This is a genomic window from Ulvibacterium sp., assembly GCF_028285715.1.
In the GTDB taxonomy this organism is placed as follows: Bacteria; Bacteroidota; Bacteroidia; order Flavobacteriales; family Flavobacteriaceae; genus Ulvibacterium.
The window spans coordinates 1-57,671 of the sequence record NZ_JANQOO010000017.1 but is presented as its reverse complement, the minus strand read 5'-3'; the positions used below and the strand labels follow the sequence as shown (position 1 = coordinate 57,671).

57 protein-coding genes (1 of these 57 running past the window's edge) are annotated in these 57,671 nt (G+C 43.1%); 14 read left to right on the top strand and 43 right to left on the bottom strand.

All coding sequences use genetic code 11. From position 1 onward, the window contains the following. Together Q0993_RS07210 and Q0993_RS07205 are read right to left on the bottom strand one after the other, a co-directional pair. Nucleotides 1-159, bottom strand: partial view of a family 20 glycosylhydrolase gene (locus Q0993_RS07210; RefSeq protein WP_299531261.1) — the beginning only. Its footprint begins 1,458 nt before the window's first position; only the first 159 of its 1,617 coding nucleotides appear in the window; it begins with the start codon at nt 157-159; the stop codon falls past the left edge of the window. A gap of 66 nt (nt 160-225) precedes the next feature. Continuing rightward, nucleotides 226-873, bottom strand: a complete 648-nt coding sequence (locus Q0993_RS07205) for a GDSL-type esterase/lipase family protein (RefSeq protein ID WP_299531260.1) — start codon at nt 871-873, stop codon at nt 226-228. Between the two features lie 194 nt (nt 874-1,067). Here Q0993_RS07205 and Q0993_RS07200 point away from each other — a divergent pair, with 194 nt between their 5' ends. Both Q0993_RS07200 and Q0993_RS07195 read left to right on the top strand, forming a co-directional pair. Next, entirely contained in the window at nt 1,068-2,027 is a 960-nt protein-coding gene (locus Q0993_RS07200) for an RraA family protein (RefSeq protein WP_299531259.1), read from the top strand. 47 nt (nt 2,028-2,074) lie between these two features. Continuing rightward, nucleotides 2,075-3,352, top strand: a complete 1,278-nt coding sequence (locus Q0993_RS07195) for a mandelate racemase/muconate lactonizing enzyme family protein (RefSeq protein WP_299531258.1) — start codon at nt 2,075-2,077, stop codon at nt 3,350-3,352. Between the two features lie 85 nt (nt 3,353-3,437). Here Q0993_RS07195 and Q0993_RS07190 read toward each other — a convergent pair whose 3' ends face one another. From Q0993_RS07190 to Q0993_RS07180, 3 genes are all read right to left on the bottom strand, one after another. After that, nucleotides 3,438-4,304: an alpha/beta hydrolase gene (locus tag Q0993_RS07190; protein WP_299531257.1), complete on the bottom strand. Its 867-nt coding sequence runs from the start codon at nt 4,302-4,304 to the stop codon at nt 3,438-3,440. Nucleotides 4,305-4,359: 55 nt separating this feature from the next. Next, nucleotides 4,360-5,085, bottom strand: a complete 726-nt coding sequence (locus Q0993_RS07185; protein ID WP_299531256.1) for an MIP/aquaporin family protein — start codon at nt 5,083-5,085, stop codon at nt 4,360-4,362. 74 nt (nt 5,086-5,159) lie between these two features. Beyond that, a complete protein-coding gene (locus Q0993_RS07180; RefSeq protein ID WP_299531255.1) occupies nt 5,160-6,398 on the bottom strand; it encodes a serine hydrolase in 1,239 nt (412 codons plus the stop codon). A 223-nt stretch (nt 6,399-6,621) separates the two neighbouring features. Here Q0993_RS07180 and Q0993_RS07175 point away from each other — a divergent pair, with 223 nt between their 5' ends. Continuing rightward, nucleotides 6,622-6,954: a DUF2853 family protein gene (locus tag Q0993_RS07175; RefSeq protein ID WP_299531254.1), complete on the top strand. Its 333-nt coding sequence runs from the start codon at nt 6,622-6,624 to the stop codon at nt 6,952-6,954. A 155-nt stretch (nt 6,955-7,109) separates the two neighbouring features. On the opposite strand, the gene Q0993_RS07170 is transcribed toward Q0993_RS07175, so the two are convergent. From Q0993_RS07170 to Q0993_RS07130, 9 genes are all read right to left on the bottom strand, one after another. Continuing rightward, complete coding sequence (locus Q0993_RS07170; RefSeq protein WP_299531252.1) at nt 7,110-7,562, bottom strand: DUF1569 domain-containing protein; 453 nt, start codon at nt 7,560-7,562, stop codon at nt 7,110-7,112. Between the two features lie 128 nt (nt 7,563-7,690). After that, nucleotides 7,691-8,302, bottom strand: a complete 612-nt coding sequence (locus tag Q0993_RS07165) for a GyrI-like domain-containing protein (protein ID WP_299531250.1) — start codon at nt 8,300-8,302, stop codon at nt 7,691-7,693. A gap of 242 nt (nt 8,303-8,544) precedes the next feature. Beyond that, complete coding sequence (locus Q0993_RS07160; protein ID WP_299531249.1) at nt 8,545-9,714, bottom strand: serine hydrolase; 1,170 nt, start codon at nt 9,712-9,714, stop codon at nt 8,545-8,547. 131 nt (nt 9,715-9,845) lie between these two features. After that, nucleotides 9,846-10,826, bottom strand: coding sequence for a sugar phosphate isomerase/epimerase (locus tag Q0993_RS07155; RefSeq protein WP_299531247.1), 981 nt, complete (start codon nt 10,824-10,826; stop codon nt 9,846-9,848). Nucleotides 10,827-10,956: 130 nt separating this feature from the next. Further along, complete coding sequence (locus tag Q0993_RS07150; protein WP_299531246.1) at nt 10,957-12,252, bottom strand: agmatine/peptidylarginine deiminase; 1,296 nt, start codon at nt 12,250-12,252, stop codon at nt 10,957-10,959. A gap of 172 nt (nt 12,253-12,424) precedes the next feature. Further along, nucleotides 12,425-12,964: a DinB family protein gene (locus Q0993_RS07145; RefSeq protein WP_299531244.1), complete on the bottom strand. Its 540-nt coding sequence runs from the start codon at nt 12,962-12,964 to the stop codon at nt 12,425-12,427. Nucleotides 12,965-13,192: 228 nt separating this feature from the next. Further along, the gene (locus Q0993_RS07140) at nt 13,193-13,708 is read right to left on the bottom strand and encodes a cupin domain-containing protein (protein WP_299531242.1); all 516 of its coding nucleotides are present in this window, start codon (nt 13,706-13,708) and stop codon (nt 13,193-13,195) included. Further along, nucleotides 13,695-14,324, bottom strand: coding sequence for an NAD(P)H-dependent oxidoreductase (locus tag Q0993_RS07135; protein WP_299531240.1), 630 nt, complete (start codon nt 14,322-14,324; stop codon nt 13,695-13,697). Before Q0993_RS07135 ends, Q0993_RS07140 begins: the two co-directional genes overlap by 14 nt. Before the next feature lie 85 nt (nt 14,325-14,409). Then, nucleotides 14,410-15,243, bottom strand: a complete 834-nt coding sequence (locus Q0993_RS07130; protein WP_299531238.1) for a sigma-70 family RNA polymerase sigma factor — start codon at nt 15,241-15,243, stop codon at nt 14,410-14,412. 224 nt (nt 15,244-15,467) lie between these two features. On the opposite strand from Q0993_RS07130, the gene Q0993_RS07125 reads away from it, so the two are divergent. Beyond that, on the top strand, nt 15,468-16,871 hold the full coding sequence (locus Q0993_RS07125; protein ID WP_299531237.1) for a serine hydrolase: 1,404 nt from the start codon (nt 15,468-15,470) through the stop codon (nt 16,869-16,871). An 84-nt stretch (nt 16,872-16,955) separates the two neighbouring features. Here the strand turns inward: Q0993_RS07125 and Q0993_RS07120 are convergent, their stop codons facing one another. The 18 genes from Q0993_RS07120 to Q0993_RS07035 form a co-directional block, all read right to left on the bottom strand. Continuing rightward, entirely contained in the window at nt 16,956-17,582 is a 627-nt protein-coding gene (locus Q0993_RS07120) for a LysE family translocator (protein ID WP_299531234.1), read from the bottom strand. A 14-nt stretch (nt 17,583-17,596) separates the two neighbouring features. Next, the gene (locus Q0993_RS07115) at nt 17,597-18,343 is read right to left on the bottom strand and encodes a hypothetical protein (protein WP_299531231.1); all 747 of its coding nucleotides are present in this window, start codon (nt 18,341-18,343) and stop codon (nt 17,597-17,599) included. Nucleotides 18,344-18,439: 96 nt separating this feature from the next. Further along, nucleotides 18,440-18,811, bottom strand: coding sequence for a hypothetical protein (locus Q0993_RS07110; RefSeq protein ID WP_299531229.1), 372 nt, complete (start codon nt 18,809-18,811; stop codon nt 18,440-18,442). Between the two features lie 162 nt (nt 18,812-18,973). Continuing rightward, nucleotides 18,974-20,494 carry a sulfatase gene (locus tag Q0993_RS07105; protein ID WP_299531227.1) on the bottom strand — a complete coding sequence of 507 codons (1,521 nt, stop codon included), beginning with the start codon at nt 20,492-20,494 and terminating at the stop codon, nt 18,974-18,976. Between the two features lie 266 nt (nt 20,495-20,760). After that, complete coding sequence (locus Q0993_RS07100; protein WP_299531225.1) at nt 20,761-21,177, bottom strand: hypothetical protein; 417 nt, start codon at nt 21,175-21,177, stop codon at nt 20,761-20,763. A 274-nt stretch (nt 21,178-21,451) separates the two neighbouring features. Then, nucleotides 21,452-22,561, bottom strand: coding sequence for an alpha/beta hydrolase (locus Q0993_RS07095; RefSeq protein WP_299531222.1), 1,110 nt, complete (start codon nt 22,559-22,561; stop codon nt 21,452-21,454). Nucleotides 22,562-22,970: 409 nt separating this feature from the next. Beyond that, on the bottom strand, nt 22,971-23,783 hold the full coding sequence (locus tag Q0993_RS07090; protein ID WP_299531220.1) for a PhzF family phenazine biosynthesis protein: 813 nt from the start codon (nt 23,781-23,783) through the stop codon (nt 22,971-22,973). Between the two features lie 103 nt (nt 23,784-23,886). Then, a complete protein-coding gene (locus Q0993_RS07085; protein WP_299531218.1) occupies nt 23,887-24,972 on the bottom strand; it encodes a hypothetical protein in 1,086 nt (361 codons plus the stop codon). A 49-nt stretch (nt 24,973-25,021) separates the two neighbouring features. Beyond that, the gene (locus tag Q0993_RS07080) at nt 25,022-25,606 is read right to left on the bottom strand and encodes a hypothetical protein (protein WP_299531216.1); all 585 of its coding nucleotides are present in this window, start codon (nt 25,604-25,606) and stop codon (nt 25,022-25,024) included. Nucleotides 25,607-25,855: 249 nt separating this feature from the next. Then, on the bottom strand, nt 25,856-26,302 hold the full coding sequence (locus Q0993_RS07075; protein ID WP_299531213.1) for a GNAT family N-acetyltransferase: 447 nt from the start codon (nt 26,300-26,302) through the stop codon (nt 25,856-25,858). A gap of 91 nt (nt 26,303-26,393) precedes the next feature. Beyond that, nucleotides 26,394-28,601, bottom strand: coding sequence for a S41 family peptidase (locus tag Q0993_RS07070; protein WP_299531210.1), 2,208 nt, complete (start codon nt 28,599-28,601; stop codon nt 26,394-26,396). Nucleotides 28,602-28,792: 191 nt separating this feature from the next. Continuing rightward, nucleotides 28,793-29,395, bottom strand: coding sequence for a hypothetical protein (locus tag Q0993_RS07065; RefSeq protein WP_299531208.1), 603 nt, complete (start codon nt 29,393-29,395; stop codon nt 28,793-28,795). A 165-nt stretch (nt 29,396-29,560) separates the two neighbouring features. Further along, complete coding sequence (locus tag Q0993_RS07060; protein ID WP_299531205.1) at nt 29,561-30,454, bottom strand: SMP-30/gluconolactonase/LRE family protein; 894 nt, start codon at nt 30,452-30,454, stop codon at nt 29,561-29,563. 115 nt (nt 30,455-30,569) lie between these two features. Further along, nucleotides 30,570-32,219, bottom strand: coding sequence for an amidohydrolase family protein (locus Q0993_RS07055; RefSeq protein ID WP_299531203.1), 1,650 nt, complete (start codon nt 32,217-32,219; stop codon nt 30,570-30,572). A 50-nt stretch (nt 32,220-32,269) separates the two neighbouring features. Then, the gene (locus tag Q0993_RS07050) at nt 32,270-33,103 is read right to left on the bottom strand and encodes a sugar phosphate isomerase/epimerase (protein ID WP_299531200.1); all 834 of its coding nucleotides are present in this window, start codon (nt 33,101-33,103) and stop codon (nt 32,270-32,272) included. A 135-nt stretch (nt 33,104-33,238) separates the two neighbouring features. Further along, on the bottom strand, nt 33,239-34,513 hold the full coding sequence (locus Q0993_RS07045; protein ID WP_299531197.1) for a TRAP transporter large permease: 1,275 nt from the start codon (nt 34,511-34,513) through the stop codon (nt 33,239-33,241). Nucleotide 34,514: 1 nt separating this feature from the next. Beyond that, on the bottom strand, nt 34,515-34,985 hold the full coding sequence (locus tag Q0993_RS07040; protein WP_299531195.1) for a TRAP transporter small permease: 471 nt from the start codon (nt 34,983-34,985) through the stop codon (nt 34,515-34,517). Continuing rightward, a complete protein-coding gene (locus tag Q0993_RS07035; protein WP_299531194.1) occupies nt 34,982-35,971 on the bottom strand; it encodes a TRAP transporter substrate-binding protein in 990 nt (329 codons plus the stop codon). The genes Q0993_RS07040 and Q0993_RS07035 overlap by 4 nt, the downstream gene beginning before the upstream one ends. A 119-nt stretch (nt 35,972-36,090) precedes the next feature. On the opposite strand from Q0993_RS07035, the gene mazG reads away from it, so the two are divergent. The 6 genes from mazG to Q0993_RS07005 all read left to right on the top strand — a co-directional run bounded on the left by mazG (nt 36,091) and on the right by Q0993_RS07005 (nt 42,481). Then, on the top strand, nt 36,091-36,864 hold the full coding sequence (gene mazG, locus Q0993_RS07030; RefSeq protein WP_299531192.1) for a nucleoside triphosphate pyrophosphohydrolase: 774 nt from the start codon (nt 36,091-36,093) through the stop codon (nt 36,862-36,864). A gap of 55 nt (nt 36,865-36,919) precedes the next feature. Further along, entirely contained in the window at nt 36,920-38,491 is a 1,572-nt protein-coding gene (locus tag Q0993_RS07025; protein WP_299531190.1) for a sulfatase, read from the top strand. A 103-nt stretch (nt 38,492-38,594) separates the two neighbouring features. After that, nucleotides 38,595-39,959: an MATE family efflux transporter gene (locus Q0993_RS07020; protein ID WP_299531187.1), complete on the top strand. Its 1,365-nt coding sequence runs from the start codon at nt 38,595-38,597 to the stop codon at nt 39,957-39,959. Between the two features lie 64 nt (nt 39,960-40,023). Further along, complete coding sequence (locus Q0993_RS07015; protein ID WP_299531185.1) at nt 40,024-40,251, top strand: hypothetical protein; 228 nt, start codon at nt 40,024-40,026, stop codon at nt 40,249-40,251. A gap of 5 nt (nt 40,252-40,256) precedes the next feature. Then, on the top strand, nt 40,257-40,826 hold the full coding sequence (locus Q0993_RS07010) for a phosphatase PAP2 family protein (protein WP_299531183.1): 570 nt from the start codon (nt 40,257-40,259) through the stop codon (nt 40,824-40,826). Then, a complete protein-coding gene (locus Q0993_RS07005; RefSeq protein WP_299531181.1) occupies nt 40,823-42,481 on the top strand; it encodes a glycosyltransferase family 39 protein in 1,659 nt (552 codons plus the stop codon). The genes Q0993_RS07010 and Q0993_RS07005 overlap by 4 nt, the downstream gene beginning before the upstream one ends. 43 nt (nt 42,482-42,524) lie before the next feature. Here the strand turns inward: Q0993_RS07005 and Q0993_RS07000 are convergent, their stop codons facing one another. The 5 genes from Q0993_RS07000 to Q0993_RS06980 form a co-directional block, all read right to left on the bottom strand. Beyond that, nucleotides 42,525-43,367 carry a lysylphosphatidylglycerol synthase transmembrane domain-containing protein gene (locus tag Q0993_RS07000; protein ID WP_299531179.1) on the bottom strand — a complete coding sequence of 281 codons (843 nt, stop codon included), beginning with the start codon at nt 43,365-43,367 and terminating at the stop codon, nt 42,525-42,527. A gap of 13 nt (nt 43,368-43,380) precedes the next feature. After that, nucleotides 43,381-44,340, bottom strand: a complete 960-nt coding sequence (locus Q0993_RS06995; RefSeq protein WP_299531177.1) for a glycosyltransferase family 2 protein — start codon at nt 44,338-44,340, stop codon at nt 43,381-43,383. Nucleotides 44,341-44,431: 91 nt separating this feature from the next. Beyond that, a complete protein-coding gene (meaB, locus tag Q0993_RS06990) occupies nt 44,432-45,478 on the bottom strand; it encodes a methylmalonyl Co-A mutase-associated GTPase MeaB (RefSeq protein ID WP_299531175.1) in 1,047 nt (348 codons plus the stop codon). A 2-nt stretch (nt 45,479-45,480) separates the two neighbouring features. Further along, nucleotides 45,481-46,041 (bottom strand): DUF2911 domain-containing protein, encoded by a 561-nt coding sequence (locus Q0993_RS06985; RefSeq protein WP_299531173.1) that lies wholly within the window; start codon nt 46,039-46,041, stop codon nt 45,481-45,483. Between the two features lie 26 nt (nt 46,042-46,067). Further along, on the bottom strand, nt 46,068-46,976 hold the full coding sequence (locus tag Q0993_RS06980) for an aldose epimerase family protein (protein WP_299531170.1): 909 nt from the start codon (nt 46,974-46,976) through the stop codon (nt 46,068-46,070). A 108-nt stretch (nt 46,977-47,084) separates the two neighbouring features. On the opposite strand from Q0993_RS06980, the gene Q0993_RS06975 reads away from it, so the two are divergent. The 3 genes from Q0993_RS06975 to Q0993_RS06965 are packed head-to-tail and all read left to right on the top strand — an operon-like array spanning nt 47,085 to nt 49,630. Continuing rightward, nucleotides 47,085-47,627, top strand: a complete 543-nt coding sequence (locus tag Q0993_RS06975) for an RNA polymerase sigma factor (RefSeq protein ID WP_299531168.1) — start codon at nt 47,085-47,087, stop codon at nt 47,625-47,627. Then, the gene (locus Q0993_RS06970; protein ID WP_299531165.1) at nt 47,611-48,198 is read left to right on the top strand and encodes a hypothetical protein; all 588 of its coding nucleotides are present in this window, start codon (nt 47,611-47,613) and stop codon (nt 48,196-48,198) included. The genes Q0993_RS06975 and Q0993_RS06970 overlap by 17 nt, the downstream gene beginning before the upstream one ends. Then, nucleotides 48,170-49,630, top strand: coding sequence for a hypothetical protein (locus Q0993_RS06965; RefSeq protein WP_299531161.1), 1,461 nt, complete (start codon nt 48,170-48,172; stop codon nt 49,628-49,630). Before Q0993_RS06970 ends, Q0993_RS06965 begins: the two co-directional genes overlap by 29 nt. Here the strand turns inward: Q0993_RS06965 and Q0993_RS06960 are convergent, their stop codons facing one another. From Q0993_RS06960 to Q0993_RS06935, 6 genes are all read right to left on the bottom strand, one after another. After that, nucleotides 49,631-50,365: a sugar-binding protein gene (locus Q0993_RS06960; protein WP_299531158.1), complete on the bottom strand. Its 735-nt coding sequence runs from the start codon at nt 50,363-50,365 to the stop codon at nt 49,631-49,633. Nucleotides 50,366-50,457: 92 nt separating this feature from the next. Further along, nucleotides 50,458-51,648 (bottom strand): Gfo/Idh/MocA family oxidoreductase, encoded by a 1,191-nt coding sequence (locus Q0993_RS06955; RefSeq protein ID WP_299531156.1) that lies wholly within the window; start codon nt 51,646-51,648, stop codon nt 50,458-50,460. A gap of 44 nt (nt 51,649-51,692) precedes the next feature. After that, complete coding sequence (locus tag Q0993_RS06950; RefSeq protein WP_299531153.1) at nt 51,693-53,024, bottom strand: Gfo/Idh/MocA family oxidoreductase; 1,332 nt, start codon at nt 53,022-53,024, stop codon at nt 51,693-51,695. An 11-nt stretch (nt 53,025-53,035) separates the two neighbouring features. Then, nucleotides 53,036-53,884 carry a sugar phosphate isomerase/epimerase gene (locus Q0993_RS06945; protein WP_299531150.1) on the bottom strand — a complete coding sequence of 283 codons (849 nt, stop codon included), beginning with the start codon at nt 53,882-53,884 and terminating at the stop codon, nt 53,036-53,038. Between the two features lie 219 nt (nt 53,885-54,103). Beyond that, on the bottom strand, nt 54,104-54,802 hold the full coding sequence (msrA, locus tag Q0993_RS06940) for a peptide-methionine (S)-S-oxide reductase MsrA (protein ID WP_299531148.1): 699 nt from the start codon (nt 54,800-54,802) through the stop codon (nt 54,104-54,106). A gap of 171 nt (nt 54,803-54,973) precedes the next feature. Further along, complete coding sequence (locus Q0993_RS06935; RefSeq protein ID WP_299531146.1) at nt 54,974-56,269, bottom strand: mandelate racemase/muconate lactonizing enzyme family protein; 1,296 nt, start codon at nt 56,267-56,269, stop codon at nt 54,974-54,976. A 382-nt stretch (nt 56,270-56,651) separates the two neighbouring features. Here Q0993_RS06935 and Q0993_RS06930 point away from each other — a divergent pair, with 382 nt between their 5' ends. Further along, nucleotides 56,652-57,332, top strand: a complete 681-nt coding sequence (locus Q0993_RS06930) for a peptidoglycan DD-metalloendopeptidase family protein (RefSeq protein WP_299531145.1) — start codon at nt 56,652-56,654, stop codon at nt 57,330-57,332. Nucleotides 57,333-57,671: the final 339 nt, after the last annotated feature.

Sequence of the window (57,671 nt, the reverse complement as noted above, 5' to 3'; positions counted from 1 at the left end):
ATGGGTCGGAACCGTTTTCAACGGTTTTGGCATAAAACTTTCTTGGGCCAAATCGGTAGGAGGAAAATTAATGGGTTTCCGCTTTTCTTCCTGGCAGGCCAAAATATGGAGAAGGATGCATAAAAGTGAAAGAAATTTAATCGAGTTCGATGTAAACATTTTTAAGAATTTAAGTGTTGCTAGGTTGATCGATGAATATCACGGAACGTTATTGCAATTTCAAATTTAGTCCATATAGGTTTTTAATACATTATGCCATAACTCATACCCCATGGCGTTCATATGAAGCCCGTCCTCGATGAAAATATCGGTCTTTACTTTTCTACCGTTTAACATTGGTGTCCAAACATCCGCAAATTCCAAAGAGTCGTCCTTTTTGCTCAATTTAATGAACTTGCGATTCAATCTTTTGTATTTCCGCCTTAGGCCCCATCGGGCAGTACTTGGTTTTGCCGAGATAAGTACAATATGTGTAGTGCTATCCTTCTCTTTGATTTTATCAATGATTTCCAGGGAAGTTTCTATTATGGTATTAGGCTTTTTATGGGCCGCAATATCATTGTCTCCCTCGTAAATAAAGACCTTGGACGGATTATACTTCAATACAAGTTCATCTAGGTGGATCAATAGGTCCGAGGCCTGCGAACCACCGAACCCGGAGTTGACGATTTGATGTTGTGGAAAATGCTGTTCGAGGTCCTTCCAAATCCGTATACTGGAACTCCCCGTAAAAACGACGGTTGGTTTGGAGGGATCCCAAAGGGAATCGTATTTTTTGGTAATGGCCTCTACTTCGTCCTTGAAACGGGAAGAATCCTGGGAATAGCCTATGGAGTAAGTAATTAAAAAGAATAGGACAATGTGAAATTTCACTATGCAAAGATTAAGGGTGTAAGTTAGTTTTTATTTGGGATTGTCCAAAAGTTTTAGGGTATCATCATTTTAAAACGTACTGAAAGTACACGAAAGACCAGGAATATTCTGACCATAGATAATCTGTCATTGGATTTTAAACAGAATTAAAGTGGTTTTCTTAACTTGTTTAAGAACCTGATAAATCGACCGAAATGACCACCGAACTTCTTACTTTTCGCAATTATCTTCCGTTTTTGTTCCTATTGATTTCGCTAATGGCCGCTGCCCAGCAGATCTCAAAAGAGGAGCTTATTTTTTTAACACCGGAATGGAATGGTGAGCGTTTGGCGGATGGACGACCTTATGTTTCCGATGCAATTTTGGAACGCATGAAAAAGGTGACCTTGGAAGAGGCCTGGGCTGTCCTGAAAGGTCAAAATTTTAAATACCAGTACGAGGAAAACTGGCAGACCATAAATCCCGATAGTGTTTTGGTAGGAAGGGCCGTCACGGCGGTATTCGTACCAGGTAGACCGGATATTCATCGCGTAATCGATGAAAAGGGGCATAGCAAGGATGGCCGTATAAAATCACAAAATGCTTGGACCATTGATTTGTTGATTAAGGGCGATGTCTACGTGGTAGATCAATTTGGAGCACATTTGGACGGTCCTACCATCGGTGATAATTTGGGCAACTCCATCTATGCCAAAACAGGAAACGGAATTGTTTATAACGGAGCGATACGGGACATAGACGGTTTAAAGGAACTGGAATCCTTCACCTCGTTTTTTCGCAGTTATCATCCATCCCATCACTTGAACAACCCTGATGGGGAACTCAATACCACTTTGATCGGGATCAATACGCCCACGCGCATCGGAATGGCGACCGTAATGCCCGGGGATGTGGTATTGGGACGTGATGGTGGGGTTATGTTCATTCCTCCGCAGTTGGCAGAAAAAGTAGTAAAGACTTCCGAAGTGGTGCGACTTCGCGATATGTTCGGACACCAAAGGTTACGGGAACAAAAATATACCCCTGGGCAAATCGATTCCCGTTGGTCCGATGAAATAGAGCGGGATTTTTCGCAATGGCTCAATGCCCATATCGATGAATTGCCGGTACCCAAGGCACAGATACAGGAATTGTTAAAGACCCGAACGTGGTAGGTGATTAGGCACTACTACCTTTCCAAAATAATCCAAAAAACAAAAAAATGAAAAACTCAAGGAGAGACTTTTTGACCAAGACCATGGCTGCCGGTGCATTGTCCGCTATACCTTTGGCCAGTTATGGAAAAGAATTTGAAACCGCGGTTGATCGGACATCGAAACTATCGGCACCCTCTGATCTTAAGATTACGGATATCAAATGCGGATATATTCGCGGCGGTCACAGTCTTTTCGTAAAAATATACACCAACCAGGATGTCATAGGGCACGGAGAAGGTGTTGATGCCACCCCGGGAACCTACCATTTGGTAAAAATATTCGGGGAGCGATTAAAAGGAAAAAGTCCCCTAAATGTACATCGATTGTTCGAGGATTTACGAAGAAGGGGTTTTTTTGAGGGGGCGCAGGCCGGGATGTACGTTTCGGTCCTTACGGCGGTGGAATCCGCCTTATGGGATTTGGCCGGTAAGGCTCTAGGGCTGCCCGTGTACCAATTGTTGGGAGGAAAGTTCAGGGACAAGATCAGGGTGTATATGGATACCGCACTCTATCAGAACAAACTCCCCAAACCCGAGGATTTTGCGGCCAGTGCCAAAGAGGCCGTAGATATGGGATTCACCGCCGTGAAATTTGATTTGGATCAGGCAAACGACCCCAATAAATACGATACCTATAATTGGACGGCAAGTCCGGCGGAGATTCAACGGATGTACGATCAGATGGCAGCGGCACGGCAGGCGGTGGGACCTAATATTGACATCTGTGCGGATATGCATGGACGGTATGATACCACTTCGGGGGAACGAGTGGCCAAAGTTCTGGAACCCTTAAATATGATGTGGCTAGAGGAACCTATCCCTGCCGAAAATGTAGAGGCCTATAAAAAGATTACGGAATCTACCAGTACCCCTATCTGCGCCGGGGAAAACCATTATTTGGCCTATGGCTTTAGACCCCTATTGGAAGCCGGGGCCGTGGATATCATTATGCCAGACCTACAGAAGGCTGGTGGTTTGGGCGAGGCCCAGCGGATTGCCAATTTGGCCAACTTGTATTACGTGCCTTTTTCACCCCATATGGTGGCCTCATATCTTGGAGCCATGGCGTCTTGTCATGTTTGTGCTTCCGTACCTAATTTCATGATTTTGGAATGGCAGATTTATTTCCATAAAAATCCGATGTTCAAGGAAATTGTAACCTTTGACGGTCCTATGGTGGTAGATGGTTTCATTCCACTTTCAGACAAACCTGGAATCGGTGTGGAAATCAACGAAGAGGGCATGCGAAAATATGCGGTAAAGGACGTTCCCTTTTTTGAATAGCAAAAAAGCCCTGTCAATGCAAATGCTAGAGATCTTTTATGGATTAAAATCGAAAGACTCTAGGATTCTCAAATTAGGATTAAGCTTAGGGTGCGGTAATACCTTCGGCGATTGACCAGTCATAAAAACGTTGTATCCAACTGTCGGATGGTAACCCTTGTTCCTTCATGCCAAAACCATGACCTCCTTTAGCATACATGTGGAGTCCCACCGGTTTTTTGGCCGAGAACCATTTTGAGTACAGCTCAATACTTCCTGACGCCAATCCCAAGGGATCGTCCGTGGCACAAACAATCAACATTGGTGGGGCATCGGTTGGCGCATCATTTGGAGGGAGTACGGTGGTCCATGGATAAACGGGGACCAGGAAATCTGGGCGATTTCCCTCAGTATAGTTATAACCTACGCCCATGGTAACGGCTCCGCCCGCCGAAAAACCCATAAATCCGATTTTATTGGCATCAATCTTATATTTTGTGGCATTTTCGCGTACATGGGTAATGGCAGCCAAACCATCCGCTATTGATAAGGGTAGGACAGGTTGTACCCGTCTACCGATTTCCATGGGATTGGTGTTACCCAAATCCGTAATTTCCTTTACACCGTCTTCTCCAGTGGGAACTAATCTGTATTTCAGTACAAAGGCGGTAATCCCTTTTTTATTCAGCCATTCCGCTACATGATTCCCCTCGCTTAGGATGCTCAAAGCGTAGAGTCCACCTCCAGGCGCCACAATAACAGAGGTACCATTGGGGTTTTCGGGACGGAAGACCCGCATGGTCGGGGTGGATACGTTGGTTACCACTTCATTGTCCCAAATTTTTGAATGATACTGCTTCTCCGGCCCTTCCCACGAAATATCCTTTGGGGTTTCGTGCGGTAGCTCAACAATTTCCTGTGCCATTAGCTGTATAGAGATGAAACAGCTCACTAAAAGTGTAATTTTTTTCATTTTCATTGGTATTGATTTCAAATATTTTAATGTTGAACATCGTCTAACCCCACCTTTAAGCCCCTATCCAAAGAAAGGCCAAAGCGGCCAAAAAGCCACCGGCCAAGGGACCTAGTACAGGAACCCATGCGTAGCCCCAATCACTACCACCTTTTCCTTTTAGGGGCAAAAGCGCATGCATGATACGCGGCCCAAGATCACGTGCCGGATTAATGGCATAACCGGTCGGTCCTCCTAGACCAAAACCGATTCCCATGACCAAAAGGGCCACAGGTAGGGCGTCCAAAGAACCTAGTGATATCGGTTCATCGGAAAAGGTGCCACCAGCAATATAGAATACACCAAAGACAAGGGCAAAAGTCCCAATGGCCTCGGTAACAAAGTTCCAAAATGGACTGCGAATAGCAGGTGAGGTACAAAAGGTGGCACGAAGTGCTTCTTGATCCTGGGTAGCATCATAGTGCTTTTTATAGGTCAACCATACTAAAGTATTGCCTGTCATAGCACCCAATACTTGGGCCAGCATATAGCCCGGTACCAGGGACCACCCGAACTTCCCTGCGCTGGCCAACCCTAGGGTCACCGCCGGGTTCAAGTGTGCTCCACTGACGTCCGCACTGATAAAGACACCTACAAAAACGGCTATACCCCAGGCCAGGGAGATGCCGACCCAACCTGAATCCGATCCCTTGGTTCCTTTTAGGACTACATTGGCCACGATACCGTTTCCCAAAAGTAAAAGCATACAAGTTCCGACGAATTCAAAAATATATGCGGTCATCAAGTTGATTTTTTAGTTGCTGTAAGATAAAAAAAATATGCTAGGTCTTGGTTTGGGATTGGAGTACCTCATTGCTATTCGGTAAAGGCCTGATAGATAAATTGACGCATTATGTTCCCATAATAATTGTTATAGGGTTGGACCTGTGTCATTAAAATAGCGATAAGTTCTTCTTTGGGATCTACAAAAAAGTAAGTGCGATAGGCACCGCTCCAAAAGTATTGCCCCACGGAACCCAAACTTTTGCTGTCTGCCAGATCGGTAGTGACCGCAAAACCGAATCCGAATCCCTGCCCTGGACCCGGAAACAAATCCCCGACCTGATTCATGGTCATGATTTCCAAGGTCTTGGGACTCAGGTATTGTTTCCCCTTCCATTTGCCCTGGTTCAACAGCATTTGGCAAAATGTCATATAATCGGAAGCCGTTGAAAAAAGCCCATGTGTTCCTCCAAAAACGGTATTTCCCTGGGTAGGCAATTGCTGATCGGAATTGACCAGTTTCCCTTCTTCATTGAGGTTATGGACCGGTACCCATCTATTCTGATTTTCGTCGGAGATATTGTACCCCGTATCGTTCATTTCAAGGGGATCAAACAATCGTTGCCTTAAAAAATCTATGACCGTCATCCCGGAAAAGTGCTCGATCAATAGGGCCAAAACATCCGGGGAGGCGCTATAATTCCATTGTTCCCCAGGATGCGCTATGAGCGGTAGACTTACTAAAGTGTTGACACGGCTCTCAATACTTTCCTGAGGTTCAAAGTATAGCGCTTCCCGCACTTCCTTATCCAGTGTAGATCCTCCAAGACCATGTAAGAAACCGGCGGTATGGGAAAGAATCTGTGCAATGGTAATTTCGGTATTGGCCGGTTCGGTGGGTCCTGCCTTTCCGAGGTCCGGATCCTTGGTAACTTTTACGTCCTTGAACTGGGGAAGGTACTTGGAAACGGGGTCGTTCAGGAAAAAATGTCCCTCTTCGTAGAGCATCATAAAGGCAACGGTAATTATCGGCTTGGTCATGGACATAATATGAAAAATCCCATCTTTCTGCATAGGGCTCTTATCCTCCAAACTGCTATATCCGTAGGTATTGTCATGTACTATTTGTCCTTTTCTCAGAACCAAGGAAATCGCTCCGGGAATTTTGCCTTCATTTACTTCCCGCTCCAAAAAAGCATCATACCTTTGCAGACGTTCCGCAGATATTCCGGCTAATTCCTTCTTTTCCAGTAGTGCCTGTTGTCCCTGAGCAGATAGGACGAAAAGACAAATAAGACTCAAAAAAATGGAAAAATGGCGGCTGTTTTTCATGGTTGGAAGTTTTGTTCCTATATAAGATTTGGCAATTTTTGCCAAAACCCTTTCCGTTTTTGAATTATCAAGATACTCTTTTTTCCCTTTCCAAAACATCTCTCAAGAAATTCCCTTTTAATCCCCTATTTTATTGGGGAAATTTTTAACTTGTTGACCTATTGAAAAATTCAAATTTTTTCAAAACAGTATAATCTGATAATCTATTTAAATCAAAACTACTATGAGCGATTTAGCAGATAAATTGGCTGCATTAAAATCTACAGCGGTCGCACAATTGAACGAATGTGGAGTGTCCGATATTGATCATGATCAATTGGATGGCTACGTCAACAGTTTAAAGACGATGGTGAACAATCAGGACGCTCTTCTGGTATCTGGAACGGATGAGTCCGAATTGGAGACCGTAAGACGTAATTTCGTTGAGAAAAAATTGGGGGTGACCGATAAGGACAAGGCTATGGCCGCTATCCATTCCGTGGCCGATAAAATGTCCGGAATCCGTATGAAAAGCAGACCGGCATTTTATTATTTGGTAGCTCATGAGTTGAGCTAGTTTTTTCGTAAGACCTTACAAAAAGCGCCCCAATAGGGCGTTTTTTTGTATGTGGTATTTACCCGAGGTCTTTGATCAACGCCATATGACGGGCGGCGTACGTGGAACTACAGCTTTATGCTCTACCCGGATGTTCGCTTTTAGTATAACGGAATCTAGACCCCGAACTGTTGTAAATGGTGGTCCAAATGTTTGGAAAACAAAGTGTTCCACTCCTTTTCGGTCAAAGGTCCAAAAGCATGGGATTCCTTATTATGAAAATGTGAGGCCCCCAATTGCAGGGTCTTGTCCAAATGGTCGAGCAGCCGTTTCTTTTCTTTTTCAAAATCCCTTTCCCCTTCGATGAGAAAAGCAGGCGCTGTACGGATATTTTTTTTATACGGTTTGGGACCAACGACCACATTTTTAGCGAATAATTTGATCATAAATTTCTGAAACCCTTTAGGCTTGGGATGCTTATCCGTATAAACCAATTCATAGGCCACATTTACATGGGCCAACATTTGGGCAACACTCATTTTTCCCCAAAGGCTTTGGGTTTCCGGACTTAGGGCGTTGATGCGTGTCTTGATTTCCTTTACATCATTTTCATCAAAGATATTTTTCATGGACATCCTTTTTTTGATTGAAGTTTCTAAAGTACTAAAAAAGAGGATTGAACGAGGAAAGATTAATTTCCCGTTGGTCTCTTATGGTGTTATTCTAATTAAATAGCGGTCCATACACATCTTTGGATTTATTTGGGTTCCACTCTAAATCGCAAAACGGTCTTCAATTTTTCCGGTGCTACCTTTCTAAAATCGCTTAGATAGATTTCCCTATGCTCCTTGGATATTCTTGAGAGATTTTCTTTCTCGGCAAAATCTTCCATGGTCTTAAAACTCCGAGGTTCGTCATCATAACTTCCTATATGCATCATTTGAATACATTTTCCATCCGTTATCGGCTCAAATTTAAGTTGCTCCAAAAAAGGGTGTGGTTTTCTTTTTTGGGTCTGTTCCAACATTTCCTTAAAATAGGCATCGCTTACAAAGTCCGGTTGCCGGATCATTAATTTAAAGACCAGGTCGTTTTTGTCAATTTTTCCTGTAAATGTTGTTTTCGCCTCAGCCGTAATATCCCAAATACCCTCCAGCGGATAGACTGTATAATCGAAATACCTACTAGGTGGCTTACTTTCCTTTTTCAGGTTCATTTTTATGGCGTAGGAAACGGAATAGAGTACGGTAATATATTCAGCAAAGACTTTATTTTGTGGGCTGCCCTCACCCTCGATGGTTAGGAACCTGAATTCCGGAATTTCCACTATTTCCGGATTCTCCTTGGGCACATAAGTCTTCTTTTCCATTTTTCTCCATTCATGCTTCATAAGGTAACATCCTTTAGTGCTGCATAAATGTATTTAAAAAGTAGAAGTCCAGGAAAGCTGAATCCCACTACTTTTTGTCCTTTCTTGCGGAATTAACGATTTGGCATTGCTCTTCGGTAATACCTTCAGCGTATTTGCTGAACATCCCTGGATGTCGTTTTCTCTCCCTTTCTATGCCCTCAGTAGTAATCCCAAGCGGTGTTCCGTATTACTTTTCCTTTTTAGTCACTATCACCAGAAAAATGCTGGGCTATAGCCCGGTAAGGGTAACCTCCATATCCCCGTTTGGCAAATTGAACGATTATGATATTTTCCTTAGGATTTATATAAAGACGTTGACCCCTAAGACCTTCGGCCGAATAATCCCCTTCATAATTTTCCTGGGGCAGCCACCAATAGTATTGATGTGTTGCTTTTTGCCAACCTTTTTCGGTGTTCCCCCTATTTTCCATAGTAATGTGGGTACTTTTCTCAATCCAATCCAAAGATAAAACTTGAACCGTATCCCGAACCCCCTTGTTGAGGTATAACCTTCCTATCTTGGCCAGATCTATGGCCGTACATTGAAAACTGCTCGGGGAGTTTTCGAGACCGTCTTTTTGGTCCACACCCCAACTTCCTCCATATTCGGCCCCGATGGGCTTCCAGATTTCACGCTCAAACAATTGGGAAACCTTGGTTTTCGCGGCTCTTTCCAAGACCCACGTTAAAAACAAAGGGTCTAGATTGCTATATTTCCACCTTGTCCCCGGTAGGGTATCGGCCTTAACCTTTACCAAATCATTTTTTAGGTCGTTGGTATAGTAGAACCGCGCTTCATCACAAAAAAGATCGGAAATAATACCTTTTCCGGCCCGTTTGAATTGTAAACCGGATTTCATATTCAAGAGATCTAGAATCGTAATCTCGTCAAAGTTTGGAACGTCCTTAAGTTCGGGCAGGTAGTTAATGACCCTTTGTTCGGTATCCTTGATATATCCCAGGTCAATGGCCTTTCCTGTTAAAATTGAAATCATGGTCTTTCCAATGGAGAAGGTATTGGATACCGTCTCTCTATTGTAGTTTTCCCCGTATTTTTCATAAACCAGGGTATCGTTTTTGATAACCAAAAAAGCGAGTAAATCACCTTTTTCAAAATATTCCGAAAATGGAACATATTGGTTTTCCCAATTTTTGACCATCACCGAATCCAATTTGTTTCCTTTTGAAGTGTCCACGGTAAAACGTAAAGGGCTTGGGCTTGGGCTCATTGCTCTAGTAGGAAAGCTTTTGTAGGTGTCTACCTCCGGTTTTTGATACCATACTATCTTAAATAATTGCGGATTTATGGCCCACGCTACCATTACCAACATGGTAAGACAAAGCAGTACAATACCGACAACTTTTTTCATTTTCCTTACTGATTATGGGTGGAGTGTTTACCTACCTGAATACCTTGGCGATTTGCTGTGATTCACATTCTTAGCAGGATTCCTTCTTTAGGGATGACCAGGGCAGTTCCCAAACCGGAAATCTCGTAGGGTCAGATGAGGTCCCCAAGTGCTTTTTCCACCACATAGTAGGTTTTTTCATAGCTCTGTTGCAATAGTGTCTTCGCATCCATGGTTTCCCAATAGCCTTGGTTGAACAGTTCTACTGAAAATCCGCCCCTAAAACCCGCATCGTACAGTTTAGGAATCACCGAATCAAAAGGGCAGATACCTTCTCCTGGCAATACCCGATCTGAATCCTTAAGTTGATCATAGGCGGGTGTAGCGGGATAATCGTTCATGTGTATTACAGGTAATTTCTTCCCATTGAGAATATCAACGGTGTCCCAGTCGTTCCCACCCCGATATACATGATAAAAATCCAGCAATATGGTGGCTTTAGGGTGTCCCGAGGCGATAGCGATTTGGGCACAGTCCGCTACCTTGTGTAAGGCCCCCATACCCCAGAGTTCCATAATGGGGGTTACCCCCGTTTCATCGCCCAGTTGTAGAATAGCGGCATAGCGTTCAGCATAGGCATCGTATTTTGTACTATCCAGGGAGGTTATCCCTTGTACCGGAGCGGCAATATAAGCCCCGCCCAGGCCTGCCGTAATATGCATTTCTTCGCGCAGTTGATCTAGTGCTTTTTTTCGTTCCTCGGCATCGTCGCTGCACCATTTTGAAAATCCGATAATATTCTCCAGAACCAGTCCTCGATCCTGCAATTTATGCTTTAGGTCGGCCGTGTTTCCCCCGTTTTTCAAATAGGTCTTTATATTTCGCATCCATAGTTCTATACCATCAAAACCGGCATCGGCCACGAGATCTATTTGCATGGCTACATCCAGCTCGTAATGCAATAGGGTAGAGGTGTTTAAACTGATTCGAAAGGGTAACTTTTTCTTTGCCTTTGGCGCAAAAGTGAATGGTGTAGCCTTGGAATTGGCCGCAAAGGCATAGCCCCCTATTGCCGCCAAGGAACCTGTAAGGCCAGTGGCAATGGCCTTTCTTCTCGATATTTTGTGTTTCATTAAGTATGGTTTTATCGGATGTCTTAAAAATGTGGATTGGGATGTCAATCACTCATAAGCTTCGTGCCCGAAAAGATACAAAAAAGTCAGTGCACGCCATTCTTTTTGTAGAACACGATCTGGGTATTTGCTAGGGATTGACACGTAATTTGGGTTGATGCATGCTTATACAATGCAATCCACCTCCTCCCAAATTTACGGCCAGTGCATCCAGCATCACGACTTTTTTTTCGGGAAATACGGTTTGCAGTATTCTTTTGGCCTCGGCATCCTGCCGCTTTAATTTTTCGGACATACCCTCTCGCCAATATTTCTGACCAAGGACTACGGAATTGGTAATGATAAAATTGAGATAACTTGCTGGAGCCACAACGGTAATGGTATCTCCATCAGGAAATTGGCTTCCATCCTGATAGTCCAAGGTTTTAATATAGTCATAGACATAATCTCCGGGATCTAAAGTGGTCAAAATGGTTTGCGGCAGGGGTAATCGTACTATTTTTAGTGGATTCCCGTCTTGATCGGAACTGTTCGAAAGAATTTCAAAGTTCTCTTCCAAACGCCTGTGGTTTTCCCGGGCCATAGGATCTTCTAATTCAGTACTGTCAATTTGGGCCAAAAGAAGGGTGGAATGGTTTACAAAGCGTGCAAATTCATCCACATGGCCATTGGTGGTAACCACGGTATAGGCCTTCTTCCCATCTGAGATGGATAAGGGCCCTAAAAAAGTGTGGCTATCCTCCAAGAGTCCCTTTTTGAGCCAAATGGTTTTGGTAACACCCAGCAATCTTTGATACTCGGCTTCCATGGCTGTTTTGGACATCCCTGGATTACGTCCCTGCTCCACGGTTTCCGTCACCACCAACGTCCCTTTTCCATTGAGCTCACGGTTCCCGCCTTCACTGATCATGGTACTCGAGATGATGGGAAGATCCAATAGTTCCGCTGCCTTTTCATCATATTGCTCCTCAATTTGGGAACTTTGATCTAGGGTGTCCGAATAGCCCCAAGAGTTGAAATTAAAGTCGGCTATAGCATGTTTTCCATTTTCCATTTCCACAAAAACGGGTCCCATGTCCCTTGCCCATAACTCCACCGAGGGAATTACATGAAAAATCAAATTCTTCAGATTCGGATATTTTTGGCCCAAGGTGGATTTTGCCTTTTCAAGAATTTGATCATCGGAACAACTTATGACAAGGTTTAGGTCGCTGATCAGGGCATCGATAATGGCCAAGGTTACCTTTTCCACGGATTCCCCCTCCTTATGGTCCGTGGTCGGCCAAATAAGCCAAAGCGCATCTATGGTTTCAAATTCGCCCATTTGCCGGGTTACCTTCAACGGCTCCGGTTTTTTGTCCAAGGATGCATTACACCCCCAAAACAGTAGGGTCGGGATGAGTATGGATACTATCGGAATCTTCACTTTTCGGACTTTATGATACCTTGTGAATTCATAGCTATAACGCCGCGAACAAAATGACCGGGAAAAATCTCTGTCGATTACGGTTCCAAGATAACTTTTTGCGCTGAATTCACCAATGATACCTAAAGTACGGATAGAAAAGATAAGGTTCTCACGGCTTTCTGGGCCTGCTTTACAAATACCGCTCTTTGATGATGTTCAGATGCCTTAATTCGTGACCTGCAATATGGTAGGCAAATGCCCTTACCGTCCGTTCGTTGACAATACTGCCGTCGGTATCGATTCCCGAACCTTTTCGCATAAGACTATCCTCGGGGAGGTATTTAAAAAGTAGTATCGTACTTTTCCGTACGGCTTCGTATTCCTCAAAAATACTATCCAGACTTCTTTCATTGGCCTTGGAATATTTCGCATAGTCATCCTGTTCAAACCCTGGTAGGGGGGTAGAATCATTTCGTGCAAAGCGCATGGCCCTGCAGGAAAAGATGCGCTCATCATCAATATTATGAACCAGGATCTCTTTAATGGTCCATTTGCCCGGGGCATAGCGATACGTCAATTTTTCATTGGGAAGACCATACATAAATTGTTTTACATCCAAAAAGTTGTCCCATAGTTGGTCTAAAATGTTTTTTTCGTCATTCAACAGGTCCATATAAATGGAAGAGTACGAGGGATATTCGGAGGGTTTTGGTTTTTGTAATGTTTCCATACGGAGTGATTTGGAAGTACTTTTAGTTTTAGCCGGATCTCCTACACGTCCACCGGGGAATGTGGGAATCGTTTTTAGTTTTGATACAAATTAAGTAGCAATACTACAAAAAATGTAGCATACAATCAAAATATTTTCAACACTACCCTTCCAAAATCAACTTGGGCTATATAAGGTACCGGAGACTTAAACCCAACTGAAATCCCCGGTACCATTCACTTTCCATTCTTATTCCCGTATCGGAATCATATTGGAGGTGTCGACTGGAAAGCTATCGTATTTGTTATAGAGTTGTAGGTATTTTTCGGGATCTATGGGGACTTCGTTCAATGTTTCATAAAGACCCCTAAAAAAGCCTTCCCGTTTTTGCGATGGGTTGAAAATCAAGGTCAATTTTACTATTTCATCGGTGTCGTTCCTAAATCCATGGGGTGTAAATCGCGGTACATAGACCACACTTCCCGGTTCGGCCTCATGCACCTTATCGGCTACCTCTAAGGTTAGTATACCCTGGTTTACGATAAAGGTCTCGTCCATAAACCGGTGATAGTGCAATTTTGCACCGATACACATCGGGGGAAGTGTAATCTCGTAAACCCCCAATTGATCGCCGGACATTTCACTGGTGACCTTAAAGGTTATTGCAATGGTATTTAATTCTAGGGTTTCCCCTCCGTTGGGCTCAATTATGGAGGCATTGTCCTCCAATTGATCTACAAAGTAATTTGCTTTAATTGCTTTCATTGTTTTGTTTTTTGAATAATTCATCGATATTGGATTGTACGTCACGTTTATTTTGTTCCAATGTGTTAGCTTCACTTGTACCTTCAAGGGAAAATAGTCCTCGGACCTTAATGCCCATATGTTCTAAAATGGCTCTGAGATAAGGCTCCTGAAAATCGTACTCCTCCATGAAGGTCCCTTTGTACTGGCCGCCTTTGGCGGTTGCCAAATAGGCCGATTTATCCTCCAACAAGCCATAATACCCCTTCTCATTGATGTTGAAGGTATGTCCAACCCGTACTACTTGATCTAGATAGGCCTTAAGATTCGAGGGAATATTTAAATTGTACAAAGGACTACTGATCAAGATATCATCTGCGGATTTCAGCTCCTTGATCAATTCGTCCGACAAGGCCGTAGCCTTTTTGCTTTCCGGAGTCATATACTCCAAGGGGGTGTAAAAGCCCTCTATGGTGTTGTTTTGGATGTGGGGCAGTTGCTGTTTTGCCAAATCCCGATATATAAGTGTTCCATTAGGATTTCTGAGCTTCCATTCTTTCTCAAAATAATCGGCCAAGGTTCTGGAGTGCGACCCTGTGATCCGTGAACTACAATCGATTCGCAATAATCGTTTCATACGTTTAAATTTTTAGTGCCTGTTTCACCTATCGGTATTTTATAGGCAATAGTATGACCAGGAAGTGGGAAGAAACGTGACGGATTTACCGAAAAAACCTTTTCAATTTATTAGGGTCGATGACCGCGTAGATATTGCGTATTTTGTTGTTCTCAAACTCGAAGACTTGACAATTGATCAAGGAGTCACCCTCGTAAAATAACAAAGCAGGTTGGTGGTTTACTTCGGATATTTCAATGGACAGGGATTTTTGATAGGTTTGGAATACATAGAACAACAGGTTGGAAGTAGCCATTTTTCCCGTGGTCACTTCCCGTATCACTTTGATGTCCGCTCCACCATCCGCACTTAAGGCCACATCTTCGGAGAGCATTTCGCCCAAGTGTTTTACATCCCCGGTTTTTATGGCATGGATATAATTTTCCATATCAGCCGCGGGAATGACGGAATAATTTCTAGGACCGGTTGTTTTATGTATGGCTAATTTTAGCTTTCCCCTGCTCAACAGCTTTCTGGAGTTTTCAATGGAAATGCCGATAGTTTCCGCAATTTCCCTATGGGAATAATCAAAGGCCTCCTTGAGGATAAAGACCGCCCGTTCTTGGGTCGTCAGTTTTTCGAATAGCACCAATAGGGAATAGGATAATATTTCTTCCCCGATAAGATTGTCATCGGCTTTTTCTGTGGATATGGGTTCCGGAAGCCAAACCTTGTCGGCCGTAATCTTGGCTTTCCTTTTTTTGATGTTTATGGACCGGTTTATGACGGACTTGGTCAAATAACCCATTTCATTTTCGATATGTGCTGTATTCATAGATTGGTACTTGGTCAGTACGTCCTGAATGGCATCCTTGGCGTCCTCTACGGTACCCAAAATGTTGTAGGCATATGGAAATAAGGTGTTTTGATGATTTTTCACGTCTATATTTTTAACGTTCCAAGGGTATGACAAGGTAGGCAATGAAAACGTGACATTTGGAATGAAAAAATTGCGATTTGCCTTTTTGAGTCTCCCATAACATGGTCTATCCTCAGCTTATTTGGTTCCTGTAACGGATTTTCGGATTCTATGGGACTCGGGGCGTTTTTGCCACAAATGTAAAGTTTACCCGTCCCTAATAGTACACCACCAAAGCACTAATTATGAAAAAACGCATACTATGCCTATTTTCAATTCTCGGTCTATTAGCCTGTGGTCAGGATTCCCGTTTCGCTGCAAACAACCCTAGTAAGGACCTGGCCCATAAAATTGACGCATTGATCCGTCCCCTTGCCGAATCCAATAATTTCAGTGGCACCGTTCTCGTTAAAAAAAATGGGGACATCATCTTATCCCAATCGTATGGGTATGCGGATAGGGAAAATCAAATCAAAAACACCAAAGCCTCCCAATTTTTTATAGGATCGGTTTCCGCCATGTTTACTGCTACCGCCATACTACAACTTGTGGAATCAGGAAAAGTATCGTTGGAGGATACGCTCACCAAGTTCATGCCGGGATTTCCCAATGGGGATAGGATAACAATCCATCATTTACTTACGGAAAGATCGGGTCTACCCCGGTTTGTGTCCCAAGCGGATGGCACCTATGATCAATTGATCGAATCGCCGCATACCCTGGATGTATTGGTAGAGTATATAAAAGAATTGAAACCTATAGCGGAGCCCGGAGAAAAATATAGGCATTCAGGCTCTTCCTTTATACTCTTGGCCAAAGTCATTGAAATGGTATCCGGGGAATCCTTTGGAACGTATCTAAATGACCACGTTTTTAAGCCCCTGGGCATGTCGCATACGGGACACTATGCCTATGCTATGAGCTATACGGACGTTCCTGATTTGACTCTCGGTTATAAACAACAAGGGGTCACGGAATTGGAACGGGCCAGAGTGATACATTGGTCCACAAAAATCGGCCATGCGTCCATTTACTCCAATGCCGAGGACCTGGAAAAGTTTGCCCGGGCTATGATGCACAATAGGGTATTGTCTGCCGATTCCTGGAAAAAAATGACGAGCTCCTATTATGGAACAAGTTTGGGTTATGGCCTATCCAATGCACCTCAAGGAGATCATGTCCGTTATTCCCGGAGTGGGGGATCCCCGGGATTTTCCAGTTATTTTGCCGTGTATCCCGAAGAGGGTTTAACGGTAATCATGCTATCCAATATTCATATCCATGTACCTTATTTTAATGTGCCGAAGATTGCCTCTATCGTTTTTGGGGAACCCTATGAGCCCTTAAACTTGGTGAGCCCCACCTATGTAAAACATGACCTTGCCCAAAAATTGTTGGGGACCTTCCAGTTTGATGAAAATTTTTATAACCCCAATGGAACGGTAACCATTAGTTTTGAAGACGGGATGTTACTTTCCGATGGTGCCCCCATGATACCCGTGTTGGGGGAAGACGGTAAAATTGTTAAGTTTATCAATCGGCAATTTTGGTCACGGTTGGAATTTGTACCGGATAGTACGGGACAATTTTCGAACTTGAAATTTGACGACTTTATGGGGACAAAAAAGATTACCCTTAATAACAACTAGGTCGGACAGTATGCTAATCCCTGCTGAACAAAGTCCAATATGTTAAACAGCGGCGTGAATCGTAGTCTCTTAGTTTACGGTTTACTAATTCGCCCTGCGTACCATGGACAATAGCACTCCACTTACAATCAATAATCCACCCACGATTTTATTTTGCAAGTGGACTTTTTCCTGATTTTCAAGATATGATTTTAGCTTTTCGGCAAAGGTCGCATAGGCAAATAATGAGAGGCCATCGATAAGTAAAAAAGTAATGGCAAGAATTACCATTTGTGGAACCAACGGATTTGCTTCATTTAGGAATAACGGGAAAAGTGCGGCAAAAAAGACAATCGCCTTTGGGTTTGCGGCCGACATTAAAAACCCTTCGATGAACAATTTCGAAAAACTACTTTCTTTGCTTTTGTTCGTGGATAAATCTATTTGGGGCTTGGATATGATTTTGGTTATTCCCATATATATCAGATAGGCCACGCCACACCATTTGATCCATTGAAACAATGCCCCGGAGGAAATCACGATAGTGGCCAATCCTATTGCCGCCAAAATGATCTGGCAGAGATTAGCGGTCAGATCGCCGGCAATGGTCCCAACGGTTTTTCCTTTGCCATATTTCATGCTATTTGCGGTTGCCAATAGAACACTGGGTCCCGGTGTTATGGCCAAAATTAGTACCGTTCCTACAAAGGATAACCATAGTGTTACTTCCATGATCATTCGATTAGTTATACGCCATGTTGCCTGCTGTTTTTCCTTTTAAGTTTTTTCAAGGCCCTTTCCTTCGCCTTGAATTCGTATTTGCCTTTTTCAACCTTAATTTTTTCAATTATATCGATCGCTGCGGTATTTCCCAGTTTTCCAAGTCCATCCAGCGCATGTCCTCTAACACTCTTGTCCATCAGCCCTTCCAAAAGAACTTCGTAGGCTTCTACGGTTTTAATTTTAGGAAGAGTTTTTAGAAAAAGCATTTGTCTTGAAATTCCAAGTGAAGGGTTATTGCAAATTTTAATGATTTCAGGGTACGATTCTTTATCATCAATTTCACAGAGGGCATTTCCCACTGACCAAAGGAATGATTCAGAATAATTATCCGATTCCCGAAACATTTGGGTTAGATACGGAGCTGCTCTTTTTATTCCTTTTTCAGAGAGTGCCCTTACAATCATGTCCTTTTCCCTGTACTCAACTTTTGGCAAGTATTTCAAAAGAACATCAACGTAAGGTTTTGAGGAAATCTTACTGTTAACCAGAGAATCAATTGGAACTCCAGTGAAACTACCAAACTCGTGATTTGGTATCCCTAACTCTCCTAATTCCTCATTTAATTTTTGGTATTCTGGTGACATGTTAAAATTACTGACAACCATCTCGGCTATGATTTGTCTTGCCTCCGACAACTCCTCCCGATAACTATCAAGAGTGGGGAGAGGAAGGCAGCCTGAGGAAATTGTTGGATTTCCAACCTTTGCCATCCAGCCATTACCGGTTTATGGGCTTTAAGTTAACGAATTAAGGCTACTTGCCCGCTTATTGATCCGGTAAATTAAGGCCATGTTGGCTACGAGTCTTTATCTTAGGTGTTTAATTGCGCCCAGTACAAAAAGAAGGGAAGCGATGATCAATAAGATTCCAGGTATAATGGCACCTAAAGAGAAAGCCAACAGGGAATCGACACATACCATAATGGCAATAAAGCATAGTATTTTCCCAATTTCTTGCTTCATGAAAAGCGTTACTATTCCTAAGCCTGCAAGTCCAAAAAGTTGAAGGGAGGGGTGTGCAAATAAAACGGGAAAAATTTCCTTTAGAAATGGTTCAGCGTCGGATTGTTGCATTAGGTCGCTTATATAGTTGATTCCACTTCCGTGAAAAAGGGCCATGATTACTAAAAGTGCGCAACCGAGGATAGTTGATATTCGGGTGATTTTCAATGTAGCCATTTGACTGATTTAGTATCTATTGGGATAGACGTGAAATCTGTCAAAATAGTTGCCTAAGATTATTAGGGTTGTTGCCAACGCTAAAATGTACGGGACATGGCAGATTTTACGGATTTTTCCTGCCATTGCGTATACAAAAGGTTGGATTTGGTGACATTTACTTTACTCCATGTGTTCTGGTTTTGGAAATTTTCTAATCTTGGAATATCTTTTATAGCTATCAAATATTTCCGTATCAGGCCCTACGACCCGGGGGTCATGCGTTGTTTTTAACTCCGCAATGAGTTTCTCCCTTAAATGGGTTTCCAATGCTGTGTAATCTTTATGGTCTGCCAAATTGTGTAAACAATAGGGATCGTCCGTCACATTGTATAATTCAAACTCCGGTCTTTTGCCATGGGCAAGCTCAAAATATCTTGAAATTTCAGGGTCGGTATAATTTTCAATGATATAGGTTTTTGAAGGGCAATCGTCAATATCCGTAAAAGCGCCTTGATCAATGTATTTTCCATTTTCATCCAGGCCATAAACGGGAAGCAATTGGGTTGAATCATTGGGGTGAAAACGTTGTGGTGCACCTGCGGGCCAACGTTCCGGGGTGATGTTCCAAATGTAAATAAAGTCTTTGCTTCGAATCATCCTTTGCGGGTACCCCCAGTTTAAGTAGCGGGAACTCGAGTGCCTTTCCCGACCCGCCAGTACAAATTCCCTGGTTTCGGCTACAACGCCTTGTTTTCTACTTTGAAGGATATTTAGGATGCTTCTGCCGGAGATGGGCAACATCCCCGCCGTATCGGTACCGGTAAGTTCAAGGAGTGTTGGTGCGATATCTATAAAACTCACAGGGTCATCTACGACCCTTCCTCCGGGAAATCCTTTTGGGTAACGTACGGCAAATGGAACATGGGTCCCGTACTCAAAACAATTGGCTTTGGCACGTGGAAAAGGCATACCATTATCCGAAGTGACCATTACAATGGTGTTGTCCAACTCGCCAATACTATCCAGATGATTCAGCATGCGCTTTAGGTGAAGATCAAACCACTCGATCTCTACGGCATAATCAAGTAGGTCACCACGGATTTCATCGGTGTTGGGGAGGAAGCCCGGAACTACTTCAACGTCATCCAATTCCTTGCCCATACGTTTCCAAGAGCCTTTCTCGTAATGACGATGAGGTTCGGATGCCCCATACCAAAAGAAAAAAGGTTTGTCCTGCCGTATACTATCCATAAAGAACTTAAAATTTTCAAAGTAATTCAGGTTCCGGATGCCCTTAGCAAAACGTTCATCATTGGCATTGTCATAGGAAATGTGGCTATACGATTTCCCGGCCGCGTCGCCCTTTCGCCATAACGAGTCTTTTTCACTTTTTGCATAGTAAAAAGGTGTGACACCCTTCCCTGTTCTGCCGGTAGCATACCCATTACTTTCGAGTAAATCAACAAAGGGCACATACTTTTTCATCCAAGAGGAAGCATGTTGACCCGATTGCTCATTTTGCCAGTGGTAGCGCCCCGTTACAATACTACTCCTAGAGGGGGCACAACCCGGAGAACCGGCATAGCAATTTGAAAAATAAATACCTTCGCGTGCTATTCTGTCAAAAGCGGGGGTGCTTACATAATTACAACCGCCAAAACTGGTGTGTTGAAACGACTGGTCGTCACTGATTGCAAACAAAATATTGGGCCTTTTGTGCTCGGAAGGGTTTTGTTTGCAACCTAGGAGTAAAGCAAGGGATAGTACAAATAAATTGCATCTGTTCATATATATGAAATACTTGGTACTTACATTAAACTAACTACAACGGTCCCGGCTATGATTCCGTTGTGGTTAGCCGTAGGGCGGAATCATTTTCTGTTTTTATCCAGATATAAATGTAGGAAAAGTCGGTTGTATTAACTAGCTAGTGGAGCAATGAATTATAGCCCTTGTTGTGTGGTTTATTATTTAATAGGCTTAAAGTGGGTTTCCACTTTTGGCATTCCGGAAGGGCCGCTATCATCAGGTGTCATAATTAGAATCAATTTATTCGCGCTTATTGATTCAATTCTTGAAGTTATTGTTCCATTGATTTCCAATTCCACGTATTTGTCTTTAGCATAAAATGTCCAATTCCCAGTTTTTGTTTTTCCAGTTTCCTCTATAATGTCATAAGTCCCATCAGATTTGAATTTGAAATCAAAATCAGTAGCTCCGGGTATTTGTTTTATTTTCATTTCGCCCAGCATTGCAAAATCAATTCCCCATTGTTGACAGAGCACGGATTTGAGTTCAGATTCTCCCAAATTTATATTTTGGGCTGTCAAACAAATATTCCACCCTAGCATTAATGGCGCTAAAATCAAAACAATTCTTTTCATTTAGTTTCTTTACGATGACATACAACGTTTAGTGCATGTATTGTTCCTGATTTGTTGACTATTCGCTGTCAAACTGGGATTGGATTGATGCGATTCATGACCTTGGAAAATTACTATATTTTCCGCCATTGCGTATAACACATGGCTATGAATCGTTGTACAAACGCGTACAAACCGAGACCCTATCTATTTGATAATCTTATTCGGAACCCCAACATCAAGAAATAGAAGATTTCGGATACGTGGTATTAGTCTTCCAACAATTGAAAAACCATTACTCTTTCTTGATATATTTTGCGGCACCAGCCTTGAGCATATCTAACTGCATACCCAGCATGTCCATGTTTGCATCGTGGCCCGAATTCTCTATTTGTATGTATTCTTTGTCCGACGCCACGATTTCTTCAAAAAATTCTTTTGTGACTTCCGGCACCGTTAATAAATCTTTATCACCTTGTATGATATATATGGGTATCTTCAAATTAATACAACATGCATCCAAGGCTACATCATTTATCATTCCATCACCATTCAATCCTATAAATTTTAGAAATGAAAATTCTTCTGAAAACATAGAATATCTAGAGTCTGAAAATTCAGAAAGATACTCTTTTGAAACCTTCCATTGCACGGGATTACTTGCTGTCTCGCTTTCATACCGCCTTATGATCCTCCGCAACTTACCAAAGCTGGATGGATGGCTCCAACTTGGTGGCCCCATTTTATTTAAAATATCTAGAGCAGCTTTATCACCTCGCTCCACAGCGATCGTTTTCACTTTTTGATAACTCTTAGTATAATTTTTACTCCCATTAACAAGTTGGGACAGCCCAACATAAAAGTGAAATGTATTCGGCGCCGCATGTACCATTTTTGTAGCTAAGAACGATCCCCACGATGCGCCCGAAATGATTATTTTTTCTTGACCCAATCTATTTCTAATGTAATCACTTACTTCAAGACCATCCTTTACCAGAAGATCTACACTCAAATTGTTGTTGGTAATCATATCTAAAGTGAGCTCTTCTGCCTCAAATTGCGCTAGATATGTTCTTCCCGAACCTCTCTGATCCCAGTGAACAATAGTAAAGTTTTCTTCGAAATCTTGGAAAAGACTATCGTGATACATACTCAAAGGATTTCCCGGACCTCCATGCACCATCAAGACTATAGGGTTCGAACAATCCTTACCTTTTATTGTAACCCACTGTGGTACACCCCCGATAAGCACATACTGTGCTTCGTTTAATTCGGATTTTATATGGCTCTTAGGTTGGCAAGACTCGTGAAGAAATACTTTTTCTTTTATTTGAGCTTGACCTGAAAACCAAGAAAACAAGCTTAGAAACAAAATACCAATTAGCGACCTAAATTTTACATTCATGGGTTACCTTATATGTTATGAACCCAAGACGAATGTGAAGACAAAATGTTACAGGTTTTTGAAAAATAGTGAGATGCCGTCTAATCACTGTTTCGTACAATTTGGTAAAGTCATCCAAATTCAAATAGGCAACTATTTTACTACAATTGATGCATAAAGATATACTTGAAAAAAGAGAGCTTTTTTAACAATCAATGAGGTTTTGTTCATCAAAAATTTGCGGTGGGTGTATCTTCTATGATTCCTGGCGGCAGCAAATAGAATTGCGCATAACGGTCTCATGTATGCGTAGTAGCGGATTTCTACAAACTATCTGCCCGCTGGAGGATTTGCACTGACCTTTATTTAATAGTTAGACTTTCGTTTTATACCTTGAACCGCTTTTGCATAGACGTCGTGTTAGCTCCAGTTAAATTTTCAACTTTCCTTTCAGAACAATTTGAGCTTTACTTTTTATGGTCATATTCTTCTCATCCAATAACTCAACTTCCATAAATCCAGTTCTTTGCGAACATTGGAAAGAATTCATTTTTGACTTATTCAATTTCTTTCCCCAATACTTTGCCAAAAAGGTATGTGTTCCTCCTGTTACCGGATCTTCATTGGTTCCGCTCCAAGGCCAAAAATATCTTGACTCAAAATCATATTCTGCCTTTGTGGACAGCGCAGTTACAAGAACTCCATTAATCTCGTTATGTGATTTTTTTAGGGTATCAAAATCAGGCGATAGATTTTTCAATAATTCCGCACTTTTTATTTCAAGCAACAATATGCTGGTTTCAGCATTATACACGCTATTGTTCACTTTTTCAATTCCAAGTGCTTTAAGTAGTTTAAATGGTACTTCTTTAGGCATTGTCTCATAAATTGGAAATCCCATTTTTATGAATTCCTCATTACATTCAATAGGCAATCTCAAATTCTGAATGTTCACAAAATTGATTGCATTTTGTCCATTTTTTTCAAAAAGAACTTTTGATGAAGCAAGAGTGGCGTGTCCACATAAGGGTATTTCCATTACTGGTGAAAAGAATCTTATCGGATATTCATTATTCCCATTAACTTCTCCAATAAATGCCGTTTCTGATAATCCCAATTCTTTTGCGATTGAAAGCATTTCCGAATCGGACAGTTCATCCTTTAATATACAGACCCCTGCTGGATTTCCTCGAAAAGGTTGGTCTGTAAATGAATCAACTATATAGGTTTCTATTTCTTTCATTTTATGTTGCTCGCTTCTAATCGGTGCTAATGGTCTCGACTATGATTTTGTCCCACCCAAGTATTGGAATCGGGATGAATTATAACCATTGTTGTGGGTAGTTTTATTTATCCGATAAATAGATTTTGAGTCTTAAAGTTCGTGAGTATTTATCGATATACAAGTTTGATTCAGCACTCAAGTGTTTATTTGACAACCATTTATTTTTATACCTTATATTTTCCTCCTTTAAACTACTAGTAGGTGGGCCCAGTGTTAGGTTTAAATATTTGTTTAGAAAGTCATATTTATATCTATAATCATCGCCGATGTTTTTGTAATCTTTGGATCGCCATCCACTAACCCGTCTTTGGCGCCATTTAAAGACAACAAATTTTAATTTTCTATCTTTTTTTGAAAAAAAATAACCTACTTCCCTGCTTAGATAAGGACACTCGGTTAGTTTGAATACCAATATGTCCTTAATTTTTTTTCGATTAACATGTTCTCCAATTTTTCGGCCGTTGTTGTCAACAATATTAAGTTGATCTCCCCAACCCCACGAGGATGCTGAAATTGAATTTATAGAATCCTCATACTTTTTAATTTTATCTACTGCTGACTCTTCTTGATTACTAATTAACTCCGATAGAAAAGTTAATTGATCATACAAAAGGATGTTCCCCTGATTAATATTTAAAGTGCTATAACATGTTGTGTCTAATTCCATTTGAGGCTCCGTCCGCCTAATTGCAATCTGTTTGAAGTTTGAGAACTTAATAGCATGAATATAGTCTTGCCAAACTTCAATACTTGGATATTGGGAGTTTAGCGGCAGAGTTGATGTCTTTTTGAATTTATTTCTCCCCTTTAGGTCAATAAATAGGTTATACTGTAAGGGAGCTTTACTTCCGCTTTTCAAAACAAGTAAGGTGCTCTTTTTGGTGCCAAATTTTCCGACTGCGAAGATTCCTTGAATTTCATTGACCTCTAGAGAGTCATCAAGAATAGACGGGGCTTTACCAGAATTCAATTGGTCATTGAAGGCAACCTTGGAAACAATTTCATAAGAAAAATCAGATGCCCCTTTCTTTATTAGTTTAATTCGGAATTTAGTATTGATGTCAATTGGGCTGACATTCCTTAATTCTTGGGCATTTAAGAACGATGAAAAAACAAGAAGAACGAGAACAGAAAAAATGTTATTCATATACCCCAATTACCTAAAACCGTCCCGGCTATGATTTCGTCCAAAGAACTCAGGATGAAATATAACCAATGTTGTGTGTAGTATTTTTGATTTTCAGATTAGTTCTTTCTACAAAATCTTTGATGTCAATAACTCTAACTCCAGAATAAATTCTTGGATAAGATATTGCTTTAAATATTCTCTCGCTTATACCAAAACTTATTATGTCACTATTCTTAAGATAGGCGTCAAAAGCGTACTCCTTATCTGTTTTTGACTTAAGCAGGTTTTTGTAAGGTAAGGCATTCACAAGTTTAATCTCCTCAATATCTCGGTAAAAGATTTCATATACTCGAAACCTTTTTTTAATTACTAAACCCTTTTCAAATAATGCAATATATCTAAAGCGGTTTCCCAAATAAATATATGCAGGAATGGTAAATCCAATGGTTACTAACAAAGGTGCTATCCAAACTTTACCCGTTTCCTCGAAGTTTGAGTAATAGAATGTCAATATGCCTAGAACTAGCGAGAGAATTGAAAACACAAATATCGTAAACAAATCTTTTGAGAAAGTCGTTGAATATATCTTTAAAGGAGTTCCGAACTTTGACTTAAAGTCCAAGGGTTTATAGGATGTTTCAAATATATTCATATGTATTACCTAAAACGGCCTAGGTTGTGATTACTACCTCCGTCGACTCCTCCCGATACCTATAGGGATGAAAGGAAGACACTGTTGAATGTATTGCAGGGCCTATTCTTTTGATATTGAATTTAAATAAAAATTTTAAGGTAGGAGGGCGGCAATTGCTTATAGCCATGTTTAGCGGTAGTTTTTATTTAGGAGTGCCCTAATTTTTCACTACTGAAGTATCCAACCGATAATATAGACCAACCCTAATTAATTGGAATACACATTTTTATTATGGAGTTCCATCCATTTGCTCGAATCCGCTAAGTCCGTCCAACCGTATTTTCGATATAGTTCATGAGCATCTCCAGTAAGTAAAATCCAACGTCTTAAGCCTTGAAGTTCAGGGAAATTCATTATAGTTTCCATCAGCCATTTTGAAAGACCTTTTCCTCTGTATTCCTCTAAAATGTACACATCCCCTAAATACGCTATTGTCGAAAAATCTGTGATAATTCGTGCAAAACCAATTTGTTTGTTAGTCTCATAAAGACCAAAACAGAAGGAATTTTCTATTGAAATTTCAACTTTTTCTTTCGGAATATGTAAACACCAATATGCTTTAGTTGATAAAAAATCATGAATGGCATCGATGTCTAATTTCGACTTATCCGTAGAAATATAGAACTCGTTTTTTTGTAGTGATACTTTTTTCATTGAAATCTTCGGTCAAAATTGCCGCTAACGGTCATGTGTCAAGTACGTATCCCGAAGGGTATGCACTTTACACTATGTTGTATGCGGGTTTTTATTCTTTTAAAATTACTTCAATCGCCTTTTCGAGCAGTTCGTCTTTTCCTTTTCTGATACCCTCAATTGTTGGCTTAACTTTAATGTCTGGAACTATTCCTATTCGTTGAGTTTCTTGTCCGTTTGGATAATTTACTCCAATACCTGAAATCATTGTTCTTAATCCACCAGGAAGCATAATAGCCGATACGTTTCCGTCTGCTCCTGCTGTTGTACTTCCTATAATTGTTGTATTATCACCTGCTCTGAACGCCATTGATGTATATTCTGCTTGACTTTGGGATAGTTCGTTCACTAAAACAATCAACTTTCCTTTATAAGTTTTACCTTGACTTGGTATTTCTAAATTGCTTGTAAATATAAACTCACCGGGATTATCAACATTTCCGTTTGTAAACTTCACAAAGGGTGTCGATGAGGATACAAAATAAGAGCCCAAACTAAAGGGAACAAAAGTTGAAGGATAATTACGAATATCAATGATAATTCCTTCTGTGTCCTTAAAATCTTTTTTTATTTGGGCAATATCCTCTTCTTTAATTGTTTGAAGTGTAACATAACCTATGTTGTTATTCAACATTTTAAAGGATTTGTCATCACTTTTTTTATACCAACGATAAATGTCAAGACTGTCTTTTGGAAATAGTTTAAGTGTCTTTGTTTGAGGATTAGAATCTTCTGAAACAAACTCAATTTCAATACTTTCCGAGTTTGAGCGTAAGAGGTCTGCCGAAATATCCCTTAGTCTCGTCGGTTTGTTTGAAGCAGGATAATATTTAGATTTTTCCTTAACGATTTGGTCGATAGAATTTCCATTTATTTTGGTGATTACATCGCCAATTTTTAATCCAATTTCGTTTTTAAATTCCGCGTTATAATAATCGGTTACAACTAATTTATTTTCAATAAAACGTAGGTGGATTGGTGGATATTTTGAACCTTTCCATTCATCAATTTTATCCGCTCCACCCCAAAGGTTGGCGTGAGTATCCTGTAAATCTCCAATTATTTGAATTGCAGCCAATTCATATTCCAATTCATCTTTTGTATTGATAAATTGAGGGATGTATTCTTTCAGTTTGTTATTCCAATCTTTATCCATTAAGTGTTTGTATGGGAAAAAGTAGTTTATCATATTCCAATAACGATAAAGCGATAGCAGTCTAAAACCATCATCTGGGTAAGGCATATTTGAATAGGGATTTTCATTTTTAAATTTAGGATTCCCTACATTAGCCGTCATTTCAATGTAATAGTGCTTACCTTGTGAACGGTTCTTATAAACGTAGAGCAATTTGTTTTTCAAATCAGCACTTTGATTGTTAATCCATTTCATATCGGGTTTTAGAATGGCATCTTTATCTGTCGGCTGACATTTTGCACATTCTTCTACTTGACCAAATGAGTCAATCCAATTCACAAGATGTTTATTTCTTTCGATAGTGTTTCCTGCCTTAATGTATTTTGGTAAAAATCTAAAAAGCTCATAGTCCCAATTGTAGTTCCCTTCTGCAATTTCAGGATGATGATATTTAAGAAACCCCCAAACTCTACCTAATAATTCAAGGTTTTCTATATTTTCGGTATTAAAGTTAGATAGCTCAATCAAAGACCCATTATCAAATTCTTTATCAAGTTGTGCTTTTAACAATTGTTTTTCGATTTCTTTTAGGGTTTGAACACTCTTACCATCAATTGATAAAACAAAATCATCAAACCAAGCTTCTCCTTTGCCCGATAAGATTCCCGCTATGTAGATATTCTCAGCTCCCTCGGGATAATTAAGTGTTATAGTGTATTTCTGCCAATCTTTTGTTCCCGTAATATTTTGATTTTGCATATTGTCAAATGCCAAAGAGTTACCATTTCCGTCAACTCGTAACAACAAACCTGCAAATCCGTATTTAACATTTTTGGTTTTCATAAAACCCTCAAGTTTTATTGTCTTGCCTTCATAATTAGCTGGTATTTTGTACGCAATGCTACCAAAGGAATTTCCTGTTGAATCGGAAGTGATTTTTCCCGATTTTTTCCCCGAATGAGCATTTTCATCTATGGTTAATTCATAGCTCCCCCATTTGAACCATCCATCGGAAATTGATTTTTCGTCTTTTTGGTTTTCAAATCCAAGATTGAATTTTTCGGTTTCTTGTCCTTGACAATTCAAAGAGATAATAGTCAATAATGCGATTAGTATCTTTTTCATTGATTTCATTTTCAAACTTGTACACAACGGTTCGTGTATGATTAGTTGCACGCCGTCTGCGTTAGCAGCGGGCGAGTGGCGCGCTGGCCAAAACGGAAAATGTCCGCCTGAGACTAAAGATAATTGATTGCAGGAATTTCCTTTTGAAAATTTCGCCCGCAATTAATTATACACCGTGTTGTAGTGCGTTTTTATTTTTTTAATTCATTTTTTAAAATCCATAATGCAACACCTGTTGTGTCAGAACTATTCCGAAATCTCAAAATTTCGCCAGAGTAGTTTCCAAAGTCTTTTTCTTTGGTAATAGTCGCAAATTCATAAAATTCGCTTTCGTGCGGGCCCAAAGAAACATTTTCAAAATAGATTGTATCGTTAACTATTCTGTAAGTTCCTTTGGTCTCAGAAATCCCGAAGCAAATATTTTCCTCAATGAATTTTTTATTCTTCTTTAGTTTTAAAGTTGTCGTACAATTTGCTGTTCCCTCTCTTTCCGCAACTAAAAGACTTTCGCTTTCCAATTTTTCAAAATCCATAATTCCAGTCGGAAAAAAAGCTGCTGAACCCAAAACAAAAAATAAAATCCCAACTGTCCAGATTCTGTTCCCGTCCTTGAACTCCTCTTTGATTAAAAAGTATACCTGTCCAATCAGTACGACCGCCAATATTAGAAAGGAAACAAATAGTAGAATGAAAATAAACATCGCTAAAATTCCAGTTTCTCCAATCCAGAAGTAAGTCGTGTTTATTAGTAGGAAAAAAATAATTGTGGCAAGAAGAAGTTTTTTTCTTTTCAATCAAGTTTTTTTAAATGCACTACAACTTGTTTATATGGCTATAAAATATAGCTTTATACGCCCATATAGGTATAAAACCGATGGAAAGTGTAATCTATAGATATCCCAATGGCGCTCCTAAAATTGTCCCTCCAAAACAAATAAAATTCTTTGCAGAGCGTGTTTCTAGCGTACCCCATGGACCTGCATCGCCAAGGTATAGACAGAGTCCATGGCCGTAATAAACAAAATATCCTGTTGGGGCCCGCCAAAAGTGACATTGGCCGTCCATTTTTCAGGAACCGGGATATGGTGGATCTGCTGCCCGGTTTGGTCAAAAACGGTTACCCCATCCCCGGTCAGGTATACGTTACCCTGGTTATCTACGGTCATCCCATCGGAACCCAATTCGGCAAAGAGTTTTTTGTTGCTTAGGCTCCCGTCCGCGGCCATGGTATAGGAATAGGTTTTTTTGTCCCCAATATCCGCCACATAGAGCGTTTTGCCATCCGCCGTGCCTATAATACCATTGGGCTGTACATAGTCTTCGGCTACGACGCGTACTTCTCCCATATCCGGGGTAAGGTAATATACCCGTTTGGCGGCCTGCTCCGGTTCTTCGTGTTCCCACCAAGGTCTTTTGTAAAAGGGATCGGTAAAATAGATACCGCCATTGGGATCTACCCAAAGGTCGTTAGGGCCATTTAATTTTTTGTCGTCAAAACCCTCTACCAAGACTGTGACATTTTTTTCGGTATCGATGCGCCATAGTTGCGTCTTCTCATCGGCACAGGACAGCAGATTGCCGTCATGGTCAAAATAGAGTCCATTGGAGCGGCCTGAAGGCTGCAAATAGGTCTCCACGGAATTGCTGGCGGCATCCCATTTTAGGATGCGATCGTTGGGCTGGTCCGTAAAGTAGACATCGCCGTTAGGGGCAAGGGCAGGGCCTTCGGTAAAGTCGTAATCTTCAGCGACCAAGGTCAATTCGGCTCCATCTGCAATTAGGTCATTTTCCTGGGCCTTGCTATAGGTGATCAAAACAAGAAGAGCGAGGATTGTGAGGTAGTATTTTTTCATTGGATTTGATTTTGATAGGGTAATGTACGAATAGAAATTTGATTTTTTGACCCCTCCTTCTTTCGACAAGGTCGAAAGCCTCCTCCCCCTGGCCAAGGGGAGGATCTAAGTTTATTTAGTTACCGGTCCACCCAGGGCCGCGGACCACCCGTCCTGGAAAGGCTCCTGTATGTTTCCCGTCCTGCAACACCTGGGTGCCGTTTACAAATACATGCTGTACACCTGTGGCATATTGATGGGGTTGGGCAAAAGTGGCATTATCCGTTATCGTCTCGGGATCGAACAACACCACATCGGCATAAAACCCGGTTTGTAGCGCACCACGCTTTTTGATCTTTAAATTGGTCGCCGGGAGTGTGGTGAGTTTGTAAATGGCCTCTTCCAGCGGAATGACCTTTTCCTCCCGAACATAATGTCCCAACAAGCGGGCAAAGGAACCGTAAGCCCTGGGATGCGTGCTTTGTTCCAAAAACACGCCCTCATTGGTATAGGAACCGGCATCCGAGCAAATACTCATATAGGGCAGGGCAAGCTTCTTCTTGATATTGTCCTCGGACATGGAAAAATAGACCACTTGAATACGGCTATCATCCTCGTAAATCAAATCTACCAAAGTTTCATTGGGTGATTTTTGTCGCTCTTCAGCTACCTCGGCCAAGGTCTTGCCGATAAGGTTTCGGAGGGCTTTGTTGCGAAAACCGACCAATAAAATCTTGTCCGGCGGTACATGAAAATCGATTTCCGCCATCATCTTTTTACGCTGTGCGGGTTGTGCAATCAATTTCATGGTGGCGGTATGGCCACCTTCCTTGGCCCATTCGGGGAGTACCACGTTGAGCCCTGTGGAACTGGCATTGTACATGTACATATCCGTGGTAATGGGCAGGCCTTCGGCACGGGCATCCCCCACCAGTTGTATGGCACTGTCCAACAAATGCCAATTGGCATTGCCCGAGGCCTTAAAATGATAGATTTCAGCCGAAATTTGCGCCTCCCGGGAAACGGTGATCAACTCCCGTACGGCGTTCAAGAGATCACCCTCCTCGCTGCGAACATGGGAGATGTACATACCATCGTGTTGGGCAACTTCTTTGGCCAATTCAATAATTTCCGGAGTCTGGGCATGGCCACTGGGTACATAGATCAAGGCGGTGGAGAGCCCTACGGCCCCCTCTTCCATGGCCTGATTGGCCAGATATTTCATGGTATCCATTTCGGATGCGGTGGGCACTCGATTTTCATAGCCCATTACATATTGGCGTAGGGTACCGTTGCCCACAAAGGAAGCGATGTTGGTGGATACCCCTTTCTTCTCCAAAAACTCCAGATATTCGCCTAAAGTGGTCCAGGGAATATCGTAGGTAATATCCTGTTGGCCCGCTTTCATCTCTTGCTTCATGGTATCGTTCAGGGGCCCCATGGAATGACCTTCGCCCAATATCTCTAAGGTAACCCCTTGCCGGATATCCCCTTGTGAACGTCCGTCCTCGATCAAGGAGACATTGGCCCAACTGAGCATATTGATAAAACCCGGGGCCACCGCCAATCCCGTAGCATCCATTTCCAAAGTCCCTTTTGCATTTTCGAGCTGGCCTATGGCGACCAGGGTATCGGCATTGATGGCAATATCCCCGGTAAAGGATTTTTCGCCGGAACCATCGTAGATCTGTCCATTTTTAATTAGGACATCATAGGTTTTCGGGGTGTTGCAGGCCACAAAGAGCATGCTGATCAAAATGAAATAGGGGAGGCGGGAATGTTTCATATAGCGTATTTCTGGATTGACGAAGGGTGTTTTACCCACCCGATTTACGATTATAACTTATTGAGAAAGGCCATATTGTGTTGCATACTTTCCATAGGGGTACTGGCGTATTCCTCCTGCTCCAGAAAAATATGTTGAACACCGGATGCTTTTTGGTGTGCCATCATTTTTGGGATATCCAATACGCCTTTGCCGAATTCCGTGCTTTCCTTTTTTCGCATATCCATATCCTTTAAATGCCAGAGCGGGAAACGGCCCGAATATTTTTTGAAATAGTCCAAGGGATCTTTTCCTCCTACAACCACCCAGCCCAGATCTAGCTCCATATATACCAGGTCAGGCTCTGTATGGTCCATAAGTACATCATACAAGACCTGCCCCTGGTGCGATTCAAATTCATAGCCGTGATTGTGGTACCCAAATTTCAATCCCATTTTCTGGCATGCCTCCCCGGCTTTGTTAAAATCCTCGGCCACTTTTTTATAGTTGCTTACCGTCTGTCCCTTGGAGGGTAGGGAGGAGCAGATAAGATATTCCTGCCCGGCTTCCACGGCCTCCTCCATGGTTCTCTGAAAATTATCGTCCAGACGTACATGGCCGCTCACCAATTGCATTCCAAAATCTTTACAGGTGGATTGCATTTCCTTGGGCGAAAGGCCATAATAGTGTCCTTTTTTGCTTCGGGCCGATTCGATTTCCGTAATCCCTAGGGAAGCGATCTTTTCCAAGGTGCCTTTGGCGTCCTTGGCCATTTCATCACGAAAGGAATACAATTGTACCCCAATTTTTTGTTTTCCGGGCCACGCCAATGAAAATGAGGGTAGGAGCAAGGTACCTACTGCCAATCCACCCGTTTGTCGTAAAAAAGTTCTTCGTGTTCGCATACTTCCGTTTTTAGAATTCGTTCTGACCCTAGGTCCCTTAAAAATAGCTAAAATTCTTAGAGACTGTTTTGAAATGTGTGATTCCAATGGTCATAGGTAATTTTTGATGCCAAACAGGACAAAACTTTTGGTCTCTTAGTCCATAAAAAGGTCGGGGAGGAAGAGGGACAACTGCGGGAACAAGGTGACCAAAATCAGTACCAGGATACTTACGGTGAGGAAGGGAAGCCCAGCCATACTTACCTTGCCGATGGACACCTTACCAATACTGGAAGATACAAAGAGACAAATCCCCAAAGGGGGCGTGGTAAGCCCGATCATGAGGTTCAAGAGCGCAATGACCGCAAAATGGATAGGGTCTACATCCACGGCCAGGGCCACTTTCAACAAAATAGGAAAGAGGACCAACAAGGCGGCAATGGTCTCCATAAAGGTACCGACCAAGATCAATAAAATATTGATCAATAAGAGCACCACATATTTGTTCTCCGAAAAGGCCAATATTTCACTGGAAATCAATTGGGGCAATTGTTCGGTAATAAGGATCCATCCGAAAAGATTGGCAAATCCCACGAGTACCATCAAGGAGGCCGAGGTCTTCATGGAATCCAATACAATGACCAGGATATTCTTAAAATTCAGTTTGCGGTAGACAAACATCCCCACCATTAGGGCATACAAAACGGCAATGATGGAAGCTTCCGTGGGGGTAAAGACTCCGCCAATGATACCAAAGAGGATGATAAAGGTCATCAGGAGCGACCAGAAAGTGTCCAAAAACCCTTTGGCTATTTGCCCAATGCTGCTTCTGGGGTGTTTGGGATATTTCTTTTTTACCGCGATATAGTAGGCTATGCCCATAAGTCCGAAACCCAAAAGGAATCCAGGAATGGCCCCGGCCAGGAACAGTCGGCCCACGGACAGGCCACTAAGGGTGGCGGCGATGATCATGGGGACACTCGGCGGGATGATAGGTCCTACGGTAGAGGAGGCCGCGGTAATGGCACAGGAGAAACTGGCATCATAGCCTTCCTTTTTCATGGCCGGTATCATTACAGCACCAATACTGGCGGTATCGGATACGGCCGTACCCGAAATTCCGGCAAAAAGCATGGAGGCGCCAATATTGGCCAAGGCCAAACCGCCCCGGATATGGCCCATAAGGTGGTTGCAAAACGAAATAATCTTTGCCGTAAGGCCGCCATGGTTCATCAAATTGCCCGCTAGGATGAACCCGGGAATACTCAATAATACGAATACATCGATACCGGAATACATTTTCATGGGAACCACGATCAGGGGAATTCCGTTAAGCAGTAAATAGAATAAACAGGAGAGCCCCAGCGCAAAGGCGATGGGTACCCGAAACAACAAACAGACGACAAAGACCAACAACAATACCCAGATCATATCAGCTTTTTTGTTTTTTCAGGGTTTTTAGGAAATCCAAAAGCGCAAAAAAGCTCACCGAGAGTCCCATAAGGATCATGCTACCAAAGGCAATGGACATAGGAACCTCAAGACTGGGAGAGCGTTCTGGAAGCCCTTGTATGACGAATTGGATACCGTATAACATCAAGACCATAAACAATGCTATGGTCAAAAAGGATATACCATGGGTAACCCAACGTTGTAGGTTTTTGCCCAGTTTATTGAAGAAAACGTCAAAATGGACATAAAATCCATCCTTCATCGCTAAGCCCGAAGCGAAGGCCATGGCATAGATAAAAAAGAAACGCGCCGATTCCTCTGTCCAGGAGGGGGCACTTTCCATGTAAAATCGGGCATAGATCTGTATGACGGTGGAGACAATGAGTCCCAAGGAACTGATCAAGGTTCCATATTTTAGGAAAGTGGCTACATATTTTCTTAAAACCCTCATTTTCGCAACGCTACAATTTCTTGGTGCACTTTCTGCATCTCTGGTGATAGGCTTTCAAATAGGGCCTTGCGGGACTTCTTTTCGAAACTTTCCTTGTCAACTTCCACTAATTGCATCCCCTGGGCCTTGAGCTCGTCCTGTACTTTCTTTTCGTTTTCCAAAAACAATTGACGCTCAAATTCCTGCATGTCGCTAGCGGCTTCCAAGAAAACTCTTTTGAGATCTTCCGGAAAGGCCTGAAATTGTTTCTCACCGATTACCGGATAGGTCCAACTGACCACATGGCCGGTAAGGTTAACATATTCCTGAACTTCGGAAAAACCGGCCGCCTTGATCATGGCAAAGGGATTCTCTTGGGCCTCTATAGTACCCTGCTGTAAGGAAGTGAACACCTCGGAAAAGGACATGGGTGTGGGTTTGGCCCCCAACGCCTGCCATGCCGTAACAAAGGAGGGCACATTGGGCACCCTAATAATAAGGCCATTTAAATCATCCGGATGCTGAATCGGGCGGTTGGAAGTGAGGTGCCTAGGTCCCCGCTGAAAATACCCCAAAGCCCTAAAGCCGGTTTTTTCGCGCATCTCGCGCTCCATCCGTTTACCAATGGGTCCATGAATCAACTTATCCATATGCGCCTTATCCCGAAGCAGAAAGGGCATCTCGCAAAAGGCCATGATCTCGATCCAATTGTTCAAGGTGGAGCCGGTTACCGTCATATCGATCACTCCGGCCTGAATCATCCGCAGGGCCTCGATTTCCTTGGCCAACTGCTCGGAATGGTAGTTTTGCACTACGATCCGTCCATTGGAACGTTCTTCCAAAATCTCGGCAAAATATTCAAAAGCCTTATACCAGGTGTGATCTTCATTGGTGAGGTGACTGGCCCTTAGCAAGAATTCGGGCTCCTCTTCCGATTTACACTGTGCCAGGAACAGGCAAATAAAGACGGTGGCGATACGTAAAAATAGTCTTTTGGTTTGGGCCATTTTGGTTTGAAATACGGACTTGCCTGGGCAATTTTGCTATTTCTTGGTTTTCTAAAATACTCTAAAATTTCCACACTTAGAAAGTCGGGGTCTTTGTACTTTTGCCAAAATTGATTTTCATGAATTCCAGAGAGGCGCAATTACAAGCTTTTGATCGTTTACTGACCATCATGGAGGAGCTCCGTGTTCAATGTCCGTGGGACAGGAAACAGACCATGCAATCCCTTAGACACCTCACCATAGAGGAGACCTATGAGTTGGGGGATGCCATTCTGGAAAACGACCTTGAGGAGGTAAAGAAGGAGTTGGGGGATTTGTTGCTACATATTGTTTTTTACGCGAAAATTGGTTCAGAAACCCAGGATTTTGATATCGCGGATGTGTGCAACGATATCTGTGAGAAGCTGATCAATAGGCATCCCCATATCTATGGCGATGTAGACGTGGAGAATGAGGAGCAGGTGAAACAGAACTGGGAGGCCATAAAATTGAGGGAGGGTAAGAAGAGTGTTCTGGAGGGTGTCCCTAACAGTTTGCCCGCCTTGGTAAAGGCAAATCGGGTTCAGGACAAGGTCGCGGGACTAGGTTTTGATTGGGAAAAGCCGGAACAGGTCTTCCTAAAGGTGCAGGAAGAGTTGGGAGAATTGCAGGATGAGGTTTCAAAATCGGACCCGGACCGCATAGAATCCGAATTTGGGGATGTACTTTTTTCGATGATCAATTATGCCCGATTTCTAAAAGTGAATCCCGAGAATGCCTTGGAACGTACCAATAAAAAATTCATCAAACGCTTTCAATATTTGGAGCAAAAGGCAGATGAAAACGGGAAATCCCTAAAAGACATGACCTTGGCCGAAATGGATGTGTTTTGGGAAGAGGCCAAAAAAATCTAGTATCTTGCTTTCCCATCCTGTGGAATCATAAATGCAACTTAAAACCAAAAAGAAAATGTCCAGACCTGTACACTATTTTATGGCCATTGTATGCTGTATCTGTTTTTTGAGCTGTGAATCAAAAAAAGATGTGCCGGAACCTGAACGACCCAATATCCTGTTTATACTTTCCGATGATCACACCTCACAGGCATGGGGCATTTATGGGGGTATTTTGGCCGATTACGTACAGAACGATAATATAAAGCGTATGGCCCGGAACGGGGCGGTGCTCAATAATGCCTTTTGCACCAATTCCATTTGCACCCCCAGTAGGGGCAGTATCCTTACCGGTCAATACAGTCATATCAATCAGGTGTATACGCTCAATGAACCGCTGCCCAAAGGTCATCCTAACATCGCCAAGACGCTAGGGAAAGCGGGGTACCAAACTGCGGTGATAGGTAAATGGCACTTGGTGGAACAACCGGAGGGGTTCGATTACTTTAACGTACTTCCCGGCCAAGGGTCTTATTGGGATCCGGTACTCAAGGAAAAAGAAGGATGGAAGGATGGGCATGATGGTTCCGGTGGCAAGAGCTATCCCGGTTTTTCCACGGATGTCATTGCGGATCTCACCATACAACATTTGGAAAAGCGAGACAGCCAAAAACCGTTTCTGATGTTCTGTAATTTTAAGGCCACACATGAACCTTTTCATTACCCCGAAAGGTTTGATTCGCTGTATACGGATGTGGAAATCCCCGAACCGGAATCGTTGTTGGATTTTGGTAAGGAAACCACGGGTAGGACCTTTGGTGGCCAAATCTTGGAACGTTTGGGTGCCCGATGGGAAGAAGCGACCAAAAATCCGGATAAATTTTGGACATCCTATCCTGGATTGCCTTATCCCCTAGACGGACTGGACAGTATTCAAAAAAGGAAAAAGATATACCAAAAATTTGTCAAGGATTTTATGCGTTGTGGGGCCGCCATAGATGATAATATTGGGAAGTTGCTCGATTATTTGGAAGAGGAGGGTATTGCGGACAACACCCTAGTCATCTACACGGCCGATCAGGGCTACTTTCTGGGAGAACATGGATTTTTTGACAAGCGGTTAATTTATGAGGAATCCCTTAGAATGCCCTTTGTGATTCAATACCCCAAAAAAATACAGGGAGGCCAGCGCATTGACGACATTATCCTGAATATTGATTTTGCCGCTTTATTGGCGGATTATGCAGGCGTTGCCCCCCAAGATTATATGCAAGGGAAAAGTTTTAGGGAGATTTTGGAAGGAAACCCTCCCGAGGACTGGCGGAAACAAATGTATTATCGATATTGGTTGCATCATCCCTATAGACCGGCGCATTTTGGCATCCGGGATGAGCGGTACAAATTGGCCTTCTTTTATGGACAGGATTTGGGAATGAAAGGGACCTCCAAAGAAGTGACGGAACCGCAATGGGAGTTTTATGATTTGCAGGAAGACCCTAAGGAACTTCATAATGCCATTAATGAAGAAAGGTACACGGACATTATTGAAAAAATGAAGGAGGCTCTTCTGGAGGAACGCAAGAAGTACAAGGATTTGGACGAGAATTACCCTGTTATGCAGGAGATTTTGGCAGAGACCTATAAATAGGTGGTACGTTTACAGGTCCGTTAGTTGTTAAAAAACTTTTTCACTGCGGTGTCCCACGGTGAAATCAACTTCCTATCTTTGTCGGTTCTAATCGTCCAGTCCATTGTTCCAACAATACACCAAAGAATTCCGCTATAATTTTAAGCTGGCCTACCCGGTTGTTTTGGGTATGTTGGGCCATACCTTTGTGGCTTTTGCGGATAATGTTATGGTGGGGCAACTCGGAACGGCGGAGTTGGCCGCGGTTTCCCTGGGCAACAGTTTTATTTTTATCGCCATGTCATTGGGTATTGGTTTTTCAACGGCGATTACTCCTTTGGTCGCCGAGGCGGACGGAGCTAAAAATAAGGCCGATGGAAAGAGTGCCTTAAAACATGGCTTGGTTTTGTGTACGCTTTTGGGCCTATCCCTTTTTGTCGTCATTTTGCTATGCCAGCCGTTGATGTATTCCATGGATCAACCTCCCGAGGTGGTAGCGTTGGCAATTCCCTATTTGAACCTCGTGGCATTCTCATTGGTCCCTTTGATCATGTTCCAGGCCTTTAAACAGTTTTCGGAAGGTCTATCCCAGACCAAATACCCTATGTACGCTACAATTCTGGCCAATGTGGTAAATATTGTACTGAACTATCTATTGATTTTCGGCTCCTTCGGATTTCCCAAAATGGGTATCGTAGGCGCTGCTATCGGTACTTTGGCCTCCCGTTTTATTATGGTGTCCTTTATCTGGTACCTGTTACGAAGCAAAAAGAAATTTCGCGATTACGTTACCGGATTCAATTTTAAGCGGATCGAAAAAAAGGTCATGCAGAAAATTATCAATCTGGGATTTCCATCCGCCTTACAGATGTTCTTTGAGGTGGCTATTTTTACCGCTGCCATTTGGTTAAGCGGGGTCTTGGGAAAGAATGCCCAAGCTGCCAACCAGATTGCCTTGAATTTAAGCAGTATGACCTTTATGTTCGGGATGGGACTCGGGGTGGCCGCCATGATTCGTGTCGGAAATCAAAAGGGATTGAGGAATTTTAAGGAATTACGGAGATTGGCGGAATCCATTTTCTTGCTAACCCTTTTACTGGAAATCATATTTGCGGCATTGTTCCTGCTAGGGAGGCATTGGTTCCCGACCTTATATTTGGATGTGGATGACGTTATGAATATGGCAGACAATACGGAGGTAATCACATTGGCGGCCCAGTTACTTTTGGTAGCGGCATTTTTTCAGATTTCCGATGGGATACAAGTGGTCGTGCTGGGTGCCTTGCGAGGGTTACAGGATGTTAAGATCCCTACCTTTATTACGTTTATTGCCTATTGGTTGATCGGTTTTCCCATTTGTTATTACTTAGGGTTGCAAACCGATTTGAAAAGCACGGGAATATGGATCGGGTTGTTGACGGGCCTTACCGCATCGGCCATTATGTTGTATATTCGATTTAATTATTTGACCAAGAAATTGATAGGCTGATCGGGTTTTCCGGTACTCCGGGGATCGTTCAAAGACCTAATTTTTAATGTTTAGCGAGAAACAAATGGAACTACCAAAATTTCTTTTAGGTGACAATACGGACCATCCCTCGGCCATATTCATAATACATACGGAATATCCTAGATTTGTTCTTAATCTCGAAAATGATGAGGTGGAATGGCTGGAGGTCTTTTCCAAGGAGGATGAAAAGGAATTGGAGTCCGAGGCTGAAAACCTGATTCGTGAAGCTACCGATTTTTATGACCGTGAGGTATCCCGATACGAAGAATAACCGTTATGTTGGAACAATTAGTGGCCTATGACAAGGAACTCTTCCTCTTCCTAAACAATTTGGGAAACGAAACCTGGGACGGGTTTTGGATGTTTGTTACCAATAAACTCAGTTGGATTCCACTTTATGTGGCCCTACTTTTCCTTTCCTATAAGCAATTTGGAATGAAGAAAACAGCCTTGCTACTTGTCAGTGTGGGGATTCTTATCCTGGTCACCGATCAATTGGCCAATTTTTTTAAATATGGGGTACAACGCCTTCGTCCGTGTCATGATGGGGAAGTAAATACGCTGATGCGTTTGGTAAAGGACTACTGTGGAGGCAAATTCGGTTACTTTTCAGCTCATGCCGCAAATCATATGGCAGTAGCTTTTTTCTTTACCTATGTGATAGGTAAAAAACGTTGGTATATAGGGGTTTTCCTAATTTTTTGGGCGTTTTTGGTGGCCTATAGTCGTATCTATATCGGGGTGCATTTTCCTTTGGACGTGCTTACAGGCTTGGGAATTGGCCTGATTCTAAGCTGGTTATTTGCAAAGTTGTATATATTTGCACTTCACAGATTTCCTCTATGATATCTAATCTTAGGTATTGGTTTTTACTGTCCTTGATAATTCTGGTGTATGTCGCCGGAATGTTCGTAACGCTTTTCGAAAATGACTCTGCCCAATTTGCGGTTATGGCCATGCGAATGGTTCAGGAAAATGATTTTTTATACCTTTTCAAAGGTCCGGAGGAATATTTGGACAAACCCCATATGCACTTTTGGTTGGCGGCGCTTTCTTTCAAAATTTTTGGATTGTATGAATGGGCCTATCGCATTCCGGCCATTTTGGCTACCTTCTTAGGGGCGTACAGCTGTTATGGCCTTGGTAAATTGCTGTATAATACCCATATCGGTAAATTGGCCGCTTTGGTCTTTATGACCTCCCAGACCATTGTACTTTCGGTTATCGATGTCCGTACCGACGCCGTGCTTACCGGGTTTACCATTTTTGCAATTTGGCAATTGGCCGCCTACATACAAAAAGGCACCCTGGAACACATGGTTTTGGGAGCCATTGGGGCGGGAATCGCCTTTTCCACAAAGGGGCAGATCGCACTTTTGGTCATTGGATTGCCCCTATTATGTCATTTGGCCTATACCCGAAAGTGGAAGGCGCTGTTGCATTGGAAGGTTGTGGTCGGATTGCTGTTTTTTGGGATAGCCATTACCCCCATGCTGTATGCGTACTACCATCAATTTGATTTGCACCCGGAAAAGATAATCCGAGGCAAGGACAACCGTAGTGGTATCTTTTTTATCTTTTGGGAGCAGAGTTTTGAGCGGTTGAGCGGCGAGGGGGTAGGTAAGAACAGTAGTGATTATTTCTTCTTCTTCCATACCTTCCTTTGGGTATTCCTTCCTTGGACCGTTATGGGGCTAACGGCTTTTTGGTGCAGGGCAAAGACTTTTCTTAAGCTCGGTTTTACCTATAATCCCAAATATGAGTTTTTAACCTTGGGCGGTATCTCCCTAGTTTTTTTGATCATCAGCTTTGCCCAGTTTAAACTGCCCCACTATCTGAATATTATTATCCCGCTGTTTTCAGTTTTGACCGCCTCGTATCTCTATAGCCTATATCAATACACCAAACGGAAGCCATTGAAGATTCTGCTTGGGATACAATATTTTTTGATCAGTGTGGTATTTATAGCCTCTAGCCTTATTCGTTATTTCGTTTTTAAGGCAGAGAATCCCTTTGATCATGTTTGGACCATACTACTCGGAGGTCTTATTATTTACTATGTCCTTAAAAGGGAGGAGTATTATTATCGATTGATAACCATTTCCATATTTAGTGCCATTCTTTTGAACATAACCCTAAACACCCATTTTTATCCGTCCCTGTTGGAATATCAGGCCGGGTCCACAATGGCAAAGCGAGTGGAGGAAAACCAGGTTCCCAAGGAGAATATCTATAAACTTTCTTCAAGACATACTTGGGCCCTGGATTTTTATAATCAGGAACCCGTAAAAATAACCTCGCTCAACGAGTTACGTAAAAAGAAGGATTATTGGTTATATGTCAATGATGCGGAAATTCAAGATCTACGCAGGTTGGGTATTGATTGGGATAGGCAATTCACGGAAAGACAATTTAGGATTACCCGCTTACAGGCCAAGTTCCTCAACCCAAATACGCGAAAAAAAGTACTGAATAAAATGCACTTGATCCATGTGTATTAAATGATTTGCCTACGCCAACCCCAAATGCATCCAAAGCCATCGTTTAATCCCTAGCCGTTTTCAATTGTGGTCGCTTAAAATGATAGGCAACCCCAAGGAGCGATACCAAGGCCGTTATTAAAAAGAACACCATACTAATGCTGACCGAGATATTTTCGTCCAAGGACAACACCGTAGCCCCATAAAAAAAGGTCACTTCCCTACTGCCTATTCCCCCGATGGTCAAGGGAAGAACAGCGACAATGGAGGAAATTAGAAAAATGAATAGATAAGATACCAATCCTGTACTAAGATATACGGCCTTGAGGATAAAATAAACGCTTATCAATTGGGCCAACTGTACCAGGGCAGAAAGACCGAAGGACTTCCAAAAAGCGGGCAATACATAGCCAAAAAAACGCTTGTTGATCCACCAGAACACGGAAATACTTCCAAGGATTGCAAGGAGAAACAGCCATTGGATTTGGACCAAGGCCTGGGCATCCAACAACAGGGCCAGAATACAGGCATATACAAAGAGAAGCAAAAGTCCACTAAGTCGGTCCAGTACCAAGACCGATACGACCCGTTTTGTGCCGACCTCAAAATTCTTTTTTATGAGGTACCCTTTGTAGGCGTCCCCGCCTATTCCCCCAGGGAGGAAGAGGTTGTAGAACATACCCAAAAGATATAGCTGTAAATTACTTTTTTGTGACAACGGGATATTGATTTCATGAAAATAAAGATTTAATCGCAGGGCCGCGAATACCTTGGAAAGCACAAAAAAAACAAGGGCCGGAAAGAGATAAAAAAGCTGTGTCTTTTTCAGGATAGTCAAGACCTCCTGGAAATCGATTTTGGTGATGACAAAATAAATAAGGGCAAAGCTGATTACGATTTTCAGCACCGTAATAAGCTTTTTACGATGTTGGGCCACCTACGGATACTTTTTTGATTCGGTAGGGCCTTTTTTGCTGCGACTCGTAATACGTGCGTATTAAAAGCTCCATAACGATACCGATGGTAAATAGCTGAATACCGGCCAATATGAACATCATCCCGAACATCAACAACGGTCTCGTGCCGATGTCCTCGCCCAGGCCGAGCTTTACGATCAATAGGTAAATATTGATGAAAATCCCCAAAATGATCAGTAGCACCCCGAATATCCCAAACAGATGGATGGGACGCTGAAAATACTTTCTAATGAACAACAACAACATCATGTCCGCCACCACCTTAAAAACACGTTCCAATCCGTATTTGGATACGCCGGCATGCCGTGCATGATGCTTTACGGGAACCTGCTTGATCTGTGCTCCTTCCAAATGGGCCAATAGGGTAATGAACCGGTGCATCTCCCCGTAAAGGTTGAGTTCCTTTGCAATATCCTTGGTAAACACTTTTAAGGCACATCCGTTGTCCTTTATGTTCAATTTGGTGACACGACGGACCAAAAAATTGGCAATCTTGGAGGGAATCTTTTTTACCAGGGAATCCTTTCGTTTTTGCCGTATACCCGTTACGACGTCATACCCTTCATTTACCGCAAAATGTAGCATCTGTGGAATATCACTGGGATCGTTCTGAAGATCGCCGTCCATGGTGATAATATAGTCCCCTTCCGCATAATCCAATCCCGCTGCCAGGGCCAAACTCTGCCCGTAGTTTTTTTTGAGCTCCACCAGGTGCACCTTGTCATCCTTTAGGTTTTGCACCACCTTGCGGGTATTGTCCTTGGAAAAATCGTCTACATAAATGATTTGGTAGCTATACCCGACCAAACTTTCATGGATTTTTTGGGTAAGGAGGGCCACGTTGTCCTCTTCGTTATAAAGCGGTACGACTACGGAGAGGAGTAGAGGCGTTATAGGCTGCATGTATTCGGTTTGTTATCACGGGCAAAGTTATGTTTTTATTCTGAATCGGAACATTTCTTCCTGGAAGGAACCCCTATGCCTTTGCGAAAACCTATTTCGCTTTCTGCCTATAGGCCTGAATCAATTTTTCCGCAGCTGTAAAGGGAGATACCTTGCTCTGGATTACTTCCTGAACCACTTTGGGCAATAGGGAAGTTACACTGGGGTGGGAATAAAAATCGGATTTTATTTGACGGTCAATATGCTGCAACAACCAGTTTTTGTTCTGTCCCTGCCGCTTCAATAGAAAATGATCGGATTGTCGCGCTTTATGGATATAGGTATCGATTACCTCCCAGATTTCCTGAATCCCGGTATTCTCACTGGCCGAGCAGGTCAGTACTTTTGGAACCCAGCCATTTTCCTTGGGAGGATAGAGGTGCAGTGCCCTTGAGAATTCGGTCTTGGCCAGTTGTGCCGGCTTTATGTTGTCCCCATCGGCCTTGTTGATCACAATGGCATCGGCCATTTCCATAATGCCCCTTTTCATACCCTGAAGTTCATCACCCGCACCGGCCAATTTCAGCAAGAGAAAAAAGTCGACCATACCGTGTACGGCCGTCTCACTTTGACCTACACCCACGGTTTCAATAAGTATGATGTCATATCCTGCGGCTTCACAAAGAATAATGGTCTCCCGGGTCTTTCGCGCCACACCGCCCAAGGAATCTCCCGAAGGGGAGGGTCTTATAAATGCATTGACATCCTTTACCAATTCCTCCATCCGGGTCTTGTCGCCTAAGATACTTCCCTTGCTTAAACTACTGGAAGGATCTACTGCAAGAACGGCGACTTTTTTCCCTTTTGCGGTCAGTGTTTTTCCAAAGGTCTCTATAAAAGTACTTTTCCCGACACCGGGAACCCCCGTGATCCCTATCCGGACCGTATCGGATTTTTTTTTCAGGCAATGTTCCAGAATTTCCGTAGCTTTCTTAAGATGTTCGGTATTGGAACTTTCCACTAGGGTAATGGCCCGGGCCAGTGCCGTCTTGTTGGCGTTGAAAATACCTTCTACCAGTTCCGCTACCGAGGGTGGAATTTTTCGCTTTCCCTTTATTTTGGAAATACTCTCTTGACCTGTATTTTTTGGAAGACTCAACTTTATGGGTTAATGGGCACCTTTACGCTTGTATCATCCCAGAAAAGACGCAGATATAAGGGTTTCCCGTCCTCAAAATCGATGGTAAAACTTTCCTGGGGGGCAGGGAGTTTTTCAACGGGAACCTGTACTTGCACCATATCTTGGGATGGATTACGGGAAGTCTCCGTTCCTCCGCTCATAAAAGTTACACCCCATTCCGGGACCTCTTTGTTGAATATGATGGTCCATTGTTCCCTTTGGGGTTTGGTCCAGATGGAATAGGTGCCGGCCGGTAAATCTTTGTCTATGATCTTTATATCCGTGGCGGTACTAAAAGTAGTGGGCTCGTTGGCCCCGGTACGCCAAACCGCATCGTAGGGGACCAGTTCCCCAAAAATGACCCGCCCTTTCTTAAAGGGACTGCTATAGGTTACCGATAGGTTCAGATCACCCTTGTTATAGGTTGTTGTTTTTTCCGGACTCTTCTTCTTGGTCTGTTTCAGCATGTACGGTTTGCCTACAAAAAAGAATAGGGCAACCAGCACGGCGAGCACTATTAAAAACCACTTTAAAAACTTCATGATTCCCAGTCTTGATTTCTACAAAACTAAAGTACTAAATCAAATGTAAAGACGGAGGCATTACGATAAATTTCGTCCGGTCTTAGGAGGCAACTGGGAAAGTGTTCGTGGTTGGGCGCATCCGGATAATTTTGGGTCTCAAAACAAATGGCCGGAAAGTCGGGTGGGGTATACACGACCACTGCAGGTTGGTTGGTTCTGACCCCCAAGGAGATACCCGATCTTCGGGAAAAGATACGCGCGGCCAAATCCGTTTGGGAGTTCTTTACAAAAGGGGTATCCAACCGCATTTCCCCAATTTTACGTTCCGTTCGAAAGTCATATTCGGTATCGGCAACGGGAACGATATTTCCGGTGGGCAATAAGTTTTTATCCGTCTCCAAGAATTCAGGACAGTAAAGTTCCAATCGATAATGGTCAATGGACCCCGTTTTGTCCAACCTAAAATAAGAGTGGTTGGTCAAATTGATTACCGTAGTGCGATCGGCTGCGGCTTCATGAATAATATGCAACTCGTTCTCTACCAACTTGTAGGTCAGCATCACTTTTAGATTTCCGGGATATCCCTCTTCCAAATGTTTGCTGTAATAGGAGAGTTTAACAAAAGGTTCGCTGCCATATTCCACTTCCTCAATGGTCCAGTACTTTTTTCCAAAGCCTTCCTTTCCACCGTGCAGGTGTATCCCTTTTTCCCCATATAGGGGATAGGTTTCGCGATCTAGTTCAAAACTGGCATTGGAGATACGACCGGCATACCTTCCCACACAGGCCCCCAAAAAAACAGTATCCTCCAAATAGTGGTTGGGGTAATTGAATCCAGCGACCACGTTGGTGGACTTGCCCCTTTTATCCCGCACCAGAAGCTTTTGGATAATGGCACCGTAATCCAATACGATCAGGGTAATGAAGGAAGTACTTATGGTAACCTGTTTCAAGGGGAAATCATTAATTTCCCTATAAAAATAATCGTTTTTTGCAACATCGGGTTTTTTGTCCCGTCCTTAGGGTAACAACACCTATGGAACCAACAACGAAACTGGCCAATGTTTCAAATTGATGTAGTAGAGCAATGCAAGGCAAACGACCGGAAAGCACAGCTGCAACTGTACAATCAATACTGTAGCGGTATGTTCTATGTGGCTATGCGCTTTGTGAAAAATACCGATGATGCCGAGGACATCACTCAGGAATCGTTCATAAAGGCCTTTCAGAAAATACATCAATTTAAGGGAGACGTAAGTTTTGGAGCTTGGCTCAAACGCATTGTAATCAATAAGAGCATCGATTTTTTGAAGGCGAAAAAAGAAAGATGTGTACCCTTGGACGAAAGTTACATGCAGGTAGTAGAGGATGAGGACTGGACCGTGGAAGATGGGATATCCTTGGAGGAGGTAAGACTGGCTATGGAGCAATTACCGGAAAAATACAAATATGTAGTGATGATGTTTTTACTGGAAGGCTATGACCACCGTGAAATCGGAAAGGTATTGGGATTGAGCGAAACGGCCTGTAGAACGCGGTTGTTACGGGGCAAAGGTTTTTTAAAGGAACTTTTAAAAAAGAGAAGATATGGGACAGGATCTTAGGGACATGTTCAAAAAGGAAAATAGGCCCGGGAAATTCCAAATGCGGGAAGGCCATGAAAATCGATTTTTAGAGCGTTTAGAGACCGAACTGCCTAAACGAACGAAGCCCTCATTTTATATTTTGAAAATTGCGGCGACCGTTCTCATATTTCTTGGTCTTGGAATTGTCGGTTACAACATATGGACAAAAGAGGACGCTATAAACACTACGGTAGTGGAAAGAAATGACCCATCAGGGGAAAAGAAGGGCATTTCCTTTGGTGACCTTTCGCCCGACCTTAAGAAGGTAGAAGACTACTACGTAAACAATATTAATCTGGAGCTTTCCCGATTGGAAGTATCCCAGGAAAATAAAATGTTGGTCGATAGTTTTATGGACCGACTGGCCGATCTCAACACCGAATACGAGAGGCTTAATACGGAATTGAACGAAATTGGCCCCAATGACCAGACTATTGGTGCCTTGATCAAGAACCTACAGTTACGGTTGCAATTGCTACAGAAATTAAAAAGAAAACTGAACGAGTTAAAATCATCAAAAAATGAACAAGTCAAAAAGAATACGATTTAACACCCTAGGGCTTCTCTTATGTTGTGGTCTGGTGGGGGTAAGTGCCCAAAAACATACGGAGACCTATAACGAAACCTTTGGGGTCAACGAGAATACCGTACTGGAGTTGAATACCAGCCACGCGGATATCGAATTTGAGACCTGGGACAAGGACCAAATCGGTATTGAGGCCGTGGTGACCTTGGAAGGCGCTACGGAAGAGGAGGCCCAACGTTATTTTAAAAGGGATCCCATTGCCATTATGGGGAATAGCAAACGGATAGAGATCAGTACAAACTCCGGTAACTCCTGGTCATTTGAACCTTCTTTTAGTTTTGCCTTTGATATTCCTGAGTTGGACGCCTTTATTGTGGATATTCCCGAAATCCCAGAACTTCCGGAACTTGCCGAACTTCCTGAGTTTCCGGCCTTGCCTGTGGTTCCTTTTCATGATTTCGATTATGAGGCCTACAAGGAGGATGGGGAGAAGTATTTGAAAAAGTGGCAGAAGGAATTCGGCAAATACTTTGACGAGGAATATCGGGACCGTATGGAAGAATGGGCAGAACGCATGGAAGCCCGTAGCGCTGAAAGGGAAAAACGACATCAGGAAAGAATGGAGGAACGTGAAAGGGCCCGGGCAGAACGGTCAAAGGCCAGGGAGGCTGCCCGAGAGGAACGTTTGGAAAGAATGGAGGAAGCACGGGAAAAACGTAAAGCGGCCATGAAAGCCCAGAAAGCGGGAGGGTTTATTTATCATGACTCCGTTTATACCTTTATTTCAGGGGAGGGCCCTGAAAGATTGCCCAATACTTTTTATTTCCAGAGTGATGGGGAACACAAGAACTATAAGGTGAAAAAGACCATCAAGATAAAAATGCCCAAGAATACCAAGATTAAAATGAACGTACGTCATGGGGAGGTAAAACTGGCGGAGAACACCAAAAATATCAATGCCACGCTTTCCCATGCCCATTTATGGGCCAGTACCATAGACGGGGACCAGACCGACATCAGGGTCTCCTATTCCCCAGTAATTGTACAGAAATGGAAGTATGGGCAGTTGCAGACGGATTATTCCGAGAATGTGGACTTACGCGAAGTGCTCAACCTTCGTTTAAGTGCCACCTCTTCAGATGTTTCCATTGACCATTTGTTGCGGAGCGCCTTTATAAAAAGCGATTTGGGACCCTTGCACATCAATACGGTATCCGAAAACTTTAAGGAATTGGATGTAACGCTACAAAATGCCGAGCTGATCTGTAATCTGCCCTCGACCGCCTACGCGATTTACATTAATGGGACCAATTCCCGGGTCGATTGCCCCGACCAGCTAAAACTTGACCGAAAAAAGAACCGTGACACGGAAATCGTAAAAGGGTATCATTTGGATGAAAACAACAGGGCATCCATCGTAATCCATTCCAAATATAGCAATGTGCTATTGGATTGATTATTCCTCAAGCAACAATGTCCCAAAAATATCCGCATTGATCCATCCCTGATTTTTATCCTCCCCTGGGACAAACACCGATCCTATAAAGTTTTCCCTTTCCGTACTACTATCATTATCACAATAGGCCAAGGCAAAACCTATTTTCTTGGCATTATGCAAAGTTTTTGGAATATTGTTCCCGCCATCAACATAGGTGTCATCATACACATGGACGGCCATTTCCCAAGTTGTGGTCTGTCCTTCGGTAACATGTTTGGAGATTATATGTTCATTGTACAATTGTGGTTCCTTATTTGACCCAAGATCTACCACGTTTCCGTCCAGGGCAATATGGTAGGCAAAGGCATTATGGCTAAATTGGTGCAGTCCCCCTGAGTTGTCCTCATCGATAAAGACTTCCATGCAATCCTCGTTCCACCATAGTTTAAGGGGATCCTTATATTGATCATACAGAACATCATCTGTTATTTCGACCAGAATGTAGAGGGCGGCGTCATCCCAACTCAACTTGTACTTTCCATTAAAGTCGCTGTGTTCATAGGGCATTCCCGCCCAGTTTTGGTCCAGGGCGTGCCAGTCGGTCAAGGCCCAAATGTTTTCGGTAGCCTTGCCGTCGATGGTAATGGGACGTGGACTTTTTTTTACGGAAATGAGGTGATGGTCTTCCTTTTTTTGAATAGGGTTACAGCACACAAAAAGGAAAGCCAAGCATACGGTCATTGCAGCTTTCATCAGTGATAAGTATTGGGGTTACTTAATTAAAGATAGCAATTTTTGCCGCCTTTTGAAAAAGCAGTGCTAAAAAGTAGGCCTTATTTCCGTGGCTACAGATCCAAATCGGATTTCCAATGCACAATTTCTTCGTTGTGCATGGCATCCAATCCCATTTGCACGCAGACTGCGGCATTGGCCCCTGTGGAGATATTGGATATAGGCTCCGTATTGTTGGCAATACTTTCCCGAAAATCCATTAGGGCCTGTTTACTGGGGTCTTCGTGGTCTACCTCAATAGGGTAGCCTTTGCCTTCGTCCCACTTTAGGGTAGCCCCTGCTACACCATCCACTTCGCCCATTTCCTTGTTCTTTTTGCCTTCCGGGTAGTACCAAGCCTTGGCATAATCCATGATTACCGTACCTTGATCGCCCATGACCCTTATTTTGTAATCGTTCATGGCGTTGCTGGTCAAACAGGTGAATTTTGCCCGTACTCCGCTTGGGTAGCTATAGAGCAAGTGGATATTGTCATAGGTTTCCCTACCGTCCTTCCAGTAATCAATACCTCCGACACCCATTACCTTTTCAGGGGTTTCTCCCAAGACCCAGTTGGAAAAGTCGATTTGATGGGAACAGAGTTCAGCGACCAATCCACCTGAAAACTCGCGATACATGCGCCAGTTGATCAAACGTTCCAATTTGGGATCGGGTACGGGGCGTCGCCAATCCCCGTTCCGGTTCCATTGGCATTCGATTGCAGCAATTTTACCGATCTCCCCTTTTTGAATCATGTCCACCACATAGGTGTACAGTCGCGAACTGTGATATTGGTGTCCGGTCTGAAAGATTTTATCCGAAGCCTTGGCCTTGTTGACCAGGTTTTGAATACCATCAAAACCCTTGGCCAGGGTTTTTTCACAATAGACGTGCAAGTCGGTATCCAGGGCATCCAAGGCAATTTTGGAGTGTGTGTTAAAAGGGGTGGCCACCAGTACGGCATCCAGGTCGGGCTGTTCCAAAAGCTTGCGATAGTCCTTGAAACCTTTTGCCTTACCCTCTACCTTAGCCAGGCCCTTTTCCAACCGATTTGGGAGAACATCGCAACAGGCAATGACGTTGAAGTTTGGGATTTGATTGATCAATGGAATCAATCCACTTCCGCGATCCCCGGTACCTATTATCCCGATATTCAGTGTTTCATTGGCACTTTCCTTTTGTATGATCTGCCCCATCGCCGTGGCGGATGTCGCCACCGCAGCGGAGGCCAAGCTACTTTTTACCACAAATTCCCTTCGTTTCATTATAAGCTATCGTTTCTTTTCTACTTGTTTTTATGTGTTTGGGATCAGATTTTCGGCTCCCAGCCGTTTTCGTATTCCCTTTTCCAATTTTTCATGGCTTTTTCACTATTCAATACCTTCCCAGTCGTAGTATCGATCTTTAGCATTTCCCCGGCATCCTGGGCCATGTTACCCAGATGGCAAAGCATGGTAGAGATGCTCGCGTCGTTAATGTCCGCGTTGAGGGACTGGTCTTTCCGAATGGCCGCAAAAAAGTTGCCTACGTGGTCTACGTCCAATCCGCCGATACCTTGGGTATTGGTGGTGGCGCTGGCCGATTTCTCAAACTCGGATTTTATGGGATTCCCCTGAAGATCGAACAATTTGTAGAAGTTACGATCCAATTGAATGGATCCCTTGCTTCCGTAAATGGTGATGCCCCTTCCGGGTCGGGCCGGTTTTAATACACCGCGACTATGCCCCGTCCATGTGATGAATTTATTTCCAGGGAAAGTATAGGTCACTTGTTGATTGTCCACAAATTCCCAATCATCGTTGTACGTATATTTTCCTCCGAATGAGGTAACGGTCTCGGGCAGATCCACGCCTAAGGCCCATCTACAGATATCGATTTCATGGGTTCCGTTGTTGTGTACCTCTCCGGTACCCCAGGTACGGAACCAGTGCCAGTTATAGGGGTGTATATTGTCCCGATAGCTTTCCCGGGGGGCAGGTCCCTGCCAAAGTTCCCAATCCAGGGATTTGGGTACGGGTATTTTGTTTCCCTTGCCTATGGAACCCCGATTGCTGGAGTAATAAGCCTCACCTTTGTACACGTCACCAATGATTCCTTTTCGGATATCCTCAATGGCCATGATGGAGGTCCGTGCCGAACGCTGCTGGTTGCCCATTTGCACCTTCTTGCCGTATTTTTTCTGAGCCTGTACCAAAAGTTGATTTTCGTGTGCGTTATGGCTACACGGTTTTTCCACATATACATGTTTTCCGGCCTGTAGTGCCATAATGGCCATAGGTGCATGCCAGTGCTCCGGGGTTGCAATAAAGACGGCATCCACATCCTTGTCCTCCAAAATCTTGCGGAAATCCTTTTCCACTTTGGGGATATAACCAATATTCTCTTGGCACCAGGCATTGTGCTCCTCTATAATTCCGTCATCAACATCACAATTGTACAGGATTAGGGCATTACTATCCGTATGGATGGCCTTTACATGGGCCTTGGCCCGGCTGCGTACCCCGATAACGGCACAATTGATATGATCATTGGCCCCCAGGATACGGGCGTTGCCCAGATGGGGCATTGCCAGTCCGCCCAAGGTAACCGCTGCGGTACCTGCCGTTGTTTTTTTAATAAACTCCCTTCTGTTCGTATTCATTTTGGTTTAGGTTATAGGGTTGATAAAATGCCTTTGACGTAGCCTATGGATTCGGCCATTCCAGGCAGTGGATCCTTTGCTTCCGCTTCGTATTCCAAGGCCAAGGTACCTTGGTATCCCAATTTTTGTACCGTTTTTAAAAAGGTGTGGAAATCGATGGTACCCCTACCTATAATACAGGTCTCCCCTTCGGCTTTAGCGGCGGTGACATCCTTTACATGGATATCAAAGACCCGATCAAAAAAAGCGGTGACGTCCGCTGCGGGATCGCGACCGATACGATGGGCATGGCCAATATCGATGCATAATCCCATACGGGGGTCCCGGTCTTTAACCTTTACATAGGCATCCTCTGGACTGGAATACAGTTTGTCCCCGGGCCCATGGTTGTGAATGGCCAATTTAATATCGGTCTCCTTAACTTTCTCTTCCACATGATTCAACAATTCGTGATGGGGTACCCCGATGATCATTTTCATTCCCGCGGTCTGGGCATAAGCAAACGCTTGATCTACCTCGTCCGGGGTCTTCATATAGACCACCCCGGCCCCATACAGCTCAATGCCCTTCTGTTGGCATAGGGCCGCCGCCCTTTGAATGGTAGCCCTATCGGAATCCAAGGGTAGGTGCATGCTCTTAAAGGTAATCCGATCAACGCCACAGCGCAAGGTCATGTCCAGAGCCTCCTCCATGGAAAATTCACGAAGGGTATAGGAGGCCACCCCAAGCTTCAGGTCAGAATTTACCGGTTTCGGGATACTCGCTAAAGTGGAGGCCTTGGCTATTTCCGGAAAGGTAATGGTGGTTGCGCCCGCAATTCCTGCGGATACCTTTTTTAGAAAGCTTCTTCTACTTTTCATATGGGTCTTCCTCTTTGTTCCCCAGTGCCATTGCGGACTATATTTGGACCGTCGCCTATTCCATAGGAAAAAGGCAAAAATCGGCCGGGAAAATCTACAACGTTTGCGTAAATTTAGTACAACTGGGTACAAAATCCACTAAACTAGGACTATCCGATAAATTTACAAATAAAAAAGCGACCGAATTAGGGTCGCTTTGCTATTGACTGTAAAAAAAGTTTAGTGCAAATCTTCTTTTAAATAGTCCCCGAAATTCTTTTTAAACCGATTGAGTCGTGGAATGGACACATTGGTGATATAAGAATTATTAGGGTGTTTTCGTTCGTAATCCTGATGGTATTCCTCGGCCTTCCAAAACTTGGTGAATTCCGTGACTTCCGTGGTTATGGTCGCACCCTGGTAAACGTTTTGTTCCTTTAGGGCCGCAATATAGCTGTCTATGATCTTCTTTTCCTGGGCATTCTTGTAAAAGGCTACGGAGCGATATTGCGTTCCCCGATCTGGCCCTTGCCGATTTAGTGTGGTGGGATCATGGGAACCGAAAAAGACCTGTACCAATTCTACAAAGGAGATTACCTTGGGGTCGTAATAGACTTCCACGGCCTCAGCATGACTGGTGAGTCCGCGGGCCACCTGCTCATAGGACGGGTTTTCCTCACTCCCGCCGGAATATCCGGAAACGACCTCCTTGACCCCCTTTACACTTTCAAAAATGGCCTCAACACACCAAAAACAACCACTCGCAAAGTAGGCCGTCTCATAGGCACTTAGATCCTGGGAGGACATTTGGGCCATTTCCTTGTTTTCTTCCTGGGACATTGTATCAATGGCCACTTTTTTGTTTTCATTGGCCTTGGACTGGCAGTTTCCCAGAACCAAAAGAGAAAGGATTCCAAGGAATGTTCTTAAAGCTTTCATGTTTTTTTCTTTTTCAGGGTTTGTTGCCGAATTTAACACCTCCTTACGGGAACTTTGGTTAAAATATGTTAAGGTTTTGGGATACGAAGGTAAGGAAGTTCTCAAATCAAGGTATCGCAATTGCCCTGTGATATCCTTTTATCACCAATGTGATTTCAAATTGCTAAAGGCCTACCCTCTAAAAACGGTATGGGTTTTGAGATAATCGGGGTCAACATTTACACCTAAACCTGATCCCATAGGTACCTTTATGACCCCATCATTGCTCACAAACGGGCCTGTCTTGCTTTCGATGGGAATGTTATCTCCATTGGCGTCTTTGGTGTCGAACAATTTAAATTCATGATAGGTATAAGCGGCCGGGCATACCGATACCATTTGTAGCATATATAGGAATCCAAAACCATTGCCCGAGATATGGGGAGTGATCGATAGACCCGAAGACTCTACCATACGAGCTACCTGCATGGTACGTACCATTCCCCCAAAATAGAACAAGTCCGGTTGCAACACCTGAAAAACTTCATTTCCTATGAGGTAGCGGAAAGCGTGTATTCCAAATTCCTCCTCTCCACCGGCCATTTTAATATTCAAGGCCCTTTCAACTGTCTTCTGCTCCTCGTACCAATCCCATGGTATGGGCTCCTCATAGAAATCATAATTGTATTCTTCTAGTATTTTTCCAATCCTAATGGCCTCCTTTACCGAATAGGAGCCATTCCCATCGATCATCAGGACCATATCATCCCCGAATTTTTCACGGGCCATCCGAATAAGCTTCTCGGTCCTGCCCGGGGCATTATCCTTGTTAGAGGCCAAATTATCACCTAGTCCGGCCCTGAGCTTTATCGCCCTCGCCGAAGTATCCTCGGCATCTTTTTGCATCAGGGCCAGGGATTTCTCGGGCTCCAGTTTTCTTAGGTTGGAATAATGATGTCCCAGATATATGGGCACCTCCGTTCTTAAAAGGTCACCTATTAATTGTCCTGCCGGTTTGTTGGCCCTATTGCCCATAAGATCCAAAATAGCAAACTCAATACCGGCCACATGGACATTAAGGGGAATTCCCTGCCTTTTCACATTCCCTTCCACTGCATTGAAAATAAGTTGGTCCAGATCTCTGGCATCCTTTCCTTCAAAGTGTGGTGCCAAATTCCTAGGAACCATGGGATAGGAGCTACAGGCAATAAAAGGATGTCCGGCCGAGATACCTTCATCACCATCTTTAGAACGTACCCTATACATACAATTGGACTCCTTGACCAAAACTTCCACCGATGCTAGAATAACAGGTTCCGGGAACAGTTCCTTCTTGAAAACAGGCTGGCCTAAAATTTTATCCAACTTCAAATAATCAGGTAAACCAGCTTGAATAGTATCCCGTTGTGCACATGAAGTAACAGGCATTAGTGCCGCCCCACTAAATAAAGAGGTATTTGTTATAAATTTTCTTCTTGATAATTTCATGTTCCCAAAAAATATAATTCACTCATTTTAGACCATTTCAGTATTTCGAGTATCCAAAGGGCGTTTTAATATAATTGATATTTGTTATACTCCAAAATAGCGGGATATTACTTGTGTGTTACCCGACTTACTACTTTTTCAGGGATGTCAAGTACGATTAAGAAATGCACCCATCAATCCGTGGATGGTATGGGAAATATTTGCTGTAAAGTTTTCTAAGGCAGGTTTTATCCTTCCAAACCTTAAATCGGAAACGAAATCCACTTCGATTCCCTTTTCTCATTATAACTTTGGAGCTTTTCTGTTTTAGGAAATGACTTACTGTTGTACTTTCTTTCGAAACCCTTATACGCGGTTTTGCCGAAATGAATACATTTGATACATGCACCTTCTGGAAAAAGCCCTTACCGAAATTACACAACAACCGATAACCACATTGGATACTCAAATTCCGGTACGCAGCTATACACCGATCGACTTATCCACTCACAATGCGGATTTGGAAGATTTGGTCGTTACGGATCCGGACCAATGCCAGGCCTATATTGATCAAATCCTCAAACAGCATTCAGCGGCCGTCGCCTACGGAGGCTATTTGGAACAGCGGAATCTATATGCGGATAAGTCAGGCTTTACTACCCAAGGAAAGCCGCCCCGCAACGTTCATTTGGGGATGGATTTTTGGGCACCGGCCGGAACCCAAGTCGTTACCCCATTGCTTGGGAAAGTGCATAGTTTTCAAAACAATAGCACGCCTGGGGATTACGGGCCTACAATTATCTTGGTACATGAAGTCAAGGGCGTTACCTTCCATACACTGTATGGACATCTTTCCCTGGAATCCCTTGAAGGCTTGTGTGCTGGAAAAGAGTTTCGACAAGGAGAGACCCTGGCCACCTTGGGTACACCGGATATCAACGTGCACTATGCCCCGCACCTCCACTTTCAAATTATCCAGGATATGCAAAACAATCAAGGCGATTATCCCGGAGTATGTTCCCGTACGGACTTGGATTTCTACTCCCGCAACTGTCCCAATCCCAATCTTCTACTAAAGCTCTAGTCAGGGGCTAGGCGAAACGGTAATCTTTATATCTCTTTCTTTCACCGGGGGATAGGTGCACATTTGGAGTACTTCAGGCTTTTGATGACAGCTACTTTTTTGAATCGATTTAGGGTTAAACGGCAAGGAATATCGGTAAAGTGATTTTGGGTCTTCGTCCGTTCACCGATGCTATCGTGCACGTTATCCCGATTTCTGTCAGATGCCGAAAAATAAGGGGTTTTCAGCGAATCGAAACCTGGAAGGATACGCTTCACCGCGTTTTTATTATATAAAAACGCAAGTCATGAAAACGCTAGTAACTTTAATTTTTGTTCTCTTCATCGGAATCGCCGCCCA

Bases quoted from the DNA above. Each gene is read 5' to 3' on its own strand.
- Q0993_RS07200 (WP_299531259.1), top strand. From the start codon at position 1,068: ATGACCACCGAACTTCTTACTTTTCGCAATTATCTTCCGTTTTTGTTC.
- Q0993_RS07195 (WP_299531258.1), top strand. From the start codon at position 2,075: ATGAAAAACTCAAGGAGAGACTTTTTGACCAAGACCATGGCTGCCGGT.
- Q0993_RS07190 (WP_299531257.1), bottom strand. From the start codon at position 4,304: ATGAAAAAAATTACACTTTTAGTGAGCTGTTTCATCTCTATACAGCTA.
- Q0993_RS07185 (WP_299531256.1), bottom strand. From the start codon at position 5,085: ATGACCGCATATATTTTTGAATTCGTCGGAACTTGTATGCTTTTACTT.
- Q0993_RS07180 (WP_299531255.1), bottom strand. From the start codon at position 6,398: ATGAAAAACAGCCGCCATTTTTCCATTTTTTTGAGTCTTATTTGTCTT.
- Q0993_RS07175 (WP_299531254.1), top strand. From the start codon at position 6,622: ATGAGCGATTTAGCAGATAAATTGGCTGCATTAAAATCTACAGCGGTC.
- Q0993_RS07170 (WP_299531252.1), bottom strand. From the start codon at position 7,562: ATGAAAAATATCTTTGATGAAAATGATGTAAAGGAAATCAAGACACGC.
- Q0993_RS07165 (WP_299531250.1), bottom strand. From the start codon at position 8,302: ATGGAAAAGAAGACTTATGTGCCCAAGGAGAATCCGGAAATAGTGGAA.
- Q0993_RS07160 (WP_299531249.1), bottom strand. From the start codon at position 9,714: ATGAAAAAAGTTGTCGGTATTGTACTGCTTTGTCTTACCATGTTGGTA.
- Q0993_RS07155 (WP_299531247.1), bottom strand. From the start codon at position 10,826: ATGAAACACAAAATATCGAGAAGAAAGGCCATTGCCACTGGCCTTACA.
- Q0993_RS07145 (WP_299531244.1), bottom strand. From the start codon at position 12,964: ATGGAAACATTACAAAAACCAAAACCCTCCGAATATCCCTCGTACTCT.
- Q0993_RS07140 (WP_299531242.1), bottom strand. From the start codon at position 13,708: ATGAAAGCAATTAAAGCAAATTACTTTGTAGATCAATTGGAGGACAAT.
- Q0993_RS07135 (WP_299531240.1), bottom strand. From the start codon at position 14,324: ATGAAACGATTATTGCGAATCGATTGTAGTTCACGGATCACAGGGTCG.
- Q0993_RS07125 (WP_299531237.1), top strand. From the start codon at position 15,468: ATGAAAAAACGCATACTATGCCTATTTTCAATTCTCGGTCTATTAGCC.
- Q0993_RS07120 (WP_299531234.1), bottom strand. From the start codon at position 17,582: ATGGAAGTAACACTATGGTTATCCTTTGTAGGAACGGTACTAATTTTG.
- Q0993_RS07115 (WP_299531231.1), bottom strand. From the start codon at position 18,343: ATGGCAAAGGTTGGAAATCCAACAATTTCCTCAGGCTGCCTTCCTCTC.
- Q0993_RS07110 (WP_299531229.1), bottom strand. From the start codon at position 18,811: ATGGCTACATTGAAAATCACCCGAATATCAACTATCCTCGGTTGCGCA.
- Q0993_RS07100 (WP_299531225.1), bottom strand. From the start codon at position 21,177: ATGAAAAGAATTGTTTTGATTTTAGCGCCATTAATGCTAGGGTGGAAT.
- Q0993_RS07095 (WP_299531222.1), bottom strand. From the start codon at position 22,561: ATGAATGTAAAATTTAGGTCGCTAATTGGTATTTTGTTTCTAAGCTTG.
- Q0993_RS07090 (WP_299531220.1), bottom strand. From the start codon at position 23,783: ATGAAAGAAATAGAAACCTATATAGTTGATTCATTTACAGACCAACCT.
- Q0993_RS07085 (WP_299531218.1), bottom strand. From the start codon at position 24,972: ATGAATAACATTTTTTCTGTTCTCGTTCTTCTTGTTTTTTCATCGTTC.
- Q0993_RS07080 (WP_299531216.1), bottom strand. From the start codon at position 25,606: ATGAATATATTTGAAACATCCTATAAACCCTTGGACTTTAAGTCAAAG.
- Q0993_RS07075 (WP_299531213.1), bottom strand. From the start codon at position 26,302: ATGAAAAAAGTATCACTACAAAAAAACGAGTTCTATATTTCTACGGAT.
- Q0993_RS07070 (WP_299531210.1), bottom strand. From the start codon at position 28,601: ATGAAAAAGATACTAATCGCATTATTGACTATTATCTCTTTGAATTGT.
- Q0993_RS07060 (WP_299531205.1), bottom strand. From the start codon at position 30,454: ATGAAAAAATACTACCTCACAATCCTCGCTCTTCTTGTTTTGATCACC.
- Q0993_RS07055 (WP_299531203.1), bottom strand. From the start codon at position 32,219: ATGAAACATTCCCGCCTCCCCTATTTCATTTTGATCAGCATGCTCTTT.
- Q0993_RS07050 (WP_299531200.1), bottom strand. From the start codon at position 33,103: ATGCGAACACGAAGAACTTTTTTACGACAAACGGGTGGATTGGCAGTA.
- Q0993_RS07045 (WP_299531197.1), bottom strand. From the start codon at position 34,513: ATGATCTGGGTATTGTTGTTGGTCTTTGTCGTCTGTTTGTTGTTTCGG.
- Q0993_RS07040 (WP_299531195.1), bottom strand. From the start codon at position 34,985: ATGAGGGTTTTAAGAAAATATGTAGCCACTTTCCTAAAATATGGAACC.
- Q0993_RS07035 (WP_299531194.1), bottom strand. From the start codon at position 35,971: ATGGCCCAAACCAAAAGACTATTTTTACGTATCGCCACCGTCTTTATT.
- mazG (WP_299531192.1), top strand. From the start codon at position 36,091: ATGAATTCCAGAGAGGCGCAATTACAAGCTTTTGATCGTTTACTGACC.
- Q0993_RS07025 (WP_299531190.1), top strand. From the start codon at position 36,920: ATGTCCAGACCTGTACACTATTTTATGGCCATTGTATGCTGTATCTGT.
- Q0993_RS07015 (WP_299531185.1), top strand. From the start codon at position 40,024: ATGGAACTACCAAAATTTCTTTTAGGTGACAATACGGACCATCCCTCG.
- Q0993_RS07010 (WP_299531183.1), top strand. From the start codon at position 40,257: ATGTTGGAACAATTAGTGGCCTATGACAAGGAACTCTTCCTCTTCCTA.
- Q0993_RS07005 (WP_299531181.1), top strand. From the start codon at position 40,823: ATGATATCTAATCTTAGGTATTGGTTTTTACTGTCCTTGATAATTCTG.
- Q0993_RS06995 (WP_299531177.1), bottom strand. From the start codon at position 44,340: ATGCAGCCTATAACGCCTCTACTCCTCTCCGTAGTCGTACCGCTTTAT.
- Q0993_RS06985 (WP_299531173.1), bottom strand. From the start codon at position 46,041: ATGAAGTTTTTAAAGTGGTTTTTAATAGTGCTCGCCGTGCTGGTTGCC.
- Q0993_RS06975 (WP_299531168.1), top strand. From the start codon at position 47,085: ATGTTTCAAATTGATGTAGTAGAGCAATGCAAGGCAAACGACCGGAAA.
- Q0993_RS06970 (WP_299531165.1), top strand. From the start codon at position 47,611: ATGGGACAGGATCTTAGGGACATGTTCAAAAAGGAAAATAGGCCCGGG.
- Q0993_RS06965 (WP_299531161.1), top strand. From the start codon at position 48,170: ATGAACAAGTCAAAAAGAATACGATTTAACACCCTAGGGCTTCTCTTA.
- Q0993_RS06960 (WP_299531158.1), bottom strand. From the start codon at position 50,365: ATGAAAGCTGCAATGACCGTATGCTTGGCTTTCCTTTTTGTGTGCTGT.
- Q0993_RS06955 (WP_299531156.1), bottom strand. From the start codon at position 51,648: ATGAAACGAAGGGAATTTGTGGTAAAAAGTAGCTTGGCCTCCGCTGCG.
- Q0993_RS06950 (WP_299531153.1), bottom strand. From the start codon at position 53,024: ATGAATACGAACAGAAGGGAGTTTATTAAAAAAACAACGGCAGGTACC.
- Q0993_RS06945 (WP_299531150.1), bottom strand. From the start codon at position 53,884: ATGAAAAGTAGAAGAAGCTTTCTAAAAAAGGTATCCGCAGGAATTGCG.
- msrA (WP_299531148.1), bottom strand. From the start codon at position 54,802: ATGAAAGCTTTAAGAACATTCCTTGGAATCCTTTCTCTTTTGGTTCTG.
- Q0993_RS06935 (WP_299531146.1), bottom strand. From the start codon at position 56,269: ATGAAATTATCAAGAAGAAAATTTATAACAAATACCTCTTTATTTAGT.
- Q0993_RS06930 (WP_299531145.1), top strand. From the start codon at position 56,652: ATGCACCTTCTGGAAAAAGCCCTTACCGAAATTACACAACAACCGATA.